The sequence below is a fragment of the Tildeniella sp. genome (assembly GCF_059505325.1).
This window is the reverse complement of sequence record NZ_JCACKI010000037.1, coordinates 4,067-59,982: the sequence shown is the minus strand read 5'-3', so window position 1 is coordinate 59,982 and position 55,916 is coordinate 4,067. Positions and strand designations below refer to the sequence as shown.

Here is a 55,916-nt window from a genome sequence, read left to right as displayed (position 1 = left end):
CTCCCTCTGCCTCCCCTGCTCCCTCTGCCTCCCCTGCTCCCTCTGCCTCCCCTGCCCTCTGCCTTCTGCCTTCTGCCTCCTGCCTCCCGATTTCTTCTCCCAACTCCGCCAGCACGATCGCCTCCGATACCGTACGCCGATAGCCCATCCATTCTTCCGTGCGGATGCCCCATTGTCGAGAGACGTAAAGATCTTCGGGACGGTAGAACACTTCGGGCAGGCTGTCGAGCAAGGGTAGACGGTTCTGCCCGTAGTGCAGCACAATGCGCCCAACGTTAATCAGGTAACAGTAAGCAATTTCGTGATGGCTGGGGGCAATTTGGGAGCCATCGGTTGCCAGGACGGTGTGGGCAGCAGGCGGCACGGGAATGCTGACACGCAGGTTGAGCGGTTCAACGGGCGCGGCGGCAGTAAAGCTGAGGCGATCGCGCCAGGTTTGCTGCTGCTCAACCAACGCATTTTGGTGACGATGCGCCTGTCCTAAAAGCATCTGTGCCCTTTCTAATCGCTGTCTTGTCGCTGTGGCTTCGAGGGTTAGCTGCTGGCTGATGCCCTGCATTTGTTGTGCAAGCTTTGTGAGATCGAGCATTGGGGGGTGAGGGGTGAGGAGTGAGGGGTGAAGGCTAAAGGCTAAAGGATGAAGGCTAAAAGTGAGAAGCCGAAGGCTAAAGGTGAAAGGCTAAAGGATGGATCAGCTTACCCCTGCCTTCTGCCTTCTGCCTTCTCACCCCTCTCTCCTCTCTCCTTTCTCCTTTCTTTTCTGCCTTTTCCCAAAATTTTTTGATCAACTCTCCAAATTATGTGTACCATCGCTGGTGAGTAAGTAAGAACGCTAGATGGGGAAAGTCTTTTTTCTGACGATCGTTCTCTCAAACATCTTGGTTTAAGCGTAACGAACAATTGCGCTTGAAGCCGCGATCGATGCTCAGAAAAAGGTTGCCTAACGTAAAAGCTTTTTACTTTAAAGCGTTTCAACTCAGTGCAGACCTTTGGTTCTTTTTCTTTGTTGGAGAACAACCATTTAGCGCTATCGTTTAAGGTCTGTCTTTTTGCCTTTAGAGTGGTAAATCTATACTGCAATGGGTATCATACTCTGACATCTAGACTTCGTTTGATTCGTTCTTATCAGCCCGCCTTTAACTGTTTAAGTGAGTAGACAGCATTGTGGTTAACTCTCTGAAAAATCTGCTTCCTGGAAAGCCTAAAGGTATTGGTATCGAGTTAGCGCCCGATCGAATTAGCGTTGCTCAGCTACGTAAACAAGGTCAGGGGTTTAAGCTGGCAACTTTAGCAACCGTTCCAGTGCCAGAAGGCTTGTTTCAAGAAGGTCAGATCATTGACATTGCGGGCATGGCTGAGCTGATTCAGTCAACGCTTGCGGAGAATAAGCTTAAGGTAAAGCGAGTCGCAACGGCGGTAGCAGGGGGACGGGATACCGTCACTCGCATTATTCCGATTCCGGCAGAACTGAACGATCAAGAGCTTCGGGAAATGGTGCTTAATCAGGAGGCGGGTCTTTACCTGCCTTTCCCGCGTGAGGAGGCAGATGTTGACTATCAAAAACTGGGGCTATTTGTTGACGAAGATGGTATTGAAAAGTTTCAGGTTTTACTAGTAGCAACGCGCAAAGAAATTACGGATTCTTACGTGCGCACGTTTCAGCAAGCGGGGCTGCAAATTGATGTACTCGAAATCAGCAGTTTTTCGCTGATTCGCACCATTCGAGAGCAACTCAGGCAATTTTCACCACAAGAAGCCGTGGCGATCGTCGATATTGAGTTTGAAAGTACCGAAATTTCGATCGCGGTGGACGGCGTGCCCCAGTTCTCTCGCACGGTGCCGATCGGGACGTATCAAATTCAAAGTGCCTTATCGCGCGCCATGAACCTACCGCCTTCCAGAAGCACCGAACTGCTTCAGAGCATGACGATTCCAGTAAACCCGTCTGATAGCATGAGCGGTCCCGGCAAAATGGGGGGCAGCAACCCTGGAGCGGCTGCCATGCTGCGTATTATTGGCGAACTGGCGGACGAACTGCGGCGATCGATCGACTTCTACCTCAATCAGGGCGATAACCTGGAAGTAGCCCAACTGCTGCTTGCCGGACCCGGTGGCTCGATCGGTCAGCTTGACGAGTTTTTTACACAACGGCTCAGTCTGCCAAGCAGCCAAATTGATCCAATTACCGCGCTGGGGTTAGAAGTCGCTCAAGAGGTACCGCTCACACAGCGACCGGGGCTAGGAGTAGTGCTGGGCTTAGGATTACGGGAGGCTAGGTAAGATGTACAGTCTAGATATTAATTTTCTCAACGATCGCCCAGAATACAAACCCGAAGGCGCACGTCAAAAGACAAGAGCAGTGTCTACAGACAGTAAACGACCGCTCTTTCTCGGCGCGGCTGTGGCTGTTGCGCTACTAGCAGCAGCGGGTGGATCACTGCTGTTTTTGCAGGCACAAAACGCCAGCCTGGAACAACGACAATCTGAGCTAGACAGCCAGTTGGGTGATTTGACTGCCAAACAAAAGCAGATCGCTGATATTAACGGTCAAACCAAGCAGATTAAGGACGAAACAGGCGCATTGGCAAGCGTGTTTAATCTGGTTAAACCCTGGTCTGCGATGATGCAGGAAGTGCGCGATCGCATTCCTCCGGGTGTGCAAATCCTGACGATCGCACAATCAACTCCTAGCAATCAGCCGACACCACAACCATCCCCTAGTCCTTCGGCGGGTGCTCCTCCTCCGGCGGTTGCGCCAGCGGCTTCAGTGCTGCAAATTACAGGTATCGCTAACTCATTCAATGATGTCAACGATTTTCTGCTGGTGCTGCAAAAATCCAACTTTCTTAAAGCTGAAAACACAAAGCTAGTGAAAGCGACCCTCCAGAAGGAAGCTGTTAGGGTCGAGCCAGCGAAGCTGCAAAATGCCCAACAGCCCACGTTGAATGCTGACCAACTGCCACAACTGCCAAAGCAGGTGGAGTTTCAGATTGAAACGGCGTTAAGCGATGTGCCTGCGTCTGATTTGCTGCGCGAACTCGATCGCAAGGGCGCTGTTGGATTGGTGACCCGCATTGAAGATCTGCAACGTAAGGGAGTGATTCAACCATGACCGCTGGCGGTGACTTTCTTCCCAATGATCCAAACCTGGACACTGAACCAGGCTATCCGGTTATTTTTGGTATCGCGCTTACGCCGACCATCCTCGGCATTTTACTGGCGGTGGGTGGCATTGCTCTGGCAGCTTACCTGTTTCTTAGCCTGGTGCAGCCAGAGCTGGAAAAATACAACGACCTGAAGCAGAAAGTGGAGACCAAGGAGAATCAGGTGCAGCAGGCTGCCGCGATCGCCAAGCAGATTGCCGACGCGAACGCTAATCTTGAGGCGGCTAAAAAACAGCGCACTGAAGTCTTAAATCTCTTCTCAAACGAATCGACCCTCAACACCTTGCTCCTAGATTTAAACCGCCAGGTTGAGACGCGCAATGCAGGCGTTGCCAGACTGGAGCAGGATCGACTAGCCGCTTGTCCCGCTTGGGTACGTAACAATGTCGAAGCACTGCGTAAGAGCGGTATCGAGTTAGCACGGAGAGCCTCGTTGAAGGATTTCACACCAGACCCTAAAGCGTCCGGTGTCATCACTGACAATGCTTACGGCTCACTCGTTAATAACAAGCTGCAGCGTCAGGTTGCGACCGTCAACCTGGAAGGCAATGTGAATCAAACGCAAGCGATCTTCCGCAATATTGAGCGACTACAGCCCTTTCTGGTGTTTAAGGACGTGAAGATTGTGGTAGGGGATGGCACCCAAACGAATACGAGTGTTAACCGACTCTTTGAGATTCGAGGCAACACCGTCCAGTTCTTGCCCAACTGTCAGCCTGAGCAAAAACTTACGACAACCTTCAGGCTAGAAGCACTATCGCCCATAGCGCCCGCAGCGCCCGCAGCAGCAGTCAAGCCCGCTCCAGCCCCAGCAAAATAATGGCAAAAGGCATCCCATAAATTTAGGTTCGTGCCCAGCGCCCAGTCCCAGCATTAATGCAAGCAATCTAATGATTTGAGTGAGGAAGGAACCGTGAAACAGTCTCTAGGATTCAATGGCATCGTGCTGGGTGGGGTCGCCGCACTGATCGCAAGCCAACCCGCCCTGGCAGCACCCGTACAGGTGACTGGTGTGCAGCTTAACCGCACCGCATCAGGGGTTGACGTGGTGCTGCAAACGAAGACGGGCGATCGTCCGCAGGTGTTTGCGGTTAACCGTGGCAATAACTGGACAGCAGATTTACCGAGCAGTCAGCTTCGTTTGCAGGGTGGCAAGAACTTCCGTCGAGATAATCCGGCTCCGGGCATTGCCTCAGTCACCGTTGCGCCCCTGGATGCTAATAGCGTGCGCGTCACGGTGGCTGGCAAAGCGGGTGCTCCGGTCGGGCAAGTCGTACGACCGGAGCAGGGTGGGGTAACGCTAAGCGTGAATGCCTCTGGCACCAAGCAGGCAGCGGCTGCAACACCAACACCATTGCCGCAATCACCCGCTCGATCGTCGGCTGTTTTAGCACCACCAACGCCAGTCTCTTTTTCACCTGCCCCTTCTGCGTCTGCACCCCTACGAACGACAACGACCATTACCGTCCCCACACCAGGTAAGCCCCTAACGCTGGCTCAACTGACCCCCACTCAACCGACACCAGCAGCTAGCCCTGCACCCATTACTCCCGCACCAGCTAGCCCCGCGCCCACTAGCCCCTCAACCGTGCCAGCCAGACCAGCCGTTCCGACCAACCAAACGGCTCCGCTACTGCCCAATCCACAGGTTCAGATCGAGGGTCCTGGCGTTTTGCCAACTGGCGTTCAGGGCGTTTCTCCACGGGCAGTGCCACCGCCCGTCGGAGACATTTCAACGGCACAGGTCGATGCCTCTGGAACATCGATCGACCTGGGTTCCGCAGAACGCGTGCCTCGGCTGGTTTTGCGCGATGCTCCAGCGCGAGAAGTGCTGGGACTACTGGCACGGTCAGCAGGGCTAAACCTTGCCTTCGTCGGTGATCTGCTGTCGCAAGGGCAAACTGGACAGCCAGCCCAGCCGGGACAGACAACCAGCAGCGATGGACCGAAAATTACACTCGATATTGAAAACGAGCCTGTGCAGAATGTGTTTAACTACGTGCTACAACTCACTGGCTTAGAAGCAAACCGAGTGGGTCGCACGATCTTCATCGGACCGAAACTGCCTAACTCAGCGCGAAATTTAGTGGTGCGGAGCGTGCGTCTTAACCAGGCATCCATTACCAGTGCGATCAACTTTCTGGTGACGTTGGGCGCTGAAAGTGCAGTCACCCGCGATCGCCTGGTAACCAATGCTGTGGCAACACCCGTTGGCACCCTGGCAGGCGGCGGTGGCTCGGCAATCACACAGACGCAGACTGCCACAGAGTCTCGCATTGAGAGCCAGCGGGTGGCATATCAGGATTCTACGCCGCTGCTCCGGGGGCTGCAAATCTCTGGGGATGAGCGCACGAACCAGGTAACGCTCATTGGTGAACCGAAAAAAGTTGGCATTGCGATCGCGCAGCTTGCCCAACTGGATATTCGTCGCCGTCAGGTGACCGTCAATGTTCGCGTCGTTGATGTCGATTTGACCAGTCTTGACCAATTCTCTGCAAATGCCTCCTTTGGCGTGAACGACACCCGCACGTCTTTGGATGCTGGTACAGCCGTACTAAACTTTGGTCGGAGTGCGCCTGCTAACACTGGGCTTGGCACTGGTGTCAATGCGATTGGTTCGGCACTGGGTGTCGGTTCGGCTTTATCGCCATTCAACTTTGCGCGTAACTTCTTGCTACAGCTACAGGCTGCTGTCACCACTGGTAACGCCAAAATCCTGACTGATCCGACCCTTTTGGTGCAAGAAGGGCAGACCGCAACCATCAATGTGACTCAGGAAGTGGTAACAAACCTGACCCAACAAACCACTGCTTCCACAAACTCGACCCAAACCACCATTACAGTTGAAAAAGGACGAGCGGGTTTGATTTTACCGATCAAAGTCGATCGCATTGATGACAACGGCTTTATTTCCATGTCCATTGCCCCCTCTGTTTCACGCATTGGTGATCAGCAATCGATTAACATTTCCGGTAGTGCCAACGTGATTAATCTCCTGACGGAACGCCGCCTTGAATCCGGTCAGGTGCGCCTGCGTGATGGGCAGACCCTCCTTCTAACGGGCATCATCCAGGACGAAGATCGAACAACCGTGACCAAAGTTCCCATCCTGGGTGATATTCCCATTCTGGGCGCACTGTTCCGCAGCACCAGCCGCAACAACCAGCGTCGAGAAGTGATTGTCATCGTCACGCCTCGCGTTCTGGATGACAGCCAGCAGGCAACTTTTGGCTACGGCTACGCACCCAGCCCAACCGTGCGTCAAGTGCTTGAAGATAGCAAAAAGTAAAGAACAGGACTTACGCACTTGCAGCCGCAAATGAGATCCTCCCTAACCCTTCTTAAAAAGGAGGGAACCTCAAAGCCACTTTTTAAGGGGTTTGGGGATCTCCTTTGCGTAAGTCCTAAAGAAGATAACTGCTAGCGGTAATGCCTTGCCCTGCCTCAAGAGCGGAACAGGTGCGAGCTAAGCCATAGCAAGGAGTCTGTTGCTACGGCTTGTGGTCTGGTCAAGTAAGGTATTTCTAGTCGATCGACTCAATCTAGCAGCGTAGATCTTTCTTACGTCCCATACCAAGAACCGATACATTCGCTAGCGTGGTGTGTAGTTGTTGCCTTACACGCCTCCCATGTATCGTTTGTCCTTTTTAGTGCTGTTAGGTCTTGCTCTCGTTGCTTGTCGCACTGCGGATACCTCCCGCGCTGAGCCAACGGCTGCACCCGTCGTCTCTGCTAGTCCATCTAGTACTCTTAGTCAGACGAAAGCAGCCACAACGCCAGCCGAGAAGCTGATTCAGACAGAGACTTTTTTGCCGCAGCCGATCGCCATTGCTCCTGCCAGCTTACCTAAACCCTACGCCAGCAGCAGTGCGTCTAAGTCGCCTAATGTCATCCCCATTCCGTCAAAGCCCACGCTCAAGGTTCCGGCTGGCTTTGTGGTGAGCGTGTTTGCCGAAGGGCTAGACCGTCCTCGCTGGTTAGCACTAACGCCAACGGGTGATGTTTTAGTGACAGAAACCCGCCAGAACCGCATCCAGCTCCTGCGCGATGCCAATCAAGATGGCGTAGCTGAGGTGCAAAAAATCTTTGCTGAAGCGCAAAATGGCTTGAATATTCCCTTCGGGATGTCGTTCAGCGACGATGCTTTCTTCCTGGGCAATACTGCATCTGTATTGCGCTTTCCCTACACCCAAGGACAGGAGAAGCTTTCTGGCACTGGCACCAAAATCACCGATTTGCCAGGCGGTGGTTACAATCAGCACTGGACGAGGAATGTTGTGGTTTCGCCCGATCGCACCAAGCTCTATGTTTCGATCGGCTCCCAATCGAATGTGGATGAAGAACCCTCGCCTCGTGCGTCTGTGCAGGTCATGAACCTGGATGGCTCCGATCGCCAAACCTTTGCCTCTGGACTGCGGAACCCCGTCGGACTTGCCTTTCACCCCACAACACGCGAACTTTATGCCACCGTCAACGAGCGCGACGGACTGGGCGATGACTTAGTGCCTGACTACTTCACTCGCGTTCAGTCAGGGCAGTTCTACGGCTGGCCCTACGCCTACATCACGCCCGATCGCCTCGACCCAAACCATGTCCAAAACGGGCGCAGTATTCGTCCTGATTTAGCGGCTCAAACGCGTACACCTGACGTGCTATTTCAAGCGCACTCAGCGGCTCTAGGCGTACAGTTTTACAATGGTCAGACCTTTCCAGCCAAGTATCGCAACGGCGCGTTTGTCGCCTTTCGGGGTTCCTGGAACCGCGATCGCGGCACTGGCTACAAGATTGCGTTTGTACCCTTTAAAGCAGATGGACGACCACAAGGCTACTACGAAGACTTTCTCACGGGCTTCCTCGTCAATCCATCGGGTCCCGATACCTGGGGTAGACCCGTAGGCTTGCTGACTCTCCCCGACGGCAGTTTGCTTGTCACCGAAGAGGCAAATGGACGGATCTATCGGATTCAGTATCAGGGGTAAAAGATGAAGGATGAAGGCTAAAGGATGAAGGATGAAAGCCCTGAGCTTTGATGCTGAGCGCACACGTTGAAGCTTTCAGTCAGCCCTCTGCCTTCTGCCCTCTGCCCTCTGCCTTCTGCCTTCTCCCTCTACTTCACCGCCATCGAAAAGGCATAACGATAGCCTCTGAAGTTCGACTCTAGTTCAATCACATAGTCACCTGTTTGAGCGAGTTGTCCATTCCAGGTCGATCGCTTCTCGTCTTTTTCATGCCCTAACAGTACGGTGCCATCAGGAGCCATAATCATCGGAAAGGGACCTCGATCGTGGGTAATCGTCAACGTTTGTCCCTGCTTGACAGGCAGCACGTAGCGATGGCTACCCGATCCTACAAAGCGATCGACCACCTGTACAGCAGTGCCATCGGCGCTCAGGCTGATGCGCTCTACCTTCTGGTTGCAGCTATTCACGGTTTGCTGCTTGGAGACCCAGCCTTTCAAGGGCGACTTGATCTGGAGCCAGCCGTCCTGCTCATCGGCGATCGTTATCAGCGTACCGTTCTTGAGTTGACCGACCACATTGTCGCCGTCTATTGTGGGTGCAGAGCGGACATTTAGCGGTGGCTTGGGGTCATTCACAAGCGCCATTTTGACCACGCATGATTCGATTGTCCGGTTTGCTGTGGACGTTGGACTGGGCGCTGTTTCAGTCGTTTGCTTTTGTGCGATCGATGAGGAAGGCGAGGCGGCAGGTGAAGGGTTGAGAGGCGATTGGCTTGCAGGTGCGGCGATCGGGGAAGCACTGGTTGATACTCCCGGCGGCTCTGTCACTGAAGACTGTGAACAGGCAACCGTTATTCCAGCAAGCGCTGCCAACGCAAGAGCACCCGCTACAGCCAGCACAGAAGCATTAGGTTTCATAGAAGTGAGTTCCTGGAAGAGTATCTAAGGAATGGCTACAGGGTCTTTGAAGCTAGCAACGGACGAAGCCAGACTGGATGTGCAACTTTTCTAAGTGCAACAGGATGGCGCTCTACCATCTGAGTGCCTTCGTTGACGCTCTGTTGAAACACTACATAGCGTGCCCACAGAGTGCCATTGTGTGACGATCGCCCAACCGCATCAAGCAATACCGACATACCGTTTAAAGGACTGTCACAATTTTGACCAAGATTGCAACATGGTCAGCGGCAATCGCTCAGTGTGCCATCTATATTGATCTTAGTTGTTGTCAGAGGGATCAAGGCTTGAGTGAACCGTCGATCGTCGAGCAAGCATGGGCAGCCCTTGAAAAATCCGTCATTTATTACCAGGGTGAGCCGATTGGCACGATCGCTGCCAGCGACCCTGACGTGGTATCGCTGAACTACGATCAGTGCTTTGTACGCGACTTTATTTCGTCTGGGCTGCTGTACTTGATCAAAGGCAAGCCTGCCATTGTGCGTAATTTTTTGGAGGCAACCCTCAAATTACAGCCCAAAACAGGGCAGCTTGATTGCTCAAAACCCAGCCGGGGCTTAATGCCTGCCAGCTTTAAAATTGCCTCAATCAACGGACAAGACTATCTCAAGGCGGACTTTGGCAACCATGCGATCGGACGAGTTGCGCCAGCCGATGCCTGTCTGTGGTGGATCATTCTCTTGCGGGCATATCTCATTTCCACTCAAGATTTCGAGTTGGTGCAACGCGCCGATTTTCAAGAAGGCATTCGCGTTAGCCTCGAACTGTGTCTAGTCACGCGCTTCGATATGTATCCGATGGTGCTCGTGCCGGATGGGGCAAGTATGATCGATCGACGCATGGGGCTTTACGGACATCCGCTCGATATTCAATCATTGTTTTATGCCGCACTGCGGGCAAGCCTGGAACTGCTAGTGCCCAATGCAGAGAATCAAACCATGATCCAAGCGGTGTGTAATCGCCTACCCCTCTTACTCCGGCAGCTACGCGAAGATTATTGGCTTGATCCAGAACGTTTGAATGTAATTTACCGCTATCAGGTAGAAGAATACGGTGAAGAGGCGCTCAACCAGTTCAATATTTACTCTGACTCGATCCCGTTCTATCGACTGGCAAAATGGATACCCGAAGCGGGTGGTTATCTGGCGGGCAATCTCGGTCCCTCGCAGCTGGATTGCCGCTTCTTTGCGTTAGGTAACTTGATGGCAATTATTGCGTCGCTCACAACGGAGCTACAGTCCCACAAGATTTTGAACTTGATTGAACTGCGCTGGAGCGACTTGATTAGCCACATGCCAATGAAGCTCTGCTACCCGGCGTTGGAAGACAATGACTGGCGCACGATCACTGGAGCCGATCCTAAAAATCGTCCCTGGTCGTATCACAATGGGGGAAGCTGGCCCGTGTTGCTGTGGATGCTGGTAGCAGCGGCAAAAAAAATGAATCGTGGCGAATTGGCACATCACGCGATCGCCATTGCCGAACGTCGTCTGGTGCAGGACCAGTGGCCCGAATACTACGATGGTCCCGATGGTCGTCTCATTGGCAAAGAATCACGAAAATACCAGACCTGGACTATTACTGGCTATTTACTAGCAAAAGAAATCACTGCAAATCCCGATCATCTCAAGCTCATGACGTTTGATCTTGATATGAGGTGACCATTGCTCCCTCTGCAAATTGCAGTCAGTCCACCGACTCACGCCTTCACTTCGTGGCTTGCCAAACCTTGATTGTGCCGTCGTTGCCAGTGCTGGCGATCGCTCGTCCATTCGGACTAAAGGCAACGACAAGAGTTGGATCAACGGCGAGCGTTTTGAGCAGTGCTCCGGTTGCTGTGTCCCATAGTTTAATTGTTTTATCGCGGCTACCGCTAACGATCGTGCGTCCATCCGGGGCGATCGCTACCCCTGTGATGACATCCGAGTGACTGATTAAAGTGGCTTTTAATTGTGCTGTAGTCAAATCCCAAACTTTAACCGTGTCATCGCCACCACTGACGACGGTGTGACCATCGGGGTGGAAGGCAAGGGTATAGATGGGGCGTTTGGAGGCGACGAACGTATGAATCGCTTCGCCTGTGGCTGCTTTCCAGAGGCGGATGGTGCCATCATAGCCGCCGCTGGCAAGGGTCTTACCGTCACGGGCAAAAACGACAGCGTTGACGGTATCGCTGTGCCCTGTGAAACTACGCTGCAATTTCCCAGTCGCCACGTCCCACAGTTCAACCGTTTTTTTCCAACTGCTGGTAGCAAGGGTCGTGCCATCGGGGCTAAAGGCGATCGCCTGTACGGGAAACGGATAGCTGGGAAACGATCGGATAAACTGTCCCGTGCTGACTTGCCATAGCCTGACTTTGCCATCATCGCCCCCCGTTGCCAGGGTTTGCCCATCGGGACTAAACGCGATCGACTCCACTCTGGAGAGCACGCTAAAGTCGCGCAGCAGGTTCCCAGTTTTGAAGTCCCACAGGTCAACATTGCCTTCAACGCTACCGCTGGCGATCGTTCGCCCATCCGGACTGATGGCGATCTGGAGGATGGGTTCGTCCGCTTTTGTGATGGTGCGGACTAATTGAGCCGACTGCCAGGGACTGGATACAGTGGTGCTGGGTGGCGCTGTCAAAGGTGGAAAGTCTGAAGAGGAGGACGTATCACAGCCTGCGAGGATGACTGCCAGAGCCGCGATCGCCATTAATCCTGTAGAGTGTATGCGCGTTGCAGTCATCTTTGTTTTCCCATGCTGCATCTTCTTTTTATCGTGGCACCTCAGCGATCGGTGGTGTTGGGTCAACAGTTGGCTGTACAGGAACGCTAGAGGCTGCGGATTCTTTGATCGGCACCTCGATCGCGGCGATTGGAGCAAGTAAACGCGCCACTTCTGCCTGCTGCTGGAGTTGCTGTGTGGAAGAGACAAGCTTGCTTAAGCCATTAATCAGCTTACGGAGATTGACGCGGAAACTTGGATCGCCCGTGAGTTCGTCTAAATCCGAAGTAATTTTCCGAGTGTTCTCAAAGGTAGAGCGGGCAGAATCAAGCGTTTGCTGTAGTAGGAGTACGTTATTGGGGTTGCCAAAGTCGTTTGAGAAGGTGCGTAGATTAGCCGAGGCGGCGGCAGCGTTGGCAGACAGGGTTTCCAGGTTACGGAGAATATCGGTGCGCTTGACCTGGTTGAGTACAGGGGACAGGCTGGCGATCGCGCCTTTTAATTCACCGCTTGCCTCACTCACATTACTGAGCGTCGTGGTGAGCGAACTTCGATTGGTAGCAAGCAGTCGATTCGCTTCTTGAGCCGTCAGACCCAGTTGACGCGCCGTGATCCGAAATTCATCAAGGGTTGGACCAACGGTTTTGAGCGGTTTTGAGACTTCACGGCTCAATTTAGCAATCCCAGCCGCCGCGTTGGAGGCATTTTTCGCTACCGAATTGACGTTGGCGGTAAACTCCGGGTCGCTGACCAGGTTGGCAATGCGAAGCACAGCCCGAATCAATTCGTTGACGTTAAGCCGCGCCTGACCTTGCAGTCGAGAGCCATTGCAGATGATGATACTGGGGTTGCAGTTACGATCGAGCGGTTGAGCAATCTCACCCGCCGGAAGATCTTGCAGTGGCGAAATGTCGATCGACGGTTCCCCAATTAACCCGGATTGATTCGCTTCAATGACGGCACTGCTGGGAATTAAGAGATCAGACGGTGAGATCTTGACCTTGAGGACAACGCCTCTGGGCTGAGGTTTCACACCCACGACTTCGCCCACTTTAATCCCACGATAGGCGACGGGTGTACCCTGCTTAATACCGCCTGCATTATCGAATTCGACAAAGGCGTTGTAGCTACGTTTTCCAGGGCTGAAGCCGCGCAGCCAAACAATCAGCAGGACAAAGAGCGCGATCGCCACCAGCACAAACAGTCCCAGGGAGCTTTCCCGGAGCGATCGCGAAAGTCGCCTGCCGCCTGTAAGATTCTGCATACACTCTCCTCACGCTACTAAGTTACTGGGCGTAATTAAACTGAAGATGATTTTGGGGGTCGAGGGGGTGGAACCCCCTGCCTGGGGGCAACGCCCCCAAACCCCTCCCCACAATTAATTGTGGCTATCTACTTATCTGTCAAGTTTGCATTGATGGTTGAAGACGGATGATGTTTCAAGGGGTTTCCATCCCCAAAAAGCTTGACAGAACCCGATCGCTGGCATTAACCCGTCGCATGAATCGGTCCTTCTGTGCTACCGCTTGCAAATTGCCGAATCATTGGATTATCGGTGGTTTTCACCTCTTCTGCGGAGCCTTCCCACTGAATTTTGCCTTCATAGAGAAAAACAAGACGATCAACGGCACGGCGCACGGTGCTTTCCTGATGGGTCACAATGGCGTAGCTACTACAGCCGACGTTAATGCACTGGAGCTGCCGGATTACATCTTCTAACACGGTGGAGGCGATCGGGTCTAACCCGGCGGTGGGTTCATCATAGAGCAGCACTTCTGGGCGATCCCTTGGGTTATCTGGGTTGGCAATAATGGCGCGGGCAAAGCTCACACGCTTTCGCATCCCGCCGGACAGTTGAGCGGGATAGCGATCGCCGATGTCTGGCAAACCCACCATCTCCAGTTTCTCATTGACCAAGTCCCGAATGCGCTGTCGTGGCAGCTTGGAATGCCGCATGAGATAGAAGCCAACATTTTCTTCAACGGTCAATGAGTCGAACAAAGCAGATTGCTGAAACACTAGACCAATGTTGATCGGGTCTGGTGTATCGTCGATCGATCCCAGACGCGGCTGACCTTGAACAATGATCTCGCCTTCATCGGGCACATCCAGCCCAGCAATAATCCGTAAAATTGTTGACTTACCCGTCCCTGAAGGACCAATGATGCCCAAAGCATCGCCCCGGTAGAGCGTTAGATCAACGCGGTCTAAAATGACACGGCTGCCAAAGGCTTTAGACACTCCCTTTAATTCGATTAACGGCTCAGCCATTAGCGTGTGAGTGACAGAGAGATTACAAAGCGTCTGAAGCGTTACGACGATGGCATACACAACGTGTGGTCAACCATACCTTTACACGGTCTTCTTGAGTTTAACAACCCCCAATCTAGTTCGATGTAGCGCCCAGTGTTTGTTGTCGATCAAGGCAATTGGCGGGATCATAGCGCGATCGTGGCTCTAAAGACTGAGACAGATGGACAGCGTCTGTCTCAGCCTCACAGATTCGTAATCAAACGATAAAGATCCGCCAAACTGCTGGCATGGCGCAATAGAGCGGGGTAGAACCAGCATGGTGTCGTCTTCAAACCTCAAACAAGCGACACTCTGAGATCTGATGGCTACCTTAGCGATCGGGTTTCAGTGACTCCAAAACGTACCTGCTACCGTGCCCTCTGGTTTGAAGGGCGGTAGCTTTTTTGATGTGCGTCAGCTCTCTAGGGCGCGTCATCAATGAACGATCAAAAGCCTACGGCATCAGCCTGACCGCGCCCGCCCCAGAAAGCAGGCTAGGGGCTGTAGACTTGCCATCATCAGGACTCTGATTGTAATTGATGACAGCCCCTAGTAGATTCGCACCGACTGTTTCGATCTCTACCTTTTCGATGTCTACCTTACGGTTGTATGCAATCTAAACCAGAGTGATAAGATAAATTATGAAAGAATTATGAAAGTAGATGATGCCCCTTTCTAACGAGAACGTGCAGCCTGCACCCACCTCCAGACCGAGTCTGCAAGAAGTTCACCGCAGTATCCCAATTCCCCATGCCAAAGGGTTCTGGCGGAAGATGGTAGCGTATGCTGGACCGGGTTATCTGGTTTCTGTCGGTTACATGGATCCTGGCAATTGGGCAACCGATCTGGCAGGTGGCTCCAAATTTGGCTACACGCTGCTGAGCGTCATCTTGCTTTCAAACTTAATGGCGGTGTTGCTGCAATCGCTCTGTGTGCGTCTGGGCGTGGCAACAGGGAAAGATCTGGCGCAGATGTGCCGTGATGCTTTCAGCCCTCGTGTCAGCTTTCTGCTGTGGGTGCTGTGCGAAATTGCGATCGCTGCCTGCGACCTGGCAGAGCTTTTAGGCAGTGCGATCGCGCTTCAGCTATTGTTTGGACTCCCGTTGGTTTGGGGTGTTGCCGTCACAGCGCTCGATGTGCTGTTGCTACTCTTCCTACAAAGCAAGGGCTTTCGCTACGTCGAAGCGCTTGTCATCGTGCTGGTGGCAACGATCGGCGCTTGCTTCACGGCGGAGATTCTGTTTGCGCGACCGGATGTAGGCAGCATTGTTCAGGGCTTTCTACCGAACCGTGAGATTCTGCGAAACCCGGATATGCTTTACATTGCGATCGGCATTCTGGGTGCAACGGTAATGCCACACAACCTGTATTTGCACTCAGCCATCGTCCAAACCCGCGCCTGGGAACCGACTCCTGAAAAGCGGCGAGAGGCAATCCGATTTGGCACGATCGATTCTACGGTAGCGTTGACGCTGGCACTCTTCATCAACTCTGCCATTCTGATCGTTGCGGCTGCGACCTTCTACACCGCTGGCTACCGCGAGGTCGCAGAGATTCAGGATGCGTACAAACTGCTGTCACCGTTGCTGGGAGTCAGTGCCGCCAGCACCATTTTTGGGCTGGCACTCCTTGCTTCTGGGCAAAGCTCCACGCTCACAGCAACACTAGCGGGGCAGATTGTGATGGAAGGCTTTCTGCAACTCCGACTGCCGTCCTGGTTACGCCGCCTTGCGACTCGCCTGTTGGCGATCGTGCCTGCCCTGATTGCGATCGTGTTTTTTGGTGAGCGCAGCACAGGTCAACTACTGGTGCTGAGTCAGGTGATTTTAAGCTTGCAGTTGTCGTTTGCCGTAGTGCCATTAGTCATGTTTACGAGCGATCGTCGCCTGATGGGTGAGTTTGTTAATCCGACGTGGCTAAAGGTGCTTGCCTGGTCAGTTGCCGTCATCATTGGCAGTCTAAACCTTTGGTTACTGCTTCAGACGTTTTTAGGGTGGTTGTGAGGTAAAAGGCAGAGGGCAGAGGGTAGGAGGCAGAAGGGGCAGGGGAGCGGAGGAAGCAAGGGAGGCAGAGGATAGGAAAAAAGCTGATAGCTGATAGCTGACAGCTAATGGCTTAACGTCTGAGTTGCGAAAGGAATTGTTGCGTTGTGAGCGTTGGTTGTTCGGCGTGCATGATGGCGCGAACGATCGCCACACGATCGACCTTCGCAGCGAGAACGTCAGGTAAATTGTTGGCATCAATGCCACCGATCGCAAACCAGGGAATCGTTGCGTGTTCGGCGGCATAGCGCACATAGTCAAATCCAGCAGCCGGTCTGCCTGCTTTGGTTGGCGTTTCGTAAACAGGTCCAACGCCGATATAATCGGCTCCTTCCTGAATGGCACGGTGGAGATCGTCGGGACAGTGAGTGGAGCGTCCGATGAGGCACTGGGAGCCAAGGAGCTGTCGTGCAAGCGCGATCGGGATATCCTGCTGACCCAGATGCACACCATCGGCATCAACTGCGATCGCTAGATCGACGCGATCGTTCACGATAAACAGCGCATTGTAATGACGGCAGAGTTGAGCCAGCTTTTGGGCATTGCGAAGCCGAACATCATCATCAGCGGTTTTGTCACGATACTGCACCAGCGTCAAGCCGCCTTTGAGCGCTGCTTCCACCGTGTCGAACAGATTGTCCGTGGGTGATGTGACAAGGTAAAGTTTCGCTTGTTCTAACTGTTGCCGCCGCTGATCTGCCGTCAGCTTGCTTTCTAGCGTGTAGACCCGATAGCGCATCTGCTTGCACGCCTCTCCCATGTCGGGGCGATAAACTTTTCCATATTCTTCTAAGACCCGTAACGCTTCTTGAACACGACATAAGTTGGCTTGTAGCACTGCCTGCACGCTCGATCGCGCCGCTTCATCAGGATGGGTTAGCAACGTGCCAGCATCGCCGGGTGTATCTCTTGCTGCACGAAGATCGGGGGTATGCCAATGCGCTAGTTCCTGCCGTAGATGCTTGCACTCGTCGGTCAGAACGGCATTGTCTAGCCCAAAGCGACACCATTCTTCGATCGTTCTCAAGCCTTCACGCGCACGGTCTAAGTTGGCATCCAAAATACGGCAGAGTGAGACCTGCACAAACCGAGCTTGACTGTTTGTATTGCCCATAGGAAGTATCGATCGACTGTTTTATCCAGGCTATCGAGTTATGGGAAGGGAAACCAACAGATCCCCGACTTCTCTACGAAGTCGGGGATCTTCGGGAAGTCGGGGATCTTTATGCAAAACTATGTGTTTCAACTTTGCAGGTATGGAGTAAAGTTGACCAGAGTTCATCGCGGGTCTCGTTCAAGCTCAACTGCAATGGTGTTTTTGGGCTAAGTTTCTGTTGGTTTAAATCGCTGTATCGAGAGCGAAACGAGCGGTTTTTCGCGCTTGTTTTTTGCGCTTGTACTGGGCGATCGCTCCCTCATTGCTGCTATTTGCTGCTACGAATATGGTTTATTCGGTCACGCGACATCGACTCCTGCGTTGGTGTTCTTGCTTCTGCCTTTCGACGCTAAGTGGCTACGCCCTTCTGACCAGTCTTGATTGCGGGCACTCTCAAGCCGTTGCACAAAACGCGCCTGTGGCATTGGCACCAGGAATGAACGCAACGCAGGTTCTTCTGGTTAACCCAGCAGTCGGCAACGATGCTGTGGCGGATGGGAGCGATCGTGCCCCGTTCAAAACGATCGCACACGTGCTACAGGTCGCTCAACCTGGTACTACCATTCTTCTATCGCCAGGAACCTACAGTCAGGAAACAGGCGAAACGTTTCCGCTGCGTCTCAAGCCGGATGTGACAGTACAGGGCAGTGTTGAGACGCGCGGTCAGGGCATTGTGATTCAGGGGAGTGGGTTCTTTCTCAGCCCGACGTTTGCGCGGCAGAAAGTGGCGATCGTGGGTGCCGATCGAGCCATTCTGGCTGGAGTGACGGTCAAAAATCCCGACGCGCAAGGCTATGGTGTCTGGATTGAATCCACCAGCCCAGCCATCTTGGACAGTACCTTTACCGAAAGTGGGCATGACGGCATCTCGGTGACAGGCAGTGGTTCGCCGCTCATTCGCAACAACTATTTTTATCAGAACGGCGCGAACGGCATCACGATCTACGGTACGTCACGGGCAGAGGTGCGAGAGAACATCTTTGAACAGACTGGGTTTGCGATCAATGTGAATCAGAAGGCGGCACCGCTGCTCATTGGCAACCGCATTACCCAAAATAAGGATGGGATTGTGGTGCAGGCGAACGCACAGCCGATCGTGCGAGATAATTCAGTTGATGGCAACACGCGAGATGGACTGGTGGCGATCGCCCAGTCGCGCCCCAACCTGGGAACCGCAACGCTACCAGGCGGCAACTCGTTTCGCAACAATGGTCAGTTTGATGTGAACGCTAAAGGGCTGCGTCAGACCATTCCTGCTTTTGGCAATGATTTGCACAAAACGATCGGCACGTTGGATTTAACGGGTACTAGCCCTGAAGTATCGACATCATCCGGTACGCCAATGCCCTGGTCACTGTCTGCCGTGCCACGATCGCCCGTCAGCGCCGATCAATCAACCGCTGCTAATGGCAAGAGTGCCGCAAACCGCGTTCAGAAGCCAGCGATAGGTAAACCGTCGATCGCTATGGCAGCGATCGCAGCGACCAATCAAGCGACTGCGGACACCATTCCCTTTGGACAACGGTTAGTCAGCGATCGCTCAGTCGGCACGGTTGCACAGACCATACCTCAAGCGCTGCCACGTCCATCTGCAACCAGCGAGCCAGTAGGCGATGGCATTTCTGCGGCATCGTTTCCCGTACCAATCGTGCAGCCAGTCCGATCACTGAGTCGTCCAATCGTGCCTCTAGCAGCCGTTGCCTTACCTTCCAGTGCCTCACCAGAGCCTGAGTTTCCAGTACCGTCAGCGCTTTCTGGCAGACAAACGCAGTCGCCACCGCGCGCAATGCAGGTTGTGAGAGTTGCCATTGCACCACCAACGCCTGTGCAACGGGTCTTGCAACGTACACAAGCGCCGCATACGAGCCAGCCGCCAGCTATGACACTACGTCCAGTCTCGCTGCAAGACAGTGCCCCGATCGCGGTCATCCCCAGTTCCAGAGCGATCGCTACCCGTGTTTCTACAGGGACACGCGCGATCGAGATTCCTGTTCCCGCACCGGAAGCGCGATCGACCCCATCACCGATGCCTAGACGCGCTACCGTTGCCACCTCGTCAATCTCTGCTCAGTCTGGAACATTGGCAAGCGCTGGTTTATTGCCTGTGCCCAACCCGAATGCCCCGATTGGCGTTGTGGGCAGTTTGCCCAACGTGTATCACGCGCAGCAGAATGCTTCTAGCAAAGTGTTTGCATCTCGCGCTGCGTTGGGACTGCGCTATCGCGTGGTCGTCGAGGCTGACGACAGCAAGCAAGCACAACTACGTACCACCTTTCCCAATGCCTTTCGCACATCCATTAAGGGACGAAGCCTGGTGCAAGTAGGTGCTTTTGGCGATCGTACTAAAGCCGATCAGTTGATGCAGACCCTCAGCAGTCAGGGAGTGCAGGCGATGGTTGAAACGTTGGAATAGGGAGTGGGGAGTGTTTGAAGCTTAGAAGTTGTTTGAAACGTGTCTAAGTAGGAAGGCACATTGAATCTAAGACCTGCGTAGAATGGGCAAAGCGCAGCATGCCCATAGTCAGCTTTAGTGATGGACACGGGAAGACCCTTTGTCCATCCTACGTTTCGTGCTAAAGCTCTTAGCCTGCGTAGAATGGCAAAGCGCAGCATGCCCATAGTCAGCCTTAGTGATGGACACGGGAAGACCCTTTGTCCATCCTACGTTTCTACGTTTCGTGCTAAAGCTCTTAGCCTGCGTAGAATGGGCAAAGCGCAGCATGCCCACAGTCAGCCTTAGTGATGGACACGGGAAGACCCTTTGTCCATCCTACGTTTCATGCTAAAGCTCTTAGCCTGCGGAGAATGGGCAAAGCGCAGCATGCCCATAGTCAGCCTTAGTGATGGACACGGGAAGACCCTTTGCCCATCCTACGTTTCGTGCTGCTGACCGCTAACCGCTACAACAAAAGCGCATCGGTTGATTTCACTACTTGCATTCCTGCATCGGCAAAGCGTTGAAACGCAGCGGTTGCCTGGTCGGTGAAGTCTACAACGCCAGGAACGACGACGGGTGAGGTGCAGTCGTCTAGCAGATAGACTTTTTTTGCCAATTTGGGGTCGCGTACCTGAATGTTGGTGAGCAGATCGTCGATCGTCCACGCAACGCAGTGACTTTTTGCCTGCCCCGCAATGACGACGGCATCAAAATCTAGCAGTGTTTGGATGAGAGATGTATTCGTTTGAGCGATCGCACTGCCATCGGCTCGATCCAGCACTTCAGGACGCAGCACCGAGTAGTTTTCGGTTAAGGGATTGCCACCCTTGATCTCAAAGTGAGTCTGACTGCTGCGGGCGATGTTATGGAAGAAGCACGCTTCCTCAACGGCTGAGACGAGCGCATGACCGATGCCGCCTAGCATGGAGTGATAGGGCCAAACGGTCAGGGGATATTTGCCGTTGTCGCTCAGGCGTTGGGTGTAGTGAAGGGCGAAGGCTTGCAACGTTGCGTAGTCGCCGTTGGCGATGCTGGAGGCGATCGCCGGGTTCACTTTCCATTTGCCATCCTTCACCTCATCAAACGCAATCATTGTCATCGGTTGCGGATGCTTGCCTGCTTCATCGACCCAAAACACAGGATGAAAGATTTGCGTTGCAGTATGCGTATCCATCGTTGGCACGATCGCGGTCAGCACGCCCAAGTTGCGGTAGATGAATTCGCACAAGCGCACATTATCTTCTACGGCACCCATGCCTGATCGACCACCGACGAATAGCTCAAAGTCGGGAATGCAAAACGTATTTTGAGCATCGATAATGAGCAAACAGATGCGGGGCGAGTCCGTTGCTGCGGGCTGCAAATTGTGTTGTGTCGCCCAATCAGTTGCTTGTGCCGCGCGATCGCCATAGGGCACTCGCCACACTTCACCCACACGCGCAGCATCAAAAAAGGTGGGAATGGGAAGCTGAGTCGTTTGCGTGGTCATAGCGCAATCTTCACCGCTGCGATGGACATCTCTCTCGATTATCGATCAGAAAAGTGCGACTGTGGACTCAAAACTACGCTATGACCATTGCTTTGTGCATCGATCGATCTCGAATGGATTGCCATCGATCTCAAATGTAGAGCTATCAATTTCAAATGTAGAGCTATCGATCTCGAATGTAGAGCTATCGATCTCAAATGTAGAGTCATCGCTCTCGATTGCATCCTGATCGAGCTTGAACGTGGTGCGATCACTCTTGATTGCATCTTGATCCATTGGCGATCGCATCAACTAACAGAAACCCGGTTTCTAATCGCGATCGCTAAAAACTTGAGCAGTCGTCAGGTTGAGCGCGCCCAGTCGGGGAGAAGACAGCGGCTCAGCACCACTTAATGTCGCAACCTCTCGATACACATCGTCTTGCAATGTCAAAAGCAAAATGGTTTGCAGTTGCGGATCGACCACCCAATATTCGGGAATGCCACGATCCTGATACTGCATCCGCTTGGCAGTGTAATCTCTGTCTCGCTGCAATTCTCCAGGGCTAACAATTTCAATCACCAGGTCGGGCGGAGCCATCGAGAGCCGAATGGTGTTGCGCCGCTTTAACTGGTCAATGTGCTCTGCACGAATGATGGTCAAGTCCGGGTAGCGGTTTCTCGGTTCGCCTCGCACTTCGAGTTCTAAACCGTGACTCCTAAGTCTGCGATGTCCAACGATCGGCAGGAAGATGGCAAAGAGAAAGTTGGCAATCTCAACATTCAGTCCTGATTCGGGTGGCACTTCGATCAACTCTCCATTAAAAAGCTCGTACAGGTTCTCTGTGCCATCGTCGTAGGACAGATACTCTTCAAAGCTAAGAAAGCGCTGCGTTGTCTGAGTCATTGTGTTTCGCAGAAAGGCACGATCGCCGCTGGATTGCCTTCATTTTATGCTGTTCTCTACTCGTGCTTAATGTTGGACAACCAGTCGAAGCTATCAGCTATCAGCTATCAGCTATCAGCTATCAACTTTTCGCTCTACTTTCATCAGCACCTGACGGTCGTACTTGATTTTGATCAGTTTGACTATTTCCTCGAATGTGATGCAGTGTAGCTTCTTTGACCGTTGGCTTTAGGCTTTGCTGGTAAGAATACGATCGCCCCTGCTATACTCCCGCGAACGATCGCCGCTGGATTGCCTTCACCAGCCTTTGGTGCCGTCATCGTCAAGGTCTGTCAGCGACGGCGATCGTTCATCACCGCAGATAACGGCTGCACTCTGTTAGAATGCAAAGCTGTGGCATCCGCGTCCGGTCTTAGCGTTACTGCCTTTTCAGCTCGTCACATTTGATTTTTCCGCCTAAGACTGACGCTGCTATGGCGGGGGCTGATGCTACTACTGGAGCTTTATGTCGTTTTCCACTCTCGGTCTTTCCGCTGCTATTCTCCGTGCCGTTACCGAACGCGGTTACACCGAACCAACGCCCATTCAATTGCAGGCGATTCCGGCTGTGCTGTCGGGTGGCGACTTACTAGCAGGTGCCCAAACGGGTACTGGCAAGACCGCTGGTTTTACACTGCCGATTTTGCATCTTCTGTCGGAGGTGAAGGGCGATCGTCCTGCTGCCTCAAGCAGCCAGCCCCGCAAGCGATCGCCCATCAGAGCATTGATTCTCACTCCAACGCGGGAACTTGCTGCCCAAGTCGAAGAAAGTGTGCGTGAGTACGGCAAGTACGTGAAACTCACCTCCATGACCATTTTCGGTGGCGTTGGGATGAATCCCCAGGTGCAGCGGCTGAAAGGTGGTGTTGATATTCTCGTAGCAACGCCAGGGCGGCTACTCGATCATGTCCAGCAGGGTACCGTCGATTTGTCACGCATCGAGATCCTGGTGCTGGATGAAGCCGATCGCATGTTGGATATGGGCTTCATCCGCGATATTCGCCGTATTCTCGCGCTACTGCCTAAGCAACGACAGAATCTGCTGTTCTCGGCGACCTTTTCCAGCGAGATCAAAGCCTTTGCGTCTAGTCTGCTCGATCGCCCCACGATGATCGAGGCAGAGCGCCGTCATCTCACTGCCGATACGGTGGCTCAAAAAGTGTATCCGGTCGATCGTGATCAAAAGCGGCAACTGCTCACTCACCTCATCAAAGAACACAACTGGTTTCAGGTTTTAGTTTTCACGCGTACCAAGCATGGTGCCGATCGACTCGTCAAACAGCTTACCGAAGACCGCATCCTGTCGCTGGCGATTCATGGCAACAAGAGTCAGGCAGCGCGTACTCGTGCGCTGGCAAAGTTCAAAGATGGTAGCTTGCAGGTGCTGGTAGCCACTGATATTGCTGCGCGCGGCATCGATATCAACGATCTGCCCTATGTCGTCAACTTTGAGTTGCCCAATGTGCCGGAAGATTATGTTCATCGCATTGGTCGCACAGGACGCGCTGGTGCAGTCGGCGAAGCCGCATCGCTGGTCTGTGTGGATGAACTCAAGCTCCTGGCAGACATCGAACGGCTCATTAAACAGCCCCTGCCCAGAGAAATCGTTCCAGGCTTTGAACCGAACCCGCACGCAAAGCCAGAACCCATTCAAAACGGGCAGCGTGGACAAGCCTCTCGTAGCAAGCGCCCGGATCGTGCTCCGTCTCGATCGCCTCAAGCAACTCCTCAACCCCGATCAGCACGGCACTCTGAAGGGGAACATGGCGCACGATCGCCCGTCTCTCGTCGCCCGACCGGACGACACTAAAAGCATTCGCTAAGAGGTTGTTTGAAAAGTGTCTGGCGGTTAAAACCGCGACTACGTAAACAAAGTCCGCCTGCGCGGACTACCGCAGAGTAAGGGTTTTATAACCTGCGTAGGCAGGTTTTGTGCGTGTAGCCGCGACTTCAGTCGCCAGAGCGACACGCATCTGGACTTTTAAAACATCCTCTAAGGATCAACGCCACTCTGACTGGTGGCATTGCGCTGTCAGGGTGAATTGCGATCGAGCGATTGTATTTTTCTTTACCCAGTCTTTAGCTTGACGCGTAGTAGATTCATTGGATAAAGAGTGGCTTAAAAAATCGCCGTAGCAATCTTAAAGTTACGGTCAAAGCAGTTTTCAGGGAGACTCTATCTCTGAGACGACCCCTATTCTCTGAGATGCTTTGAGACGACACTGTTGTGGAGTGCTAACCAACCATTGTTCGATCAACTCCTCAGTTTAAATCCCCCCGAAATCCCTCCGAAATCCCCCCTAAATGCCCATTGTCTGCTTCATAAACTGAGATGAGTTGACGGTTTTGCATGGTTCTAACTATTGAGAGATCTTTTAGACAGGAGCTTTATGTTGGACTGAGTTCAGGCTTGTTGACAGGAGCAATTTTCGGCTCGGTCGAATGAATGTAACGCGATGTGCGACTTTCCTGAAAAGCCTGCCAAAACTGCCCTCACCCTAGCCCTCTCCCGATGGGAGAGGGAACCGGAACGGTCTGGAAGCCCTTCTCCCTGGGGAGAAGGGTGGGGATGAGGGCGAATTAGTTGCACATCGCGTAATGTATCCGTAGGTTATAAGGTGCACTTTCCTGACTGGTCACACTAGCAACGCTCAACTCTCAATAAACATGCGTTGAATTTATCTCGCTGTCGATTTATCCCTAAAGTTAAGGATTTCTAAAGATGCAAATGAGAGACTACGTCGATCGTATCTATGCAATCAATCTGCCTTCGAGAGGCGATCGACGTCAGCTTTTGGTGCGAGAAATGGAGACGGCTGGAATGCCCTTAACGCCAGCCAAAATCGAAATTTTTCCAGCGATTCGCCCAGATACGGCGGCGGGGTTTCCTGGAATCGGTGTGCGGGGCTGCTTTTTAAGCCATTTAGAAATTCTTAAGCTAGCACGGGCAGACGGACTAGCTAATGTTCTAGTCATCGAAGACGACTTAAGTATTGATGAGCAGTTTGCTGCCGCACAGCCCCTGCTGGTCGAACAACTTCAGCAGACCGAGTGGGATTTTGTCTATTTTGGTCATGTGGAAGCCTTGCCTACGGTGTCGCCTGCGGTCTCTCTCCAACCCTATACTGAGCGGGTGCTGATGACGCACTTTTACGCGGTCAACGCCAGAATTTTCGATCGCCTGATTGCGTTTCTCGAAGCAGCACAACAACGTCCGGCGGGGCATCCTGATGGCGGTCCGATGTATATCGACGGAGCCTACTCGTTTTTCCGCGCTCACAATCCTGATGTTGTCACGCTGCTGGCTTCCCCTAGTTTGGGATGGCAACGCAGTTCGCGTAGTGACCTGACACCGGGTTGGATCGATCGCACCCCCGTCTTGACTCAGCTTGCGGATTTAGTGAGGGCGGGCAAGGTTTGGGTTGAAAATCAACAGCGCAGTCGTAAAAAGCTGGGTAGCGAGGCACGTTAGCAGTCAGCCCCCTCAAACATCAGTGCCCTCAAAGCGGGTTCTGCGTCGGTATCCCAATCGCACGTGGGAACCCGTTTGGGGTCGGTGCCATCTTTTTCAAGTAGATGCAGTGGCGAATGCTGTGGGTTAAGGGCGTTGTGAACGATTCGATCGCGTCGATCGCGCCTCCCAACTGTGCCACCGCCGCTTCCAGTGCTGTCATTTCAGCCGCCGTCCATTGTCCCCGATAGAGCACTGCTGAACCACCGTTTTTGAGGAGTGGCAACGCATACTCGGCACAAACCGTAGCGGTCGCGACGGCTCTTACTAGCGCGAGATCGTAGGTTTGACGCTGGTGCTGCTGCCGTCCTACCTGCTCGACCCGTTCGGCTAACGTGGTGGCATTGGCAAGCCCCATACTGCCAAGCACCTGATCGAGAAAGGTCATTTTTTTGCGCGTTGAGTCCAGCAACGTAACCGCCCAGGTTGGTTGTGCGATCGCCACCGGAATACCCGGAAAACCAGCACCCGTGCCAATATCGATCGCCTTAAAGGGCGTTGAAGCGCTCACCACTTGAGCTGTACCCATCTCCTCTGTTCCCGCCCACTCTTGTTTAGTTGCTGACCGCTGACGTTCTGTCGCCGGCAAAAACGCCTTCACTCCCACCAACGAATCCCACAGATGCTTCTCCCAAAACTCCATTGGTTCAGTGATGCGCGTGAGATTGAACTGGTGATTGCCTGCCAGGATTAAGGTGTAAAGCTGCTGAAATTGCGCTTGCTGCTGTTCATTGGGCTGCCAACCCAACGTTAGCTGCCATAGCCCTGCCATTGTTGGTAAAGGCGACGTTTGAGGCACGCGTGTAAGGGGTGCTTGCTTTGTGGCAGAAGCCGCCGCGACATCTGTACTGGTGGATGCCCCTGCGATCGCAGACCCACTTCCCAGCATGGGGCTATCTACCCCTTGCTCTGTTGCTTCCACTTCTAACCGCGTCTCCATGCCATCACCCTTCTAATGCGCCACTGACGGCTTTGCTGTGTGAGCTTTCAACTCGTCGGCACTGACCGCTGCGAGATCACCGTGGCTCAGCGTCCAGCATTGATCGGCAATATCTACCAGCTCTCCTGCATCATGGGAGACAACGAGCAAACTCCAGTGAGCTTTGAGTGTTGCCAGCAACCCAATCAACTGTTGCCGCATTGACCAGTCCAGCCCGGCGGTCGGCTCATCCAGCAGCAGCAGGTTTGGTTGACGAATGAGCTGTACAGCAAAGGCAAGACGACGCTGCTGACCACCGCTGAGCGAATCTGGCGATGTGTGAAGGGGCAGATGGGTCAGACCGACTTCAGAGAGGGCTTGCTCAATGCGATCGCTCGTTAATTCTGGATGTCCCAAGCGCAACTCTTCCAGGATACTGCTCCCACAGAAATGGCGCTCTGGAAACTGAAAGACCAACCCGCTAAGCTGCTGTAGCTGTAGTGGAATTAGCTCTTGATCACGCCAGAAAATGTCGCCGCTCGTTTTTTCTGCCAGCCCTGCCAGAATCTCTAGTAGCGTACTTTTACCAGAGCCACTCGGACCGATCACTAAGCCCATCTGCTGAGGCGCAATCTGGAGATTAATGGCTTTAAGAATAGCGGTATGGCTGGCAGTGGGATGGTAGGTCAAGTTTTTGAGCTGGAGCATACCGTTGGGATGATGGGCAAGGAAGAGACGATCGATCGTGCCGGACTATTAGCGCTGGAGTGTCGTATCCCAAGTGTTACCGGAACTTGTGTTGGCTAGCTGCGTCACGGTAAGGAAGCGATCGACCTAAGCACACCGTCCCGACACGTACGCTGGGCAAGCGCTTTTCAGGGCGATTCGCTGACAACAAGTGTTCCGCATCAACGGACATTCTTTAAAGCAGGGGTTTGTACTACCACTCTAACGAACTTGGTTCCAAGTTAGTATTGATGTCTCAAACTCGATCAAGATGTCTCAAACTCGATCAACCGGAATGTTATGGCTGATACGTTGACTCCCCCAAAGCAAACTGCTCCTCATCGTTTGCTGCACTTTGCTGCTGCGCTAGTCTCTCTGAGCCTATGGACAAATCCTGCGCTGGCAAAAGACCCGTTTCGCACGGCTAACGCCAGACCGATTGGCGATCGGACAGAAGCCGCCTTTAAAGCCCTGTTTGAGCAGGGAGACTACATCAAAGCCGCTAAGGATGCCCAGCGAGCAGACGCTAGCGATCCGCTCACTCAAGCCCTTCGAGCGTATATCGGCTACATCGACTGGAAGGGTGAAAGGGATGATCAGAAAAAAGCCGCGCTGCTCGACCAATTCAAAGCCTACGCCGATCAAACTCAGCAAACAGCCACCGCGTTAGTTGCGAGAGATCCGCTACGGGGCAACCTTTACCAGGCAGTGGGACATTTTTTGGAAGGTGCTTACATCTTTAGCAAAGATGGCACTGTTAAGGGGACACCTCAAGCGCTGAGCGAAATTCAGCAAGCCTTCAAGTATCTGGACAATGCCGAAAAAGTAGACCCCAAAGATCCAGAGTTAAACCTGCTGCGGGGATACATTGATTTATTTGTTTCCTTAAACCTACCGTTCTCTAGCCCTGCTGAGGCGATCGACCGTCTGGACAAGTACGCCAGTCCACGCTACCTCGCCGATCGGGGCATGGCGCTGGGCTATCGGGATTTAAACGAACAAGCTAAAGCACTTGCAGCCGTCGATAGCGCTCTTCGGGCAACCCCCAATAATCCCGATGTGCTTTACCTGAAGGCACAAATTCTTGTCCGCAAAGGTGACAATCGAGGCAGTCTGGCGTTTTTTGATCAGGCACTGGCAAAGCAAAACCAATTGCCGCCGGGGGTGATTAAGCAAATCAACCGAGAGCGCAACGGAGCCAAGAATCGACTGGGCAATCTAGGGCAATGATCCGATCGCCCTTGTCGCTAATCTGCGGCTAGTCGTAGCTGAAGCGTGCCCAAATCAAGCTCTTTAGCAGTCAGCGATCGAGCTTCAAAGAGCGCCACCATGTCTTTGAATTGAGGCTTGCCGCGACTGGCTCCAGTCAACCCTGTAGCGATGATCAAGCCGCAGCAGCCGTTGGTCTTCTTGCATCGCTGGTCCCACTTCTTGCGAGCAGCAATGTGGTCTGGATCGTCGTAGCCAAATTCGCCAAAAAGGTGCAGTTCACCATTCTCAGTTTGAAGCAGCCCCAGGTCATACTGTTCACGCTCGAACGGGTCGGCACCCGGGTTAAAGCAAATGGCTCGCAGCCCACCTGCGGCTTTGAGATCGCCAATCAGCGTTTTCGCTTTAGGACGCGAGGTTTGGATCATCACGACTGGAAAGCCGTCTCCCGAAACCTTCACGTCTTGCAGTGGGTGATGTTCTGCTGCACCCGCTCGCAATACATCCAGCATGTCCCATGGCACCATGCCCAGACTCAAAAACGATTTGGCTGGCACTAAATCATCCCGCACGATCGGAAAGTCTGTGTCGTCCCTTTCTTCAGCCTCCGCCATTGTGAGCAGTTCAGCCGCTAGCTCAGGCATGGTCGAGACTTTGATGGAAATTTGAGTCGTCTTGCCCGTCTCGTCGTCTGTCAAAGGAATGCGGTAACGACTGCTAACCGTTGGGAACGCGTTAGCCTCAAACTTGAGGTGATGTTGGTGTAAGAAGCGATGGAGTGCCTCTAGCGCAACGAGCAGGGCAGCCGCTTCTTCGTCGTATAAGAAGGAGCGTAGACCTTCCAGCGGATGCAGGTTGCCAAACACGGGTTCGATCGCGTCGATCGGCAACATAGAAAGGTCAACATCAACGTCATCGTCGTCACGATCGCTCTCAAACGTGACGAACAAACAGTCCTGACCCAAAAACGCTTCTTCCATTGCTTCCAGCGACTCATTCGCTAGCACGCGCTGCCGAAAGCGTTTGAGGGAATCAAGCGAACGATAGAACAGCACGCCAAACTCCATGCCCAACATACCCATGACCGAGGCATAAAGCGTGCTTAAGTCCCAGCGGTTGACCTCGATCGCCAAGATCTGATGATCGGCAAAGACATCCCAGGGTGCATCGTCCCAGATGTCGATCGCTCGGTTCGACAGATCGTCTGCGTATTGTGGTGGTAACTGCGGTGGACGGCTGCTCACCGCCTCCTGAAAACCTCGAAAGATCTCGTCAATCAGCGGTAGTGAAGGCACGTAGTCCAGCACAATGTCGAGATCTTGTAAGACCCCGCGCAAATAAAACAGCAGCTCGCGATCGCTGACGACAATCTTTTGCGGTCGCGCTGGGCTATTGGGGTTGTGAGGATGCTCCATCGCCCGCAGCAAGGTTCGTACCACTGCTTCTGGTCCTGTATCCGGTGTCACCACATCCATTGCCCGCACCATCCCCTGGGAGCCATCGACCCACAGAATGCACTCGCCGTTAGGCTGTGGGTCGATGCTCGCATCCGTCCAATCAGTAGCAGGTGGAATGCCAGAAACCAGCGGTCGGCGATCGCCCTCCCAAACACTGGCAATCTGTGGGAGCTGCTTAAGGCGACGACGGGTCGAAAGGTTGAGCGCAGTCATAAAAATTCAGGAGCCAGTTAACGCTAAAAACCAAGATTGACAAAACTATTGAGAACAGATACTTATCTTAGACACTAATCCGGTTTCTACTGCGGCACTGTCGCGAGTTCTAACCGTTCGGATGCAAACAGTAAGGTGAAAGGCGTTAAGCCTCCAGAGTAAAAGAAATTGACCGTCCTAGCTAGTCAACGATCGTCTCACGCGCGTACCCAGGTATGATTTATCCCTGATACTATGGAGAGATAGGTCTGCACAGTTGAGACTGAACACTGGCAAGGAGCTTTTAAGCAATGACGCAAACAGCGCAATCGCAACGGCAGGGCATTCTCATGACAGATGCCGCTTTGAAGCACGTTCTGCTGCTTCGAGAAAAGCAGGGACAAGACTTGTGCCTGCGCGTGGGTGTGAGGGGCGGAGGCTGCTCTGGCATGTCTTACACCATGAACTTTGAAGATGCCAGCAACGTTCAGTCAACCGATGAAGTGTACGACTATGACGGCTTCAAAGTGGTGTGCGACCCTAAGAGCTTGCTCTACCTCTATGGTCTCGTGCTGGACTACAGCGATGCGCTGATTGGCGGTGGCTTCCAGTTCACCAACCCAAATGCTGACCAAACCTGCGGCTGTGGCAAATCGTTTTCAGCCTGAAGCACAGTTGTTAGCGGTTAGTTTTTAGTTTTTAGTCTGAACTGCTAACCACTAAAAACTAAAAACTTTCTATCTCTACTTATGACTCAAACTGTTGACTCACTCTTTGACGAAGGCATTGAGCGCTACAAGGCAGGCGAAGCGCCTGAGACGCTGATTCCGGTATTCCAAGCGGTGTGCGATCGCTCCCGTAAGAGTAGCTCTGCCTGGACTTGCTTGGCGTGGCTGTACCTGCTCATCGAAAAGCCCAATCAGGCGTACGAAGCGGCACAAAAAGCGGTCAAGCTGAATCCCCAAGACCCTCAGGCGCGGGTGAATTTGGTGCTGGCAATGCTGGAAACCTCTAAAAAAGGGGTGCGACAGCATATTGAAATCGTGCAGCAACTCGTGATGGCAGTACCAGAACTGCGTGATGAAGTAGCGCAAAATATTGAAGATGGCTTTGCACGCAAACCGGGCTGGCAGAGCCTGGAACGTGTCAAAGCCTGGTTGTCTGAGGCTTAGTTCGTCGCTCCCTTGCCGTGAATCGCATGTTGTTTGGTCTTCCACTGGTTACGATCGCCCTCTGGTCAGGGTATTTCACCCTTTTTTGCGCTGTCCTGATGCTTCTCGGCTTGGTGCTAAAGTGGGGCATTCGGTTCCGCCTCGTAGGCATCACTGGCTTTATGGGTGTGCTGACGGGCGGCTTGTTCGCACTGGGTTTAGGGCTGCACGATCGCCCTCAAATTCCTGGTGCGATCAAGTATGTCCGTGTTTTTGACTCTGGCGCTTCGCAAGTAGTGATTGTGGTACCGCCGACCATCACCGAAACGGCACTTGATGCGACGTTGCAGCAGGCAGCGATCGATCTTTACTCCACAGGACGTTTATCGCAAGGTGCAGCGACGATGACGATCCGCGCTCGTGCGGTGCTGCACCCAAAACCAGGGGTCACTCAACCCGTGTATGTGGGACAGGTGAAGCCATCGCTTGCCTCCCCAACGGCTCAGGCAGGCATCGTCGAAATCGATCGTGACCAGCTAGCGCTGTTGCCGAAACCGTCCGCTCCAAAGTCGTCTGCCTCAAGCCCGTCAGCCTGAGCTTAAATTACAGACTCTGGACGTTTGCCTTAAACTGGTAAAACGCCTCAACCTTGGCACCAGATCCGCACTAACGCCTTTCTAGCGTTCTCTTTCGATTCTGCTATGTCTCATTCAACGATTGCGTTTCAACCTCCACTCACGATCGCCCCAGCCCAGGTATTACGTGGTTATGGGTTGTTGACTCAAGTTGGTGGCGCGATCGCGCGGTTGGGTCAGCGTCCGCTTGTGATTGGTGGCAGCCAAACCCTGGTCACGCTTCAACCGCAGTTGCAGCCAGTGCTAGAGCGAGAGAGTCTCCAACCTCGCTGGGTTTCTTACAGCCCTGATTGCAGCGAAACTACGCTAGCGACTCTGGTGCAAGCGGCTGAGCAGCATCACGCAGACGTTGTGATTGGCATGGGTGGTGGCAAGGCGCTCGATACTGCCAAGTTGGTGGCATACCAGCAGCAGCTTCCAGTGGTCACGATTCCCACATCAGCCGCAACTTGTGCCGCTTGGACAGCGCTCTCTAATGTTTATTCTGAGCAGGGTGCCTTTCAGTATGATGTGGCGCTGACGCAGTGCCCCGATTTGCTCATACTGGATTATGACCTGGTGCAAACGGCTCCTCGTCGAACGCTAGTGGCTGGCATTGGGGATGCGATCGCCAAATGGTACGAAGCCTCCGTCAGTAGTGGGCATTCAGAGCAAAGCTTGATCATTGCAGCAGTGCAGCAGGCGCGAGTGCTGCGAGATCTTTTGTTTCAAAAAGCGGCGATCGCCCTTCAAGAACCCGGCGGGCAAGTCTGGCAAGAAGTCGTTGATGCGACCGTCCTTCTGGCTGGCGTGATTGGTGGGTTGGGTGGTGCTCAATGTCGGACTGTGGCAGCTCATGCGGTTCACAACGGCTTGACGCATTTGCTCGCCAGCCACAGCACGTTACACGGCGAAAAAGTTGCCTATGGCATTCTGGTGCAGCTACGCCTCGAAGAAATTGTGCAGGGTAATCGGTTGGCTGCGACCGCGCGCCAACAGCTCTTGAAGTTTTACAGCGAGATTGGACTGCCCCAAAGTCTTGATGATCTGGGCTTGGCAGCGGTTTCGATCGCCGATCTACAGCAGGCAGCCACGATCGCGTGTGCTGACCACTCCGATATTCACCGTCTCCCCTTCACAGTGGAACCCGCGCAACTGATGGCAGCCATGGTATCAACAACGGCGAGAGAAGTAAGGGGAGAGGAGAGAGGAGAGAGGAGTGAACAACTTACCCCTCACCCCATACCCCTCACCCCTTACTCTCCTCATGAGGTAACGCTATGACATTAGAGTGGATTAAGCCTGCCGATCGCCTGCGATCGCTCCCTCCTTATGTCTTTGCGCGGCTGGATGAACTCAAAGTGCGTGCCAGAGAGCAGGGGTTGGATCTAATTGATTTGGGTATGGGGAACCCAGATGGACCGACACCACAGCCTGTTGTAGAGGCTGCGATCGCGGCGTTACAAAATCCCGCGAATCATGGCTATCCGCCCTTTGAAGGCACTGCCAGTTTTCGACGCACAATTACGGATTGGTATTACCGTCGCTATAACGTCAAGCTCGACCCCGAAGGCGAAGCGCTGCCGCTATTAGGTTCTAAAGAAGGCTTGACCCATCTGGCACTGGCGTACGTCAATCCCGGTGATGTCGTGTTAGTCCCCAGCCCTGCCTATCCGGCACATTTTCGGGGACCGTTGATTGCAGGGGCACAGATTCATAGCCTGGTGCTTAAGCCTGAGAACAATTGGCTGATTGATGTGGCAGCGATTCCTGAGGCGATCGCCAAACAGGCAAAAATCCTTTACTTCAATTATCCCAGCAACCCCACGGCGGCGACTGCACCCCGCGAGTTTTTTGAAGAAATCGTCGCCTTCGCTCGTCACTACGAAATCCTGCTCGTTCATGACCTTTGTTACGCTGAGCTTGCGTTTGACGGCTATCAGCCTACTAGCTTGCTCGAGATTCCGGGTGCCAAGGAGATCGGGGTCGAGTTCCATACGCTGTCCAAAACCTACAATATGGCAGGCTGGCGAGTCGGCTTTGTGGTCGGCAATCGCCACATTGTGCAAGGCTTACGCACACTGAAGACCAACCTGGACTACGGGATTTTTGCTGCACTGCAAACAGCCGCAGAAACAGCGCTGCAACTGCCTGATGTTTACCTGCACGAGGTACAGGCACGCTACCGTACCCGCCGCGATTTTCTCATTCAAGGGCTTGCCGAATTGGGTTGGACAGTGCCCAAACCAAGTGCCACCATGTATCTCTGGGTTGATTGTCCACCCGGCATTGGCTCTACGGATTTTGCGCTCTCTGTGTTGCAAGAAACAGGCGTGGTGGTGACTCCTGGTAATGCCTTTGGCAGCGGTGGTGAAGGCTACGTTCGCATCAGCTTAATTGCGGATTGCGATCGCCTGGGTGAAGCTCTTCGACGTTTCAAGCAAGCAGGGATCTGCTATCAACCCAGTGCATTAGTCTCCAGTTCTGACTGATAGTAGATAGGCTAGATTCATGATTGCTTGGTTTGGGTTACCAATCTTCAGCAGTACAGGACTTTTTGCTCTCTGACTAACCACAATTCAACGTGGAACGGGAACCTGACTGAGTAAGGCATTAATGACAGCATCGACCTGAAGCCCATCGAGTTGAGCTTCGGGGCGAAGGATGAAGCGATGGCGCAAAGTGGGCGGCGCGATCGCCTTGATATCATCCGGTGTGACAAAATCGCGTCCACTCAACCAGGCGTTTGCCTTGCTTGCCTGAAGCCATGCCACGGCAGAACGCGGTGATGCACCCAACGCGAGATCGGGATGCTGGCGCGATCGCTGTACCAGTGCCAGCAGATAATCCAGCAACGGCTCGGCAACTTTAACCAATCGCACTGCCTGCCGTGCCGCCAAAATTTGCTCTACTGACAGCAGTGGTTTCAGTCTTGCCAGATCAAGACGCTTCGTTTGCAATCCTGATTGGCTGTTGAGCAGCATTTGCCGTTCGGCTTTGGGGTCGGGATAATCGACGATGAGTTTGAAGAGGAAGCGATCGAGCTGTGCTTCTGGTAAGGGATAGGTGCCCTCAAATTCCAGCGAATTTTGGGTGGCAATGACCCAGAACAAATCGGGCAGAGCCAGACTTTGCCCATCCAGCGTCACCTGCTGTTCTTCCATTGCTTCTAGCAGCGCTGCCTGCGTTTTCGGTGGTGTGCGGTTCACTTCGTCCGCTAGCAGAATCTCGGTAAAGACGGGTCCCTTCTTCAGCGTAAAGTTTCGCGTATTCAAGTCAAAGATATTGGTGCCCAAAATATCAGAGGGCAAAATGTCGGGCGTGAGCTGAATGCGACGAAAATCTGCCTGTACCAGTTGCGCTAACACCTTCACCAGCAGTGTTTTGCCCGTCCCCGGTACGCCTTCTAAAATGACGTGCCCACCTGCCAGCAGCGCGACCAGAAACTGCTGCACCAGGGCAGTCTGCCCCACAATGACTTGACTGAGAGCTTGGGAGAGGCGATCGAAGGTGGCGTTGAGTTCGGGCATGGGAAGTGAGGAGTGAGGAGTGAGGAGCAGGGGAAGCAGGGGAAGCAGAGGGAGCAGGGGGTGCAGGGGAAGCAGAGGGAGACACAGAAATTCAACTCAAAACTCGAAGCGTTCCTTCAGCTTTAGCCTTACCTCGTTAGCTGTTGTCGAACGGCTTGCATCTGCTCCAACCACTTTAGCAAGTCTGATTCCTCGATTCGACGGGGGTGTTTGGTGGGGCTGAGGATAGCTTCTAACGGTGCAGCAGGCTGTCCCGTTTGCTGCGTCCACGCGTCTAGCAGCGTTTTTAGGGGCAATGGTTCTGTGCCTAAACCAAGGGCTTTTTGGACTTCAATTTGTTCTGCTTTGCCAATGGTATCGATCACAAATTGGTTACTCTCGGCTTTATACAAGACGGCTGCCATTGCCTGAATGTATGCTTCGCTGTTGTCGATCGCGGGTGTTGGAAGGGCGATCGCAGGACCCAATCGCCGATTTTGTCCCCAAATGAGCACCAGCAGGATGACGATCGCTTGTATGAAGACTAGCAGAAGGGGCGTTTTTGCTAAATAGCTAAGCAAATTCCCAGACTCTTGCTTGACCACATCATTATCTTTATAGCCATGCGAATATTCGTCCACCCAGATCGGCAAGTTCGGTTCCGTAACCAGCTTTGCCAGGAACTCGTAATTACCCTGAGCCTCCTGATAAGCATTGGCTGCGAGGTTCGGTGTCACAGCAGAAATGATCTGCCCCCGTCCGAACGTTTGCTGCCAGACAACAGTACCAAAGGGATCGGTTAGCAGCGGCTTAGTTTGGGTGGTGCGATCGGGTTCGCGACGACTGGTTTGAAGGCGTATAGCACCGACAGAACTGGCGATCGTGCTATCAAACGGCGCTTTGGTTACAGGGGCACTCACGCCTAGCAGCAGCAAGACATTACCGCGTTCCACCCACGCCAGGTTGGTCACTGAGAGCGGTTCGCCACTGCTGATTTGGAGCAAGGTGATTGGCTCAGTCAGCGGGGAGGAGGCAATGAAGGGGTGAGGGGGTGAGGCTGTAATCAGAACTGTCTCTGCATCTCCGCGTCTCTGCGTCTCTGCGGTTTTATCGGAGGTTTCGATCGCAGGCAGTTTAGGCTCACTGGGCTGGAACAATGATTTCAATGGTTTCTGCCAGCGGTGAATCGTCACACCTCTAGACTCCATCAACGCATACCACGCTCCGTACCCATCGGGCGATCGCCCATAGGTAGAGCCACTTTGCAACCGCTTGCCGCCCGGAGCCGCAAAGAGACTGATGATGATCAGAGTTGCCAGGGCGATCGCTAGAAGCCAAATTTGTCGCTTAGAGAGGGGCATGGAAGGGAGGGGAGGCTAGGGAGGCAGGGGAGGCTAGGGAGGAGGGGAGGCAGAAGAAGCAAGGGATATGTGGGTTGGGTAATGCAAGATAGGACACTCTCCTTTCTCCCCTGCTCCCCCTGCTCCCCCCGCTCCCCCTTAACTATCACATTGTTTCAATCTCCTGATACGCTTGCTGGCAGCGATCGAAGTCATCTACTGAAAGGTCGGCGTTGTCGAAACAGAGCTGTTCATGGGTGCGAATAAGTACTTGATACGGAGCCGATCGGGGTAGCGTCTGTACAATTTGGAGATACTCGCCATCAGTGCGACTGGTCTCGTGTGGAATGGGTTCTACGTCATTCAAGCGTTGGAGTGCTGCCATGTAGAGGGTACGGCAGGCTTCACGGTAGTTGCCTTGCTTGGCAAAGGCGCGCGATCGCTGGAGCCATGCTGCTACCGTCGAAGTGCTGCTGTGAGGTGATCGCCGATCGGACTGTCCCACCTGGGCGATCGGCGTTTGAAAGTAAGGACGTGCAAGCTTGTAGACCTGCCAGCTCAGCCACCCAACCAGGATGCCAGCAATCACCCAAAACAGCAGCCTCAGCAACCACTCTGGCAGCAACCAGTTAGGCGATCGAGTGCGATCGATCGGTGCAAACAATCGCTCCAGCCACTCGCTAAACCGCTGCTGCTGCAAGTGAAGCTGCCATCCAATACTGCTTTTCTCAAAAGAGCCTGCCACAGTTCACTTCCCTCCCCTAAACACCTGACCCACCCTTCATCCCCTTTCTATCTTCTATCTTCTGCCTTCTGCCCTCTGCCCTCTGCCCTCTGCCCTCTGCCCTCAATCAACCTCTTCAGGCTCCGGCATCGCTACCAGGATGACACGCACACGCTGACCATCTTCAAGAACCGTTAGCTGAACATCATCAATTTGCAGAGTATCGTCCGCTTCAGGAGGACGCTGCAACTCTTCCAAAAACAGCCCTGCCAGAGTTGCTGCTTCGTCCCGAGGCAATTGCACATCCAGCTCATTGTTTACTGTGGCAATGCTGGCACGAATTTTGAAGATGCCTTCGTGTTCGCTAATTTGCCGAAATTCGCGCTCTTCTTCTGCATCATACTCATCGCGGATTTCGCCCACAATTTCTTCGAGCACGTCTTCGAGCGTGACCAAACCCGCTGTCCCGCCAAACTCATCGCGCACAACCACCAGATGCAGACGGTTTTTCTTCATCTCTGCCAGCAAATCAGTGGCTGGCTTGGTTTCGGGGATGTAATGCACGGGGCGCAGCAACTCGCGAATGCCTGGAGGTTGCTCCTGCATGGGGGACAGAGGACGGATGAGATCTTTGACGTGCAGAATGCCGACGATGTTGTCCAGGTCGTCTTCGCACACTGGTAAGCGAGTGTGGGCGTTTTCGGACACAATCTGGCAGGCTTCTTGCAAGGACGTAGTGCTTTTGAGGTACTGAATCTGTACTCTTGGCACCATAATTGCCCGTGCCGTAATGTTGCTTAACTCAACGGCACCTCGAATGATGCGTCGTTCCTGTTCGCCAACGGTGCTACCAGCTAGTCCGGCATCAACCATTGCCTTGATTTCTTCTGTACTGACAGACCCTTCCTCTTCAGTCTCAGGATTGCCTGTTAGATCTAAAATCAAATTGGTGGAAAGGCTGATCAGCTTGACGATCGGCGCGGTCAGTCGTTGCAATAACCGCAGCGGACGGATGCAAAAGAGCGCAAATTCCTCAGCATGACGGATTGCCAGCTTCTTAGGTACCAGCTCACCAAAAATCAGGCTGATGAGCGCGATGACCACCGTCACACCAACCAGCGCAACCTTTTCAGCCAGGTCAGGAGCGATAAATGGACTCAGCACACCTGTCAGTGGAGTCGCTAAGTTCTCAGCCGCAAACGCACCGTTGAGAAAGCCCGTGAGAGTAATGACCAGTTGAATCGTAGCGAGAAAACGGGTGCTATCTTCAGTCGTCGCTAGTACCATGCGAGCGCGACGGCTACCTTGATCTGCCAAAAGCTGCAAGCGGACATCACTGGCGGAGACAAGCGCGATTTCTGCTGCCGCAAAGAAAGCATTGATGGCAATCAGCGCAACGTTGATCCCAAGCAGTAGAGGAATATTGGTCGCTGTGTTCATGTCGGAGGTTGGGGATACGACGGTCTACCACAAGACGCGTCAAATTATCCAGCCAATAAATAAAATGAGGGACTGTCAAAAGTTTAGCGTCTATCTCGTGACCTTTTTAAGAAGGGTGAAGAGGAAGGGGTGAGGGGTCATGCCTGAGGGCAACGATCGCCCTTCCCTCAGGCATGACCTTGACCGGGTTCTATTCCCACACCGTGTTGTCAGCCTTTGTGCAGTCCGCACCCGTTAAGATTTAGTGCTTGAGCACCAGCCGATAGCGTGGTTTGCCACTGCGGAGTTTCTCCATCGCCTCATTCACCTGCTCGAAGGGAAAGGTTTCGGTAACTGGCTCAACATTGTGACGAGCGGCGAAGTCTAGCATTTTGGTGATGGTGACAGGGCTACCTGTAGGGCTACCAGAGAGGGATTTTTGTCCAATAATTAGTGGGAAGATGGCGCTGGATAAAGGACTTGGCGTTATGCCGACAAAGTGCAGTCGTCCTTTCGGGCGCAGTGCCGCGATGTACACATTCCAGTCTAAATCAGCGTTAATGGTGGAAATAATCAGATCAAAGGTGTTTTCTACGGACTTTAGCGCCTCTGGATCGCGGGAGTTGATGAAATGGTTGGCTCCCAGTTGACGTGCCTCTGCTTCCTTATCGGGACTGGTTGAGAAGGCAGTAACATCGCAACCCCAGGCACGCAAAAAGCCCAGTGCCATGTGCCCCAGCCCGCCAATGCCAATCACGCCTACGTGAGCGGTGGGATGGATATCGAACTGGACGATCGGGTTAAACACGGTGACACCACCACAAAACAGTGGACCGACCACCGCTGGATCGAGCTGCTCTGGCAAGGGAAACACCCAACTGTGATGGGCACGCACTTTATCGGCAAAGCCGCCAGGTCGCCCAACGATCGTGCCTTCTGCTGTCAAACAAAGGTTGTGGTCGCCTGACATACACCACTCGCAGTCCATACAGGAGCGGGCATACCAGCCTAACCCAACTCGTTGCCCCACTTTGAGCGTGGTCACGGTATCGCCGATCGCGCCGATCGTGCCAACGACTTCATGACCGGGAATGAAGGGATATTGCGTGATGCCCCATTCATTGTTCAACATACTTAAATCGCTGTGGCAAATCCCGCAATATTCGACGTTGATTTCAACATCCAGCGCGCCTAGCGCACCCGGATCATACTCAAACGGTTTCAGTTCGCCACCAGGTTCGTGAGCAGCATACGCTTTAATCATTCGTTTTAGCCTCTAGTAGCCTGTGTCGTGAGTAGACCTTTGACGAAATTATTGTACGGTGCTGACTTAAAACTGAACAGCAGCAATAGATTGGTTCCTGACGAAAGTAATGCCGATCGCGCGCTTTGACATCGCAGAACTATAACTTTTGTCAGAGGAATCGTTATCTTTTGAGCGTTAGTCTTAAGCCTGTGCTAAGAGGTGCGAGTAGCTTGAAGTTGTTGATTGCGGTAGAGTCTATCACTCACTAAGACATTGGTTTGAATGATTGTGATTCCCTTTGGTCGTGACTATAACCTTTGAGTAAGCCAAACCATCTTAAAAAAGCATGAAAAGCTGAGAGTGACTTAACGGAGTAACGGCATGACAAATTTGATTTCCAGATCGATCGATCGCATCGCGTCCTTACTGAAGGGACTACAAGTAAAGCAACTTTTGACCGTTGTTTTTGTCGGTTTTTTACTGCTAACCACCAACGTTGATCCTGGAAAGAACGATCAATCGTTGCCTGCAACCCTTCGCGATCGCATCAACCAAAATGATGCTGATCGACCCAAAACAACGGGGCAGTGGAACCGCGAAGCTCGTGAAGTAGAAGGCAACCCTGGTGAGCGCTTCAAGCGGATTGGCAAAGAAACCGGAGAAGCCTTCAAAGAGTTTGGTTCAGGGTATGTCAAAGGTGCTGAAAAAACGGCTGGTGATGTTCAAAGCGGGGTCGATCGAGCCGCCAGAGATCTCACCAACTAACCTTGCAACTGGCTGCTAACGCATTCATTCAAACCCCCGATTTCTTCAAGAAGTCGGGGGTTTTGTGTTTACGCGATATTCAAAGACTCAAACCTTAGTTGGCGATACCAAAGACGCTACCGATCGCCCGCATCATGTTTTGCGGCTGCATTGCATCGACCGCTGCCGTAGGTTCATAGCCGCAGTGCACCATGCAGTCGGCACATTGAGGATTACCGCTAGAGTGTCCATATTGGCTCCAGTCGGTGTTGTCAAGCAATTCCTGGAAGGTTTCGTAATGCCCCTCGTTTAGCAAATAGCAGGGCTTTTGCCAGCCAAGCACACTATAGCTTGGCATTCCCCAGGGTGTGCATTCATATTCTTTTACGCCTGTGAGAAAGTCTAGAAACAGGGGATTGTGGTTAAAGTTCCAGTTCTTTTGACCCGCCTTAAAAGGGGCGAGAATTTCGCGGAAGAGTAATTTCGTCTGTTCCCGTTTGAGGAAATGCTCCTGGTCAGGTGCCCATTCGTAGCTGTAGCCGGGGGACACCATCATGCCATCGGTGCCTAGCGTACCAATGAAGTCAAAGAAGTCCTGCATCTCTTTTGGATCAGTGCCTTCAAAGATGGTCGTGTTGGTTGTGACCCGAAACCCTTTGGCTTTGGCGGCTTTAATCGCTTTGACGGCAACATCAAAGATGCCTTTGCGATCGACACATTTGTCGTGATGTTCGCGCAACCCATCCAGATGGACGCTGAATGTCAGGTAAGGAGAGGGCGTGAACTTATCCAGGCTCTTTTCTAGCAAAATGCCGTTGGTGCAGAGGTAAATATACTTCTTGCGATCGACCAACCCGCGCACAATTTCATCGATTTGTGGATGCAGTAACGGTTCGCCACCAGGTATGGCGACTACAGGCGCACCACACTCTTCCACGGCTGCAAAGCACTGCTCTGGTGTCATGTTCTGCCGCAGGATTTCGGTGGGATGCTGGATTTTGCCACAACCAGGACACGCTAAATTGCAGCGAAACAGCGGCTCCAGCATCAAGGTTAAGGGATACTTCGTGCGACCCTTCAGGCGTTGAGAGACGATGTACTTACCAACTTCGATCGCCTGCTGTAAAAGGACTGCCATGCGTTTTTCACTCCTCGAACGGGAACACGGATGAAGGAAAGGATGAAGCATAAAGGCTAAAGGCTAAGTTTTTTAGACTTCATCCTTTAGATTTTCTTCACGTAACCATACTTCACAAACCACTCTATGCTATCGCGCAGAGCCGTAGAAATGGCGGTTTGAGGCAACCCAAGTTCCTGCACAGCTTTCGTAGCGTTGTAGTACATGGGCTGTTGCGCCATGCGAACCCCATCCAGCGGTACAGACGGGGTTTTGCCAAGCGGTGCGAGTAGTTGTTCGTCAATCCACGCTACGGTGAGAGGAATCCAGGCAGGAATGGCGCGTTGAGGTGCGGGTTGTCCAGTCAGGGCAGCAAGCTGATCGAGCAGTTGCTTGAGGGTGAGGTTTTGATTGCCCAGGATGTAGCGATCGCCCGTCTTCCCTTTCTGCAACGCGAGTAAGTGACCCCACGCCACATCCTGCACGTGGATGAAGTTTAAGCCTGTATCGATATACGCAGGCATTTGGCGACGCAGAAAGCGCAGGATGATATCGCCTGTGGGTGTGGGTTTGATATCCCAGGCACCGATCGGGCTACTGGGGTTAACAATCACAATGTCTTGCCCTGCTTGCACCGCTTGCACCGCTTCCTGCTCTGCCAGATATTTGGATTTTTTGTAGTGCCCCACCAGTTTTTCGACGGGACTTTGATGGGTTTCATCGACAGGTTTACCGTCACTGCTAACACCGATCGCTGCGACAGAACTGGTATACACCGTGCGCTCTACGCCTGCCTTCTGGGCTGCTGTGAGAATATTGCGCGTGCCGATGACGTTATTCTGATACAACGCTTCGCGATCGGTCTGCCACAGCGAGTAATGCGCCGCCACGTGAAAGAGAAACCGACACCCACTGATGTGCTGCCACAGGTCAGGATCATTCAGGTCACTTTTGACGATTTCAACATCTAGACCTTGTAGATTGTCTAAGTGGCTACCCGATCGCGCCAGTGCCTTGACTGCATATCCTTCTTGCAGCAATAAGCGCACCAAATTCGCGCCAATAAACCCCGTTCCACCCGTAACAAATGCTTGCATTGAGTAATTATTGTATTTATGGCGGCATGACTTGTTGAAACAGACTGGCAAATTCAGGAGGCTTCCTGCTGTTTTTTGCCTTTTAAATACTCTGCGATCGCCCCAGCGACATTATCTTCAGGCTGATATACCCGTGCATTTGGATTCTCGCTATGGCGCTTGTCGAGGTAAGTTTGTAGAGCATCATCATCATCTCGGTGCGCCAAAATATAGGCTCGAAGTTCAAGCGTTGTCATCGTTGTAAAGTCAGGTTTTATGCTCATACAAACCTCCATTTTCCATTGGGTTCAATCTCAAGATTGATGTCTTCTCTTGCTAAGAGAATTACGTTTCCAGAGCGCTTATCCACAGTCACTAAATCAATAGAGCAATACTTGCTGGTCAGGTCGTAGCAAAGCTGAAAGCATTTCAAGGCTTGCGATGTCGTGGGCATACTTTAAATCTTACTCCTTTCCCCTTTGAGCCGAAACTTCAGGTCGTCGAGGAGGGCGTAGACGACTGGCACCACAATCAGGCTCAGGAGGGTGGAAGTGATGAGTCCGCCGATGATGGCGATTGCCATTGGTGCTCTGAGTTCGGCTCCGGCTCCCAGACCGAGGGCGATCGGCATCATGCCGAGAATGGTAGCAGCGGTCGTCATGAGAATGGGGCGCAGGCGAATGGGTGCCGCTTTGAGAATGGCATCCGTACGCGATAACCCGCCGCGACGAAGTTGGTTGATGTAGTCCACCAATAAAATGGCGTTTTTGTTTGCCAAGCCCAGCAGAAAAATGATGCCGATGACGGAAATCATCCCAAAATCGCTGCGGGTGAAGAGGGATGCCAGCAATGCCCCGACGATCGACAGCGGCAGCGAGAACACGATCACCAGGGGATCAGTCCAACTGCGGAACAGGATCAACAACACCACTAGAATGCAGACGATGGAAAGACCCAGCGTGAAGCCAAAACTGCCGAAGATTTCGCCCACTCTGGCAGAATCACCACCCAAATCGAGCGCTACAGAGGATGGTTTGACTTCGTTGGCGATCGCCAACGCACGATCGGTCGCATCACCGATCGCCATGCCCTGTCGCAGATTAGCGCTGACATACGCCACCCGACTACCATCGCGTCGCTCAATTTCCACAATTTTGTCCGTCGTATTTGCGCTGCCCGTAGTCGTGACATCAGCAAAGCCAGGAAGTTTTTCAAGTCGCTGCTTGATGGTGTTTGCGGTTTGGCTTAAAACCAGTGGGTCATCACCGATTAGCCCTACTTGCAGCGGCTTCTCACCACCCGTATCCACAAACTGAATATCTTCGACGCTTGTGGTGACATCCTTGATGACAGGCAACTGCTGCCGAAACTGGTCTTGCAGGGTAGCCGTATGGACGGTGTGTCCCGGTCGCAGCTTAACGTAGAGCCTGCCTTTATTCGGCTGTTGCTGCGTGCCTACAGTCGTAAAGACTGTTTCGACTTGAGGCGACTTGAGCACAAACGCTTCTAGCTTTTTTGCCGTGTCTAGCGATGGGGTCAATGGATTAATGGCTGCTGCCTGCTGTGCCGCTAAAGCTGCCGGATCTACTCCAGGGGGTAACGTTGCTGGATTTGCGGCAGCGGCTTGAGCTTGAGCGGCTTGAGCGATCGCTGCAATGGGTAAAGGAGCCGTGTAAGTGATGTTAAATTCACCGCGATCGAGCTTGGGAATAAACCCCTTAGGAATGATGGGAATCAGCGCCAGCCCAGCCACAAAGCTCAGTAGGGCAATGCCTACAACGATGCCCCGATGAGCCAACGACCACTGCAAGAGAGTGCGGTAGCGTTGCACAAAGCCTGACCAGCCCTGTGTCGTGGGATGGTTGTGTTGTGGTCGCAGCCAGTAGACTGCCAGTAGGGGGGAAAGCGTCCGGGCAACCAATAGCGAAATCAACACAGCCGCTGAAACGGTGATCCCAAAGGGGCGAAAGAACTGTCCGACTACGCCCTGCATCAGCCCTACTGGAAGAAAGACTGCCGCGATCGTGAGCGTTGCTGCGGTCACCGTCAAGCCAATTTCATCCGTTGCCTCGATCGCGGCTTGTCGGGGCGATTTGCCATCCTCATCCAGGTGACGGGCGATATTTTCTACATCGACGATCGCGTCATCGACAATAATCCCCACAACCAATGCCAGCGCCAATAATGTAATTGTCTCCAGGTTGAACCCGAAGATCGCCATCACAATGAACGTGCCCAGCAATGATGTTGGGATTGCCAGCGCCGAGATCAGCGTTGCCTTCCAGTCCCAGAGAAAGGGAAAAATGACGATCGCAGAGAGCGCGATCGCTAGCCCTAGCGCATCCACGGTCGAATCGGTTGCTTCGCGGATATACTCTGCCTGAGTCGCTGCCAGGTTTAGCTGTACGTCTGGTAGCTGCGATCGCAACTGCACCACTGTCTGGTCGATCGCCTTCACCACGTCCAATGTATTCGCATCGCTGCGCTTAATCACCTCAAGCGCCAGCGCCTCCCGCCCGTTGAAACGAACTGCCGATGAACCCGCATCCAGCACAGCTTGCTCTGCCGTTTTTGGTGTTGGCGTTGGTGGTGCAGCGGTCGCTCCAGCAGGTACACCCAGCAGATTGACTTTGAGGACACCGGGCACCTGAGCGATCGCGGGCATGATCCGCCCCTCTGCTACATCGGTCAACTGAGACAGCGTTTGCTGCTTACTCTCTTGCTGCGTACTCTCAATGGCATAGCTGGCAACGGCGGATTCATTTAAGTTGACTGGCGTAACCGTATACTTGGCTCCAGTCGGCAATTTGAGTGGCTTGAGCGTTGCGTCAACGCGCTTGACCGACTGCTCTAAATTCGTGCCAACATCAAACGACAGGCTGACGATCGCCCGTCCTGGATAGGTTGAAGACCGCACACCATTCAAGCCTTCACGCTCAAGTTCCTGTAGCGCCTGTTCTAATGGTTTTGTAAGTTTAGTTTCCGTCTCTTGAGCAGCAGAAAGTTGTGCTGACGCATTCACCACAACCACAGGAAACGTGATGTCTGGAAACAGCGCATACTTGAGTGAACTGAATGCCAGCAGCCCCGCTACAGAGACAGTAATCCAGAAGCCCAAGGTGAGCCAGGGGTAGTCGATAGCAAGCCTGGAAAGGTTAAAACGCGATCGCAAAGACATAGAAAAAGTCGGGCTAAACAGTATGCATAGGCTATCAGTCATCCTATCGCTTTCGGCTTCGGACGGATGATATTGGCGATCGTCTGCGACTCTTAGAGCTTGCTCAAAAATAACGGCACACTTTTGGATCAGCTATCAGCTATCAGCTTCTCGCTGACGGCTACAGACCATGCTGTTATTTCTGTACAACTCCTTACCTTACGCGATGTGCAGCTAAATTCGCCCTCATCCCTACCCTTCTCCCCAGGGAGAAGGGCTTTCGGACGTTTCTGGTTCCTTCTCCTGCTGGGAGAGGGCTAGGGCGTAGCTTGCTTCCCGTAAGGGTGGGTAGTCTCAGCAAGATTTTCAGGTCATTGTTCAGTTGTACGGTTGAATCCATCTCGATTAATTGCGGCATGATTTAGCTCCTGCTCCTAACTGCCAGGAACTCTCGTGTGTGGCGATCGTGCTAACTTCAGAAAGCGCCCATCCAGCGTGACGTAGCCCAGTTCCGCAACATAGTCGAGATTGCTGACCGGGATGGGTACATGCTGCTCGCGCTCCCATTCGTTGCACAGAAACTGTTGAACACTGGAAGCTGAGACGGAGGCTGTGTCCGCTGCCTCATACACCTGGAGGACTAGCTGCTGTCCACCCTGATGCTTCAGAGCATCTTTGTCAGCCTGGCTCACATTCCAATAAATATACGCATTTTGAGCATCGCGGGGCACCAGAAAAACCTGGCTTTGGCTGATCGGTTGACTGTCCAGGGTGCGATCGCGCTCCATCCCATGTGCGGCTTCGCCAGAAAACACAGATGTAGCAGTGGCAGAATGAGTGGCTTCGAGGCTGGCTGTCCCAAAAGTTGCCAGAGTCACACTACCCGACTGAACCGTATCCCAATGGTTTACTGTGGCATTGCTGCTGTGGTCATCTGCAATCACAGTGCTATTGGAGCTGAGTGGAAAACTACTCCGATCGTCTGCCAGTACAGCACCACCTGCCAGCGCCGCGCCGCCAATCTTGATGGCATCATCAAACAGCATGGGTGGTTGTGCCTGGGTCGGAGCAGGTACGATCGTTTCAGCATCAGGCACGATCGCTTCTGGTAGCGGTTCACAGGCAGGCACTCGTACAGGCTCCGATCGCGCGACCTGAAGCCAGCGACCATCGCTGGTAACGTAGCCCAATTCAGCCAGATAGTCCCGGTTGTCTGTCTGAATGGGGAGATGTCGGTCTTGAGCCTGTGCCTCACAGTCAAACTCTTGCAGACTTACAGGCGGCTGATGTTGAATATCGACACCCGTCACATCGTAGAGCCGCAGCACCAGCTTCTGAGCACCCTGCTGCTGTAGCGCGACGGCAGCGTCAGCAGGGATTTCCCAGTAGGCATAGGCATTCGTGCAGTTTCGGGGTACTAAAATCAGACGACTGTTGCCCGCCGATCGAGCCGCTTCAAGCAGTGGAGCAGCAACCGCTGGCACCGCTGGCGCGATCGCTCCCTCGGTCGTTACTGGCTCATAGGGAGGGAGCATCGTTTCTGCTGGCTCAATGTCTTCTGACTCAATGTCTTCTGACTCAAACTGTGCCTCACGGCTTTGTACTAGCCACCACAATCCTCCCAGCAGCGGTAGCCCCAGCCACCACCACCACGGCATTGCGTTATTGGCGGCTGTACTTGTATCGGTATTGCTGGGAGCAGGTGCTACCGTTTGCGGTGCTGGTAGAGAAACGGCTGGAGGGCTGGGTATCGTTACTTGAGGACGCGGGGACACATCGGCAGTAGTGACGATCGCCGCACTCGCTTCCTTACGCGCCGTTTCAATGGTCTTACGGCTGGCAGGAGCCGCAGCGAAGCCCAGGAATGCCTGAGCGGACGGGTTGGGCTGCGGTCCTTTATAAACGTAAATGAGTGGTTGAGAGAACGGATATTTGGGATTGTTTGGTGAGACTTTGTTCATTGTAATGACCCGCACATCGCCTCGTCCCTGAAGCTGATCGGCGATCGCATACCCAATCCCACTCGTCTTAAGCGCTTCCACAACCTGACTGGTATTGTCTTGAGCTAGCTGTCTAGCTGTTTTTCCGGTGACAAAGGGTGCCTGCTTGAAGACAGCATAGTTACGAAAGGCTTGACGCGTGTCGCTATTATCAGGGCGATCGATGAACCGAATCGGTCCTGGCTCTCCACCCAACTGCGACCAGTCTTTCAGCTCACCGCGAAAAATTTTGGCGAATTGCTCAAAGGTTAGGTCGCCCTTAAACGGGTTTTCAGACCCCACAATGACCGCAATTTTATGCCGCGAGACGGGCACTGCAATCAGCCCCTGCGCTTTCTCCTGCTCGGTGAGCGATCGCCCGATCGCCGCCAGATCAGCATTACCATCCAGCAAATCTTTGATGGCGGGTCCGGTGCCCTGTGTATTGAGTTGGACTTCCGTCCCGACGAACTGTTGCTCAAAGCGCCGCTTCAGCACCTGGTTGATGGTTTCCATGCTGCTAGAACCACCAATGCGGATGGACGTACCAACTGGAACATTCGTCGGCGGTGGAAAGGTGAGTGTGCCCAGCACTGGAGTCAGACTGGGACTAATCTGCAAGGACGCTGCCAACGGTTTGGCTGTGGCTACCCCAGTAGCCGCCACTGCAAAGAGCACTGACAGGGAGGCGATCGAAGTCTTTTGTTTACGCAACCGCGTCATATCAACAGTCCTGATATGTCAGTATTGATCTCACAAATAGCATAACCAACGGTCGGTGATTCATATCATTCTTGTCCCACAGGGAGCAGAGTATCAGGCAGTGTGCCGGGGCATTGGACGTGCGACAACGCCTGTAGTGGTGCCTATTCCAGTGGGAGCAGCACCGCTCGGTCGCTATCTGAAGACGTGGCAGCAGAGGGAAGCTCTTAGGGGTGGACAAACATTTTTGGTCATGGGGCTATGTGGTGGACTGACACCAAACCATACGATCGGAGATATCGTACTCTACCGAGAGTGCATCGATCGCGCCGAAGCGCACACTCGCTTACCCTGTGATGCCGCACTGACTGAACGACTACAGTCAGCATTCGTGCAGGAAGCAACGCTGGTTAGAGCATTAACGAGCGATCGGCTCGTGTGGTCAGCCCAGGAAAAACACCAGCTTGCTCACCAGTACCATGCCGATGTCGTTGATATGGAAGGCTTTGCAGCGCTAAAGTCTCTAGCTCAAACGGGTGCTACGGTCGCCATGTTACGAGTCGTCAGCGACAACGCTCAGCACAATCTACCGCGCCTTACTAACGCGATCGACGCGCATGGCTCACTACAACCACTGCCGCTAGCTTGGGGGATGGTGAGGCAACCGATCGCGGCTGCCCGCTTGATTCGTGGGTCACTCAAGGGCTTAAAAACGCTGCAAGCCGTCACCAGACGTTTGGTCAACGAGGTCTAGATGCTGACTGGCACGGGAACCTCAAAGCGTTCACGAGGGTAGAATGACACCATTAGAGGAATCAAACTCCCAAAACGGATTCCAGGCTACCTCCCAGAGATGTCCGTCTGGATCAGCAAAATAGCCGCTGTAGCCGCCCCAAAAGACATCTTGTGCTGGTTTCACAATGGTTTCGCCTAGCTGCTCAATTAGCTGCAAGACCGTATCAACTTCTTCTCGGCTCTTGGTGTTATATGAGAGCGTGATGCCTGAAAAACCTGTGCCTGTCGCATCAATCGTGGCATCTTCCGCGAGTTCCGTTCTTGGGTAGAGCGCCAAGACAACACCACCAAGTTGAAAAAATGTAATGTCGTCATTACTGTTACTTGCAGGTTTCCAGCCCAGCCCGTCGCGGTAGAACTGAAGCGATCGCTGCAAATCTTGCACGCCTAATGTTATAAGGCTCACTCGTTGCTGCATATACTTCTACCCAAATAAATACTTTTGTACTATAGCCGAATAGCGCCCGGTATCGTACAACGATTCAATCCCTGGTCGAGCGATCGCTGAACCTGGTCGAGCTAACTTTGCAGCTACTTGAGTGAGTGCCAGGTTGAGTGGAGTAACGTTTGAGCCTGATCGAGCCATATTTGAGCTGCGTCAGGCTATCGCTAAGCTAAGTCGAGTCATACTTTTGCTCAGTCAGGCTATCTCTGAACCAGGTTGAGCTATCTCTGAACCAGGTTGAGCTATCTCTGAACCTGGTTGAGCGATCTTCGCAGCCGCTTGAGTGAGCGCCCAGTTGAGTTGAGTGATGGTTGAGCCTGATCGAGCCATGTTTGAGCTGCGTCAGGCTATCGCTCAGCTCAGTCGAGTGAACCTTTCGCTCAGTCAGGCTATCTCTGAAACTGATTGAGCCTGTTCAACGCTGAGTCAGCCTGTTTACGGAGTGGTTTGAGCAGAGCTTGGCTCCGGTTTGACGTGTCTCTTGCCCATTGCCTTGAACCGTTCGCCAAGCTGGTCAGCAACGCTCTTGAGACCAGGTGCATGTTTGGCGGCTGTTTTCACATAGTCATACACCAGCAGACTGCTTGCCATTGATTCACTGCCCACTGCCATCAGGGTATCATCCACTTTTTCGGTTAATTGCTCCAGCAGGTTCAGCACCTCTGCTAGCGCGATCGTCAACTGATGATCGCGATTGAATTCGGCAATGTTAAAGCTGGCAGGCACCACTTCAGCATTGTTTTGGGTCACACTCAAGCTGTTGTTGACGAAGGCTAAACTCTTGTCGCCCATCTTCACCCGCTTGCGACGCTCATCGGGCGTGAGGCTAATTAAGAACGGCATATTGGCATGGAGCGAGGCGATCGCGGCTTTGATTTCCTGCAATGTTTCCGGTGAAATGGTAGCGCTAATGTTTTCGTAAGGCATGAAAAGATCTCCAAAGAATAAATGCGGTGAGATGGTTTATGGTTGCGGCACTTACCGCCCACTCAACCTGTGCCTTTAGAATTCCCGCTGACGAAAATTTAGAACATCGTTGCGCTAAGGTGCTGGATGCTTTGAACTCTCAGTTCTTTAAAAGAGATGTGGAGCACACCCTATTGCTGATGTTGACTTGGAAATCGCTGATATTACGCGATGTGCGACTTTCCTAAAATACCTGCCAAAACTGCCCTCACCCTAGCCCTCTCCCGATGGGAGAGGGAACCGGAACGGTCTGGAAGCCCTTCTCCCTGGGGAGAAGGGTGGGGATGAGGGCGAATTAGTTGCACATCGCTGATATTACTAAAGTTTGGTGAATACTGATCGCGGTTCAACAGCCGTCATTCCTTCAGGACTGTAACGGGCAAAATCAGCAGTATTGAAAGTCAAAATGTGTGAAATCTGATGCACTCGCATGACCGCAACAAGCCGCGCATCATGTACTTGAACACCTGAAACATTAAACTGTGATACCAACCGATACCATTCTGGATACACACCCGCGTCATCTGGTAGAACAGGGAATAGCTGTGTCAGGAGACGAAGGAATTGATCGGTATCCTGGGGTGTGCGCCCAAAACCGTTGCGCGTGATTGGACGAGTCGTGACATTCCAGAATTCGATACAGTTTTAGGTTGAGACTCTCAGATCTTGTGCATCAAATCTCAAGTGGTCAATTGCCTGATGAACGATCGCATGGGATGGGTCTGTGGGATCGATAAATCGGAGCAGAATATTGGTGTCGAGCAAATAGGTCATGGTCAGGGATGGTCGCCGTAAATGCCTTCTCGGCTGACCGCATAGTCAGATAGCGGGGCAGAGTCTGGAAGGCGAGTGGCGATAAACAGTTCGATCAGTTGTGTAGATAATTGATCAAAACGCTCTGTATCTAATGCTTGGGGTTGTAAGGAGTGGTTCATCGTGCGATCGCGCAGTTGCTGCACAAATGCCTGTAACTCTGCCAGTGTGGCGTTGGGCAAGATCTGAATCGTGTCGATAATTTGCTGCCGTTGCGATGAGTTGCTGTCCATAGGGCACTCCAGACAATAGCGATGTACTCAATTGTAGACAATGGCTCGATCGGGAGGGAGCCGCGATCGCTAAAAGGATTCTACAAATAATCCCGCTTAGCTTGCCTTCTGCAACTCTGCGAGATACCAACGATCGCTCCCCTCTTCGTCATGTCTGGCAATAATGCCCAACGCTTCCAGGCTTTCGAGACAGGCGAGAATAATTTGTTTCTGACGAGAGGCACCTTTAAACTGCGCCGCAATTTGCACCACTGTCCATTCGCCACCCTGAGTACGAAGTAAATCGCGCACCGCTGCCAGTTGGTCTTTGAAAACTTTGGGAAAGGGCTGCTGTTCTACAGGGGCAATAGTGCTTTCCACTTCGACTTCAGCCATCCCTTCGAGCACTTGCTGCGTCTGCACTTCACCAGGAGCCTGATAGTCTGGACGCAGCCAGCGAATGAACCCATTACGTTCTTCTTCGGCGCGTTCTGCATTTAATGCCACCAGTCGTTCAAGGATAATTTCATTAATGCCCTCATCCCCAACCCTTCTCCCTTGGGGAGAAGGGAGTCCGGAGTTCCCCTCGCCCACTGGGAGAGGGGCTAGGGGTGAGGGAGAAAGCAAATCTTCCCACCCATACGCCTCAAACACGGCTGCATCCAGCTCATCATGGATCTGCTTCAGCGTAGAGACCAGTGCCTTGTTGTTAAATGCCCGATCGCCATCAGTCAGCTCAACCCCAGCGCGGATCTTTTCCAGCAGGTTATACATGGCAGTGATGGTGACATCGGGATGCTGTGCCTGAATGCGCTTACGGTGAGCATCGAGCCGATCGCCCAGGTCGCGGATTTTTTGTTTGAGTGCGGGTGTGGGGTCGGGGAAGGGAAAGGGATCGAAGCAAACAGTTTTGTTATAGCGAGGTCTATCTTCTAGCCTTCCCCCTGCTGCAAGTGCCCAGGTGACATGAATTTTGCTGGAGAGAACTCCCAGGAAATAAGCGTCGTCGAGGGCGATCGCAATCAGCATATTATCTGGAACAACGTCATGGTCTAAAAACACAAACACACGATGCTTTGCTGTTTCTACTGTGACAACGTATCGCTCAAGTGACTGTAAAGCTGGTCTTAAAGTGGCTCTTGCTTCACCATATATCCACCAGTTGTCACGAAGTGCCTTGCGATTATTGGTGTCTCGCTCAGGTTTAACTCGTTCATAAATCCACTGATAAACAGTTGGGTATGACGTTTGTACCTGTGAGATCGACAATCCGAATAAATCGATCGTGTAAAGCCCTCTTGCTCGATCTGTAATATCTCTTCCATGAAGATAGGGCTTGATTACAGAGTGCAGCGAAGAATTAGCTGCATATCCCAACAGAGAAGCTTCCTGTGGCGTAACTAGAAACCCCGCTCCTGTCATTTTCATCCCAGGACATGACAGATTTAGATTGGCTTTTAGCTTTACTGAACTACTAACGTCGGCTCCAGCCTGAAGATCGCTAAAGATCTTAGTAACTTGATGCAACCTTATATCAACTTGCTCTGCTGAATCTTCTGGTGTCTCTGCTTCAATTTCTCTCACAACTCTTCCAAGTTGTGCCACTCGGACAATATTCGATGTATCAGCTTGTCCTACTGTCATTGCAATTCTGACGGCTGCACCTTCATCTTCTACCCAGGGATGATCGGCAATGGCAAAGATCAAACGGATAGGGTCTTTTTGATTTTGATGGAACTCGATTACTTTGCGCTGACGAACCTGATGAATGCTGTTTGTTGTGATGAAGCCAAAGCGAGTAATGTGGTTTGCTCTGGCTAACTCTGCGGCTTTGTGCCACCAATACATGACGTAATCGACGGTATCGGGGACATCTTTATACACTTTGCGGAGGGTTTCAGCATAGCCATCGCCTAGTCGTTCACGAATCCAGGCATTGCCAATGAAGGGGGGATTGCTCACGATGTAGACTTGACCCTCATCCCCAACCCTTCTCCCTGATGGAGAAGGGAGTCCGGCGTTCCCCTCTCTTGTTGGGCGGTAGACTTGACCCTCATCCCCAACCCTTCTCCCTGATGGAGATGGGAGCCGAGCCACATTCTTGTCCCCCTCGCCCTCCGGGAGTGGGGCTAGGGGTGAGGGCAAAGACTGCGCGATCGTCTCCAAAACTGCTTCTGTGTTACTCAACACCGCTTCATTCTGAAAGCGCAAAACCGTAAAGCCATTTGCCTGCATCCATTGGTCGCGATCGCTATCCTGTTGCTGTTGCTGTTGATGAATACCACCATCTAATTCAACGACAAGACGAGCCTCATGGCAGTAAAAGTCAGCAATAAACTGTCCCAGGTTATGCTGTCTACGGAACTTGGCATTATGAAGACGGCGATCGCGCAAACACTCCCACAGTAACTTCTCTACAGGCGTTTGCTGCTGCCTCAACTCTTTTGCTCGTTGCAGTAATGCTTTGGGAATTTGTCTAGTACGCCCCGCCAGCATAGAAAGTCCCTCATCCCCAGCCCTTCTCCCGCTGGGATAAGGGAGCTTCCGGTTCCCCTCTCCCACCGGGAGAGGGGCTAGGGGTGAGGGCAATCCAGGCAACCACTCAGCGGGGCGCGGATTGATATACCGATAAATCGGGATCTGATCACTCGAATCGGGCACCAGTTCTCCCGTCACGGGATGCTTCATCGTCCGTCCACCCCAGCGCGTTCTCAACTTCCCCGTCTTCGGGTCAACCTCCTCCTCCTTACCGTCATACGCCAGCACCGCATCGCGGCACTCAATGTTGTGGTATTCCCGCAGCACAGGCTCCACTGGGGGAATGTCGCCAAACCGTCGAAAGTGCCACTGCAAATAGCCAATCCAGATCACCAGATCGGCGATCGCAGCCGCCCGTGGGTTTAGCTCAATGCCCAAAAACTGCGACGGGTTCACCTGGTCAATATCCAGCCGTAGCTGTGCCTGTCCCGTCACATCTTCCAGTCGACGCAACACCTCTGATTCCAGTTGCTTCATCAAATCCAGCGTCACATACAAGAAATTGCCTGACCCACACGCCGGATCAAGAATTTTCACCGTGCGTAACTCCGCCAGAAAGCCTTCTAAGGCGGCAACGGCTTTCTTCTTCTGGGTGGTGGTTGGCTCTGTATCCACATCGCCCAAAATCTGCTTTACGTCCCCCTGCACCAGATCCCACTGTTCCCGCAATGGCTCCATCACCACCGGACGCACTAGCCGTTCCACGTACGATCGGGGCGTATAGTGCGCTCCCAGTTTGCTGCGTTCCTTGGTGTCGAGTGCCCGCTCCAGCAACGTCCCAAAAATCGCAGGCTCCACGTCCTTCCATTCCCGCTTTGCTGCCGTCAGCAACACCGCAAGCTGATCCGCATTCAACTCAAACGCCGTTGCCTCAGCAAACAAGCCCCCGTTAAACTTCAGCAACCTGCCATAAAAGCCAAACGCCGTGCCATCATTCATCGCCTGCCACAGCGCTTCCACCTCCGGCTGAAAGGTCTTGGGGTTAAGCAACCAGCGCGTCTCCAATGCCTCTGTAAACAAATGCTCTTTCAGCAGTCCCACATCTTCTGCAAACATCGTAAAGATGCAGCGCATGAGAAAGTGAGCCACTTCCTGCGGTCTGCCCTCGTCCCCTAGCTTTTTGCCCTCATCCCCAGCCCTTCTCCCTGAGGGAGAAGGGAGCCGATTCAGTTCCTCTTTTCCCTGGTAAGAAGGCACTAGGGGCTGATCCAGTTCCCCTTCTCCCTGG

The 55,916-nt window shown here is 53.0% G+C and carries 49 protein-coding genes; 20 read left to right on the top strand and 29 right to left on the bottom strand.

Going from position 1 to position 55,916, the window contains the following annotated elements; translation table 11 throughout:
* A partial coding sequence (locus AC5JO6_RS14250) for a DNA double-strand break repair nuclease NurA (protein ID WP_496081726.1) occupies positions 1-589 on the bottom strand: 589 nt, incomplete at its 3' end.
* Between the two features lie 575 nt (positions 590-1,164).
* Between AC5JO6_RS14250 and pilM the strand changes: the two genes are divergently transcribed.
* The 5 genes from pilM (at position 1,165) to AC5JO6_RS14225 (ending at position 8,143) form a co-directional block, all read left to right on the top strand.
* Complete coding sequence (gene pilM, locus AC5JO6_RS14245; protein ID WP_496081725.1) at positions 1,165-2,280, top strand: type IV pilus assembly protein PilM; 1,116 nt, start codon at positions 1,165-1,167, stop codon at positions 2,278-2,280.
* Position 2,281: 1 nt separating this feature from the next.
* Positions 2,282-3,112 (top strand): PilN domain-containing protein, encoded by an 831-nt coding sequence (locus AC5JO6_RS14240; protein ID WP_496081724.1) that lies wholly within the window; start codon positions 2,282-2,284, stop codon positions 3,110-3,112.
* Positions 3,109-3,984 carry a hypothetical protein gene (locus tag AC5JO6_RS14235; RefSeq protein WP_496081723.1) on the top strand — a complete coding sequence of 292 codons (876 nt, stop codon included), beginning with the start codon at positions 3,109-3,111 and terminating at the stop codon, positions 3,982-3,984. The genes AC5JO6_RS14240 and AC5JO6_RS14235 overlap by 4 nt, the downstream gene beginning before the upstream one ends.
* Before the next feature lie 93 nt (positions 3,985-4,077).
* Complete coding sequence (locus AC5JO6_RS14230) at positions 4,078-6,453, top strand: secretin GspD/PilQ domain-containing protein (RefSeq protein ID WP_496081722.1); 2,376 nt, start codon at positions 4,078-4,080, stop codon at positions 6,451-6,453.
* Between the two features lie 340 nt (positions 6,454-6,793).
* Positions 6,794-8,143, top strand: a complete 1,350-nt coding sequence (locus AC5JO6_RS14225) for a PQQ-dependent sugar dehydrogenase (protein ID WP_496081730.1) — start codon at positions 6,794-6,796, stop codon at positions 8,141-8,143.
* Positions 8,144-8,271: 128 nt separating this feature from the next.
* Here the strand turns inward: AC5JO6_RS14225 and AC5JO6_RS14220 are convergent, their stop codons facing one another.
* Positions 8,272-8,769 (bottom strand): SH3 domain-containing protein, encoded by a 498-nt coding sequence (locus tag AC5JO6_RS14220; protein WP_496081721.1) that lies wholly within the window; start codon positions 8,767-8,769, stop codon positions 8,272-8,274.
* 1 nt (position 8,770) lies between these two features.
* Here AC5JO6_RS14220 and AC5JO6_RS14215 point away from each other — a divergent pair, with 1 nt between their 5' ends.
* Complete coding sequence (locus AC5JO6_RS14215) at positions 8,771-9,070, top strand: hypothetical protein (RefSeq protein ID WP_496081720.1); 300 nt, start codon at positions 8,771-8,773, stop codon at positions 9,068-9,070.
* 7 nt (positions 9,071-9,077) lie between these two features.
* On the opposite strand, the gene AC5JO6_RS14210 is transcribed toward AC5JO6_RS14215, so the two are convergent.
* Positions 9,078-9,260 carry a hypothetical protein gene (locus AC5JO6_RS14210; protein WP_496081719.1) on the bottom strand — a complete coding sequence of 61 codons (183 nt, stop codon included), beginning with the start codon at positions 9,258-9,260 and terminating at the stop codon, positions 9,078-9,080.
* A gap of 108 nt (positions 9,261-9,368) precedes the next feature.
* On the opposite strand from AC5JO6_RS14210, the gene AC5JO6_RS14205 reads away from it, so the two are divergent.
* Positions 9,369-10,742, top strand: coding sequence for a glycoside hydrolase 100 family protein (locus AC5JO6_RS14205; protein WP_496081729.1), 1,374 nt, complete (start codon positions 9,369-9,371; stop codon positions 10,740-10,742).
* A gap of 46 nt (positions 10,743-10,788) precedes the next feature.
* Here AC5JO6_RS14205 and AC5JO6_RS14200 read toward each other — a convergent pair whose 3' ends face one another.
* From AC5JO6_RS14200 to AC5JO6_RS14190, 3 genes are all read right to left on the bottom strand, one after another.
* Complete coding sequence (locus AC5JO6_RS14200) at positions 10,789-11,808, bottom strand: WD40 repeat domain-containing protein (protein WP_496081718.1); 1,020 nt, start codon at positions 11,806-11,808, stop codon at positions 10,789-10,791.
* Positions 11,809-11,836: 28 nt separating this feature from the next.
* Entirely contained in the window at positions 11,837-13,051 is a 1,215-nt protein-coding gene (locus AC5JO6_RS14195) for an MlaD family protein (protein ID WP_496081717.1), read from the bottom strand.
* Between the two features lie 224 nt (positions 13,052-13,275).
* Positions 13,276-14,058, bottom strand: a complete 783-nt coding sequence (locus AC5JO6_RS14190) for an ABC transporter ATP-binding protein (protein ID WP_496081716.1) — start codon at positions 14,056-14,058, stop codon at positions 13,276-13,278.
* A gap of 683 nt (positions 14,059-14,741) precedes the next feature.
* Between AC5JO6_RS14190 and AC5JO6_RS14185 the strand changes: the two genes are divergently transcribed.
* Positions 14,742-16,082 carry an Nramp family divalent metal transporter gene (locus AC5JO6_RS14185; protein WP_496081715.1) on the top strand — a complete coding sequence of 447 codons (1,341 nt, stop codon included), beginning with the start codon at positions 14,742-14,744 and terminating at the stop codon, positions 16,080-16,082.
* A 112-nt stretch (positions 16,083-16,194) separates the two neighbouring features.
* On the opposite strand, the gene AC5JO6_RS14180 is transcribed toward AC5JO6_RS14185, so the two are convergent.
* Both AC5JO6_RS14180 and AC5JO6_RS14175 read right to left on the bottom strand, forming a co-directional pair.
* Positions 16,195-17,235, bottom strand: a complete 1,041-nt coding sequence (locus AC5JO6_RS14180) for a thiamine phosphate synthase (RefSeq protein ID WP_496081714.1) — start codon at positions 17,233-17,235, stop codon at positions 16,195-16,197.
* 341 nt (positions 17,236-17,576) lie between these two features.
* On the bottom strand, positions 17,577-17,702 hold the full coding sequence (locus AC5JO6_RS14175) for a hypothetical protein (protein WP_496081713.1): 126 nt from the start codon (positions 17,700-17,702) through the stop codon (positions 17,577-17,579).
* An 11-nt stretch (positions 17,703-17,713) separates the two neighbouring features.
* Here AC5JO6_RS14175 and AC5JO6_RS14170 point away from each other — a divergent pair, with 11 nt between their 5' ends.
* Positions 17,714-19,690, top strand: a complete 1,977-nt coding sequence (locus AC5JO6_RS14170; protein ID WP_496081712.1) for a DUF1565 domain-containing protein — start codon at positions 17,714-17,716, stop codon at positions 19,688-19,690.
* A 487-nt stretch (positions 19,691-20,177) separates the two neighbouring features.
* On the opposite strand, the gene AC5JO6_RS14165 is transcribed toward AC5JO6_RS14170, so the two are convergent.
* Together AC5JO6_RS14165 and AC5JO6_RS14160 are read right to left on the bottom strand one after the other, a co-directional pair.
* Positions 20,178-21,203 carry a cysteine hydrolase family protein gene (locus AC5JO6_RS14165; protein ID WP_496081711.1) on the bottom strand — a complete coding sequence of 342 codons (1,026 nt, stop codon included), beginning with the start codon at positions 21,201-21,203 and terminating at the stop codon, positions 20,178-20,180.
* A 309-nt stretch (positions 21,204-21,512) separates the two neighbouring features.
* Positions 21,513-22,088: a Uma2 family endonuclease gene (locus AC5JO6_RS14160; protein ID WP_496081710.1), complete on the bottom strand. Its 576-nt coding sequence runs from the start codon at positions 22,086-22,088 to the stop codon at positions 21,513-21,515.
* A 222-nt stretch (positions 22,089-22,310) separates the two neighbouring features.
* Between AC5JO6_RS14160 and AC5JO6_RS14155 the strand changes: the two genes are divergently transcribed.
* The 3 genes from AC5JO6_RS14155 (at position 22,311) to AC5JO6_RS14145 (ending at position 25,599) form a co-directional block, all read left to right on the top strand.
* Complete coding sequence (locus AC5JO6_RS14155; RefSeq protein WP_496081709.1) at positions 22,311-22,535, top strand: hypothetical protein; 225 nt, start codon at positions 22,311-22,313, stop codon at positions 22,533-22,535.
* Between the two features lie 58 nt (positions 22,536-22,593).
* Entirely contained in the window at positions 22,594-23,937 is a 1,344-nt protein-coding gene (locus AC5JO6_RS14150) for a DEAD/DEAH box helicase (RefSeq protein WP_496081708.1), read from the top strand.
* Positions 23,938-24,849: 912 nt separating this feature from the next.
* The gene (locus tag AC5JO6_RS14145; RefSeq protein WP_496081707.1) at positions 24,850-25,599 is read left to right on the top strand and encodes a glycosyltransferase family 25 protein; all 750 of its coding nucleotides are present in this window, start codon (positions 24,850-24,852) and stop codon (positions 25,597-25,599) included.
* A gap of 28 nt (positions 25,600-25,627) precedes the next feature.
* Here AC5JO6_RS14145 and rsmG read toward each other — a convergent pair whose 3' ends face one another.
* Positions 25,628-26,410: a 16S rRNA (guanine(527)-N(7))-methyltransferase RsmG gene (rsmG, locus tag AC5JO6_RS14140; RefSeq protein WP_496081728.1), complete on the bottom strand. Its 783-nt coding sequence runs from the start codon at positions 26,408-26,410 to the stop codon at positions 25,628-25,630.
* Positions 26,411-26,590: 180 nt separating this feature from the next.
* Positions 26,591-27,265, bottom strand: coding sequence for an ABC transporter ATP-binding protein (locus AC5JO6_RS14135; protein WP_496081706.1), 675 nt, complete (start codon positions 27,263-27,265; stop codon positions 26,591-26,593).
* A gap of 318 nt (positions 27,266-27,583) precedes the next feature.
* Here AC5JO6_RS14135 and AC5JO6_RS14130 point away from each other — a divergent pair, with 318 nt between their 5' ends.
* Positions 27,584-28,513 carry a Sll0314/Alr1548 family TPR repeat-containing protein gene (locus AC5JO6_RS14130; RefSeq protein ID WP_496081705.1) on the top strand — a complete coding sequence of 310 codons (930 nt, stop codon included), beginning with the start codon at positions 27,584-27,586 and terminating at the stop codon, positions 28,511-28,513.
* Between the two features lie 17 nt (positions 28,514-28,530).
* Here AC5JO6_RS14130 and AC5JO6_RS14125 read toward each other — a convergent pair whose 3' ends face one another.
* Positions 28,531-30,162, bottom strand: coding sequence for a DUF6930 domain-containing protein (locus AC5JO6_RS14125; protein WP_496081704.1), 1,632 nt, complete (start codon positions 30,160-30,162; stop codon positions 28,531-28,533).
* A gap of 290 nt (positions 30,163-30,452) precedes the next feature.
* On the opposite strand from AC5JO6_RS14125, the gene AC5JO6_RS14120 reads away from it, so the two are divergent.
* From AC5JO6_RS14120 to AC5JO6_RS14100, 5 genes are all read left to right on the top strand, one after another.
* Positions 30,453-30,809 carry a HesB/IscA family protein gene (locus tag AC5JO6_RS14120; RefSeq protein WP_496081703.1) on the top strand — a complete coding sequence of 119 codons (357 nt, stop codon included), beginning with the start codon at positions 30,453-30,455 and terminating at the stop codon, positions 30,807-30,809.
* An 81-nt stretch (positions 30,810-30,890) separates the two neighbouring features.
* A complete protein-coding gene (locus AC5JO6_RS14115) occupies positions 30,891-31,313 on the top strand; it encodes a tetratricopeptide repeat protein (protein WP_496081702.1) in 423 nt (140 codons plus the stop codon).
* Between the two features lie 26 nt (positions 31,314-31,339).
* Entirely contained in the window at positions 31,340-31,888 is a 549-nt protein-coding gene (locus AC5JO6_RS14110) for a DUF2518 family protein (RefSeq protein ID WP_496081701.1), read from the top strand.
* Positions 31,889-31,993: 105 nt separating this feature from the next.
* Complete coding sequence (locus AC5JO6_RS14105) at positions 31,994-33,190, top strand: iron-containing alcohol dehydrogenase family protein (protein ID WP_496081700.1); 1,197 nt, start codon at positions 31,994-31,996, stop codon at positions 33,188-33,190.
* Positions 33,187-34,398, top strand: a complete 1,212-nt coding sequence (locus AC5JO6_RS14100) for an aspartate aminotransferase (protein WP_496081699.1) — start codon at positions 33,187-33,189, stop codon at positions 34,396-34,398. The genes AC5JO6_RS14105 and AC5JO6_RS14100 overlap by 4 nt, the downstream gene beginning before the upstream one ends.
* An 87-nt stretch (positions 34,399-34,485) precedes the next feature.
* On the opposite strand, the gene AC5JO6_RS14095 is transcribed toward AC5JO6_RS14100, so the two are convergent.
* The 5 genes from AC5JO6_RS14095 to ahr form a co-directional block, all read right to left on the bottom strand.
* Entirely contained in the window at positions 34,486-35,436 is a 951-nt protein-coding gene (locus AC5JO6_RS14095; RefSeq protein ID WP_496081698.1) for an AAA family ATPase, read from the bottom strand.
* Between the two features lie 128 nt (positions 35,437-35,564).
* On the bottom strand, positions 35,565-36,776 hold the full coding sequence (locus AC5JO6_RS14090; protein ID WP_496081697.1) for a DUF4350 domain-containing protein: 1,212 nt from the start codon (positions 36,774-36,776) through the stop codon (positions 35,565-35,567).
* Positions 36,777-36,921: 145 nt separating this feature from the next.
* The gene (locus tag AC5JO6_RS14085) at positions 36,922-37,500 is read right to left on the bottom strand and encodes a DUF4129 domain-containing protein (protein ID WP_496081696.1); all 579 of its coding nucleotides are present in this window, start codon (positions 37,498-37,500) and stop codon (positions 36,922-36,924) included.
* Between the two features lie 102 nt (positions 37,501-37,602).
* Positions 37,603-38,919, bottom strand: coding sequence for a hemolysin family protein (locus AC5JO6_RS14080; protein WP_496081695.1), 1,317 nt, complete (start codon positions 38,917-38,919; stop codon positions 37,603-37,605).
* A 241-nt stretch (positions 38,920-39,160) separates the two neighbouring features.
* Positions 39,161-40,162 carry an NADPH-dependent aldehyde reductase Ahr gene (ahr, locus tag AC5JO6_RS14075; RefSeq protein WP_496081694.1) on the bottom strand — a complete coding sequence of 334 codons (1,002 nt, stop codon included), beginning with the start codon at positions 40,160-40,162 and terminating at the stop codon, positions 39,161-39,163.
* Between the two features lie 363 nt (positions 40,163-40,525).
* Between ahr and AC5JO6_RS14070 the strand changes: the two genes are divergently transcribed.
* Positions 40,526-40,909, top strand: a complete 384-nt coding sequence (locus tag AC5JO6_RS14070; RefSeq protein WP_496081693.1) for a hypothetical protein — start codon at positions 40,526-40,528, stop codon at positions 40,907-40,909.
* Positions 40,910-41,003: 94 nt separating this feature from the next.
* On the opposite strand, the gene hpnH is transcribed toward AC5JO6_RS14070, so the two are convergent.
* The 6 genes from hpnH to AC5JO6_RS14040 all read right to left on the bottom strand — a co-directional run bounded on the left by hpnH (position 41,004) and on the right by AC5JO6_RS14040 (position 48,940).
* A complete protein-coding gene (hpnH, locus tag AC5JO6_RS14065; RefSeq protein WP_496081692.1) occupies positions 41,004-42,026 on the bottom strand; it encodes an adenosyl-hopene transferase HpnH in 1,023 nt (340 codons plus the stop codon).
* A gap of 86 nt (positions 42,027-42,112) precedes the next feature.
* Positions 42,113-43,102, bottom strand: coding sequence for a hopanoid-associated sugar epimerase (hpnA, locus tag AC5JO6_RS14060; protein WP_496081691.1), 990 nt, complete (start codon positions 43,100-43,102; stop codon positions 42,113-42,115).
* A 53-nt stretch (positions 43,103-43,155) separates the two neighbouring features.
* On the bottom strand, positions 43,156-43,365 hold the full coding sequence (locus AC5JO6_RS14055; protein ID WP_496081690.1) for a DUF6887 family protein: 210 nt from the start codon (positions 43,363-43,365) through the stop codon (positions 43,156-43,158).
* A complete protein-coding gene (locus AC5JO6_RS14050) occupies positions 43,362-43,535 on the bottom strand; it encodes a DUF6888 family protein (protein ID WP_496081689.1) in 174 nt (57 codons plus the stop codon). Before AC5JO6_RS14050 ends, AC5JO6_RS14055 begins: the two co-directional genes overlap by 4 nt.
* Positions 43,536-43,538: 3 nt before the next feature.
* Positions 43,539-46,259 carry an efflux RND transporter permease subunit gene (locus AC5JO6_RS14045; RefSeq protein WP_496081688.1) on the bottom strand — a complete coding sequence of 907 codons (2,721 nt, stop codon included), beginning with the start codon at positions 46,257-46,259 and terminating at the stop codon, positions 43,539-43,541.
* 413 nt (positions 46,260-46,672) lie between these two features.
* A complete protein-coding gene (locus tag AC5JO6_RS14040; protein WP_496081687.1) occupies positions 46,673-48,940 on the bottom strand; it encodes a DUF4912 domain-containing protein in 2,268 nt (755 codons plus the stop codon).
* Between the two features lie 55 nt (positions 48,941-48,995).
* Here AC5JO6_RS14040 and AC5JO6_RS14035 point away from each other — a divergent pair, with 55 nt between their 5' ends.
* A complete protein-coding gene (locus AC5JO6_RS14035; RefSeq protein WP_496081686.1) occupies positions 48,996-49,673 on the top strand; it encodes a 5'-methylthioadenosine/S-adenosylhomocysteine nucleosidase family protein in 678 nt (225 codons plus the stop codon).
* Between the two features lie 30 nt (positions 49,674-49,703).
* Here the strand turns inward: AC5JO6_RS14035 and AC5JO6_RS14030 are convergent, their stop codons facing one another.
* The 5 genes from AC5JO6_RS14030 to AC5JO6_RS14010 form a co-directional block, all read right to left on the bottom strand.
* On the bottom strand, positions 49,704-50,132 hold the full coding sequence (locus AC5JO6_RS14030; RefSeq protein ID WP_496081685.1) for a VOC family protein: 429 nt from the start codon (positions 50,130-50,132) through the stop codon (positions 49,704-49,706).
* Positions 50,133-50,594: 462 nt separating this feature from the next.
* Positions 50,595-51,086, bottom strand: a complete 492-nt coding sequence (locus AC5JO6_RS14025; RefSeq protein ID WP_496081684.1) for a hypothetical protein — start codon at positions 51,084-51,086, stop codon at positions 50,595-50,597.
* Positions 51,087-51,443: 357 nt separating this feature from the next.
* Positions 51,444-51,764 carry a type II toxin-antitoxin system VapC family toxin gene (locus tag AC5JO6_RS14020; RefSeq protein ID WP_496081727.1) on the bottom strand — a complete coding sequence of 107 codons (321 nt, stop codon included), beginning with the start codon at positions 51,762-51,764 and terminating at the stop codon, positions 51,444-51,446.
* A gap of 137 nt (positions 51,765-51,901) precedes the next feature.
* Entirely contained in the window at positions 51,902-52,171 is a 270-nt protein-coding gene (locus tag AC5JO6_RS14015; RefSeq protein WP_496081683.1) for a hypothetical protein, read from the bottom strand.
* Positions 52,172-52,267: 96 nt separating this feature from the next.
* Positions 52,268-55,916: class I SAM-dependent DNA methyltransferase (locus AC5JO6_RS14010; RefSeq protein WP_496081682.1), on the bottom strand; the 3,649-nt coding region annotated here is incomplete at its 5' end.

Coding starts and splice junctions, on each gene's coding strand:
- AC5JO6_RS14240 (WP_496081724.1), top strand. CDS start 2,282: ATGTACAGTCTAGATATTAATTTTCTCAACGATCGCCCAGAATACAAA.
- AC5JO6_RS14235 (WP_496081723.1), top strand. CDS start 3,109: ATGACCGCTGGCGGTGACTTTCTTCCCAATGATCCAAACCTGGACACT.
- AC5JO6_RS14225 (WP_496081730.1), top strand. CDS start 6,794: ATGTATCGTTTGTCCTTTTTAGTGCTGTTAGGTCTTGCTCTCGTTGCT.
- AC5JO6_RS14220 (WP_496081721.1), bottom strand. CDS start 8,769: ATGGCGCTTGTGAATGACCCCAAGCCACCGCTAAATGTCCGCTCTGCA.
- AC5JO6_RS14210 (WP_496081719.1), bottom strand. CDS start 9,260: ATGTCGGTATTGCTTGATGCGGTTGGGCGATCGTCACACAATGGCACT.
- AC5JO6_RS14200 (WP_496081718.1), bottom strand. CDS start 11,808: ATGACTGCAACGCGCATACACTCTACAGGATTAATGGCGATCGCGGCT.
- AC5JO6_RS14195 (WP_496081717.1), bottom strand. CDS start 13,051: ATGCAGAATCTTACAGGCGGCAGGCGACTTTCGCGATCGCTCCGGGAA.
- AC5JO6_RS14190 (WP_496081716.1), bottom strand. CDS start 14,058: ATGGCTGAGCCGTTAATCGAATTAAAGGGAGTGTCTAAAGCCTTTGGC.
- AC5JO6_RS14185 (WP_496081715.1), top strand. CDS start 14,742: ATGATGCCCCTTTCTAACGAGAACGTGCAGCCTGCACCCACCTCCAGA.
- AC5JO6_RS14180 (WP_496081714.1), bottom strand. CDS start 17,235: ATGGGCAATACAAACAGTCAAGCTCGGTTTGTGCAGGTCTCACTCTGC.
- AC5JO6_RS14175 (WP_496081713.1), bottom strand. CDS start 17,702: ATGCCACAGGCGCGTTTTGTGCAACGGCTTGAGAGTGCCCGCAATCAA.
- AC5JO6_RS14170 (WP_496081712.1), top strand. CDS start 17,714: ATGAACGCAACGCAGGTTCTTCTGGTTAACCCAGCAGTCGGCAACGAT.
- AC5JO6_RS14165 (WP_496081711.1), bottom strand. CDS start 21,203: ATGACCACGCAAACGACTCAGCTTCCCATTCCCACCTTTTTTGATGCT.
- AC5JO6_RS14160 (WP_496081710.1), bottom strand. CDS start 22,088: ATGACTCAGACAACGCAGCGCTTTCTTAGCTTTGAAGAGTATCTGTCC.
- AC5JO6_RS14150 (WP_496081708.1), top strand. CDS start 22,594: ATGTCGTTTTCCACTCTCGGTCTTTCCGCTGCTATTCTCCGTGCCGTT.
- AC5JO6_RS14145 (WP_496081707.1), top strand. CDS start 24,850: ATGCAAATGAGAGACTACGTCGATCGTATCTATGCAATCAATCTGCCT.
- rsmG (WP_496081728.1), bottom strand. CDS start 26,410: ATGGCAGGGCTATGGCAGCTAACGTTGGGTTGGCAGCCCAATGAACAG.
- AC5JO6_RS14135 (WP_496081706.1), bottom strand. CDS start 27,265: ATGCTCCAGCTCAAAAACTTGACCTACCATCCCACTGCCAGCCATACC.
- AC5JO6_RS14130 (WP_496081705.1), top strand. CDS start 27,584: ATGGCTGATACGTTGACTCCCCCAAAGCAAACTGCTCCTCATCGTTTG.
- AC5JO6_RS14125 (WP_496081704.1), bottom strand. CDS start 30,162: ATGACTGCGCTCAACCTTTCGACCCGTCGTCGCCTTAAGCAGCTCCCA.
- AC5JO6_RS14120 (WP_496081703.1), top strand. CDS start 30,453: ATGACGCAAACAGCGCAATCGCAACGGCAGGGCATTCTCATGACAGAT.
- AC5JO6_RS14115 (WP_496081702.1), top strand. CDS start 30,891: ATGACTCAAACTGTTGACTCACTCTTTGACGAAGGCATTGAGCGCTAC.
- AC5JO6_RS14110 (WP_496081701.1), top strand. CDS start 31,340: ATGTTGTTTGGTCTTCCACTGGTTACGATCGCCCTCTGGTCAGGGTAT.
- AC5JO6_RS14105 (WP_496081700.1), top strand. CDS start 31,994: ATGTCTCATTCAACGATTGCGTTTCAACCTCCACTCACGATCGCCCCA.
- AC5JO6_RS14100 (WP_496081699.1), top strand. CDS start 33,187: ATGACATTAGAGTGGATTAAGCCTGCCGATCGCCTGCGATCGCTCCCT.
- AC5JO6_RS14095 (WP_496081698.1), bottom strand. CDS start 35,436: ATGCCCGAACTCAACGCCACCTTCGATCGCCTCTCCCAAGCTCTCAGT.
- AC5JO6_RS14090 (WP_496081697.1), bottom strand. CDS start 36,776: ATGCCCCTCTCTAAGCGACAAATTTGGCTTCTAGCGATCGCCCTGGCA.
- AC5JO6_RS14080 (WP_496081695.1), bottom strand. CDS start 38,919: ATGAACACAGCGACCAATATTCCTCTACTGCTTGGGATCAACGTTGCG.
- ahr (WP_496081694.1), bottom strand. CDS start 40,162: ATGATTAAAGCGTATGCTGCTCACGAACCTGGTGGCGAACTGAAACCG.
- AC5JO6_RS14070 (WP_496081693.1), top strand. CDS start 40,526: ATGACAAATTTGATTTCCAGATCGATCGATCGCATCGCGTCCTTACTG.
- hpnH (WP_496081692.1), bottom strand. CDS start 42,026: ATGGCAGTCCTTTTACAGCAGGCGATCGAAGTTGGTAAGTACATCGTC.
- hpnA (WP_496081691.1), bottom strand. CDS start 43,102: ATGCAAGCATTTGTTACGGGTGGAACGGGGTTTATTGGCGCGAATTTG.
- AC5JO6_RS14055 (WP_496081690.1), bottom strand. CDS start 43,365: ATGAGCATAAAACCTGACTTTACAACGATGACAACGCTTGAACTTCGA.
- AC5JO6_RS14050 (WP_496081689.1), bottom strand. CDS start 43,535: ATGCCCACGACATCGCAAGCCTTGAAATGCTTTCAGCTTTGCTACGAC.
- AC5JO6_RS14045 (WP_496081688.1), bottom strand. CDS start 46,259: ATGTCTTTGCGATCGCGTTTTAACCTTTCCAGGCTTGCTATCGACTAC.
- AC5JO6_RS14040 (WP_496081687.1), bottom strand. CDS start 48,940: ATGACGCGGTTGCGTAAACAAAAGACTTCGATCGCCTCCCTGTCAGTG.
- AC5JO6_RS14030 (WP_496081685.1), bottom strand. CDS start 50,132: ATGCAGCAACGAGTGAGCCTTATAACATTAGGCGTGCAAGATTTGCAG.
- AC5JO6_RS14025 (WP_496081684.1), bottom strand. CDS start 51,086: ATGCCTTACGAAAACATTAGCGCTACCATTTCACCGGAAACATTGCAG.
- AC5JO6_RS14015 (WP_496081683.1), bottom strand. CDS start 52,171: ATGGACAGCAACTCATCGCAACGGCAGCAAATTATCGACACGATTCAG.